Origin of the sequence: Nocardia sp. NPDC051929 (assembly GCF_044548645.1) — a bacterium.
In the GTDB taxonomy this organism is placed as follows: Bacteria; Actinomycetota; Actinomycetes; order Mycobacteriales; family Mycobacteriaceae; genus Nocardia; species Nocardia sichangensis.
This window is the reverse complement of record NZ_JBIUCG010000013.1, coordinates 172,995-229,976: the sequence shown is the minus strand read 5'-3', so window position 1 is coordinate 229,976 and position 56,982 is coordinate 172,995. Positions and strand designations below refer to the sequence as shown.

The following is a 56,982-nucleotide window of genomic DNA, read 5'->3' as shown; positions in this document are numbered from 1 at the left end:
CCACCGGGCGGTCGATCGCCCGCCGTGCCACGGCTCAGCACGGTGGCCGGAGCCGCGATCGTGCCCCCGCGATTCGCCGCGCCCACCGCGCCGGCCGCGGGCGTCGAGTAGCGCACCGTCGCCCCGTCGAAGTCGGGTGGCGTGGAGGGGATCACGGCGGTCGGGCCCGGCGGGAGCACCCGCGTGGCGCCGGTCAAGGGCGCGGCGGAATGGGTACCACTCGGCGGCGGCGGACGCCGGCCCGCGCGCACCGCGGCGACCGCGTCGGCGAACTCGCCGCCACTGGCGTAGCGGCGCGCCGGGTCCTTCTCCATCGTGATCTCGACCAGTTCGCGCACGTTGCCGGGCAGATCGGCCGGCATCGGGGGCGGCGTCTCACGCACGTGCTTCATGGCGACGGTGAGCGCGCCGTCGCCGGTGAACGGCCGCTGGCCTGCCAGCACTTCGTAGCCGACCACGGCGAGGGAGTAGACGTCGCTGGCCGCGGTGGCGTCCTCGCCGACCGCCTGTTCCGGTGCGATGTACTGCGCGGTGCCCATCACCATGCCGGTCTTGGTCACCGGGGAGGCGTCCACCGCCTTGGCGATACCGAAGTCGGTGATCTTCGCCTGACCGGTCGGGGTGACCAGGATGTTGCCCGGCTTCACGTCGCGGTGCACCACGCCCGCGCGGTGCGCCACCTCCAGGGCACGGCCGGTCTGCTCGAGCAGGTCGAGGCCCTGGGCGACCGATAGCCTGCCCAGGCGGTTGAGCACCGTGTTCAGCGGCTCACCCTGGACGAATTCCATGACCAGGTAGGCGATCTCGCTGCCCTGCGGGTCGATCGTCTCGCCGTAGTCGTAGATGCCCGCGATGCCGGGGTGATTCAGCTGGGCGGTGGTCTTCGCCTCGGTGCGGAATCGATGCCGGAACGTCGGGTCGGCCGAGAACTCCGACTTCAGCACCTTGACCGCGACCCTGCGGTCCAACCTGGTGTCCAGCGCTTCCCAGACCTGGCCCATGCCGCCGGTCGCGATCAGTCGCTGCAGCCGGTACCGGTCGGCGATCATCGCACCGTTGTTCAGCATCGAGGTCCCCGTACCTTCACTCGCACATCCATATCGTTCAGCCCCCTCGAAGACCGGCGTCGAGAACCGCGCGAGCCACCGGCGCGGCGACCGAGCCACCGGTCGCGGCAAGCGCCCGGTCCCCACCGTTCTCCACGATCACCGCGATGGCGATCTTCGGGTTCTGCGCGGGGGCGAACGCGATGTACCAAGCATGCGGCGGCGTGTTGCGCGGGTTGCTCCCGTGCTCCGCGGTGCCGGTCTTGGACGCGATCTGATAACGGGTCTGGTTACCTCCAGAGGTGTTGCCCTCCGACGCGATCATCAGGTTGGTCACGGTCGACGCTACATCGGCGCTGACGGCTTGGCCGACCGAGACCGGCTTGGTCTTCGACAGCTCGCTCAGATCCGGGCCCTGCAACTGATCGACCAGGTAGGGCTCCATCCGGACGCCGCCGTTGGCGATGGTCGCCGCGACGACCGCGTTCTGCAGCGGGGTCAACGCCACGTCGCGCTGCCCGATGCTGCTCTGGGCCAGGGCGGCGTCGTCGGAGATGGTGCCGACGGTGCTCTCCGCCACCGGCATCGGGATCCCTCGGTGCGGGCCGATGCCGAACGCGGCCGCCTCGTCCTTGAGATTCGCGGCACCCACCTTGACGCCGAGTTCGGCGAATGCGGTGTTGCACGAGCGACGGAACGCTTCGAACAGCGAAGCTGTCGGGTTGGGACCGCACGTGGAGCCGTTGTAGTTCTCCAGCGTGGTGCTGGTGCCGGGCAGCGTGATGTTCGGCGCGGCGGTGAACTGGTCGTCGGGAGTCGCGGCGCCGTTGGACAGCGCGGCGGCGGTGACCACGACTTTGAACGTGGATCCGGGCGGATAGGTCTGCGAGATGGCGCGATTCAGCATGGGGTGGCGCGGATCCGCGCTCAGCGTTTCCCACGCCTGGGTGCCGCGCGCACCGTCGTGCCCGGACAGCAGGTTCGGGTCGTAGCTGGGCGTGGAGACCATGGTCAGGATCTTGCCGGTGCTCGGCTCGATCGCCACCACCGAACCGGTGTAGCCCTTGCTGGTCATCTGGTCGTAGGCCACCTGCTGCATCAGCGGGTTGAGCGTGGTGACCACGTTGCCGCCGCGCGGGTCGCGGCCGGAGATGAGGTCGACGAGGCGGCTGCCGAACAGTTGACTGTCGGACCCGTTGAGCACCGAGTCCTCAGCACGTTCCAGTCCGGTGCTGCCGTACTGCATCGAGTAGAAACCGGTGGCGGGTGCGTACGCCTCCGGCTCGCTCGGGTACGTGCGCAAGTACTTGTAGCGGTCATCGGTCGCGACCGAGCCGGCCAGCACGGTGCCGCCTGCCGAGATCTGCCCGCGCTGGCGGGCGTACTCGTCCAGCAGAACCCGGGAGTTGCGCGGATCGGAGCGCAGGTCGTCGGCCTTGATCACTTGGACGTAGGTGGCGTTCGCCAGCAGTGCGACGACCATCACCATCACCGCGATCGCGACTCGGCGTAGTGGAGTGTTCATGTCAGCGGCCCCGCCTCCGGTCGCCCGCCATCGCGCCGCAGCAGTTCGGTCTGCGCGTCGGCGATCGGCGCCGGTTCCTTCTTGCGCACCGGGGCGGGTGCGCGGGCGGCGTCGGAGATCTTGATCAGCAACGCCAGCAACGCGTAGTTGGCCAGCAGCGAAGACCCGCCGTAGGACATGAACGGGGTGGTGAGACCGGTCAGCGGAATCAGCTTGGTCACACCCCCGACCACGACGAACAGCTGGATCGCGATGGTGAACGACAGGCCGGCCGCGAGCAATTTGCCGAAGCTGTCGCGCACCGCGAGTGCGGTGCGCAGCCCGCGCACGACGAATACCAGGAACAGCGCCAGCACCGCGGCGAGCCCGATCAGGCCGAGTTCCTCGCCGATGGTAGTGACGATGAAGTCGGTCTTGGCGAACGGCACCTGGTTCGGCCTGCCGCTGCCGAGGCCGGTCCCGGCGAGACCGCCGGTGGCCAGGCCGAACAGCGACTGCGAGATCTGATAGCCGGTGTTGTTGTAGTCGTCGAACGGGTGCAGCCAGGTCTCCACCCGGACCCGCACGTGGCCGAACAATTGATAGGCGAAGACGAATCCGAGCGCGAGCAGTCCGCCGCCGATGACCAGCCAGCCGACCCGTTCGGTGGCGATGTAGAGCATCACGAGCACCGTGCTGAAGATCAGCAGCGAGGTGCCGAGATCCTTCTCGAACACGAGCACGCCGATGCAGACGACCCAGACGGCCAGGATCGGTCCGAGGTCGCGGCCGCGCGGGAACTCCATGCCGAGCACATGGCGACCGGCGGCGGTGAAGATCTCGCGCTTGGCCACCAGGACCGAGGCGAAGAAGATGATCAGCAGGATCTTCGCGAACTCACCCGGCTGGACACTGAACCCGGGCAGCCGGATCCAGATCTTCGCGCCGTTGGTCTCGGAGAACGCGCTCGGCAGCAGAGCCGGAATGGCCAGCGCGACAAGGCCGATGAGGCCGAGGGTGTAGCTGTAGCGGGCCAGGGTGCGGTAGTCGCGCAGCGCGATCAGCAGCGTGATGAACACGAGCGTGCCCAGCGCGGTCCACAGGATCTGCTGATTGGCGTCGGGGGAGGGGGTCGCCCACGAGTTGTAGGCGGCGGTCTGCTGGTCGGCCAAGTCGAGCCGGTGGATCAGCACGAGACCGAGTCCGTTGAGCAACGCCACGATCGGCAACAGCAGGGGGTCGGCGAACGGGGCGAACCGCCGCACGGCCAGGTGCGCCACCGCGAACAACGCCAGGTAGGCCAAGCCGTATTTGGCGATATCCAAGGTGATCGACTGTTCCTGACTGGCCTCGACCAGGAACAGGGACACCGTGGTGATCACCGCCGCCGCCCCGAGCAGCAGAAGTTCGACGTTGCGTCTGGTGCTCGGCGGTGGCGCGGGAGCGAAGCCGCCCGGGGGACTGGGAAAAGCCCCAGCCGACGGCGGTGCCGGCGCGGACATCAGTCCGTCACCCGGCAGTTCTCCCCCGCGGTCTGGGGGGCGGGCGACGCGCTCGACGGCGGGACAGGAGCCTCCGACTTCGTCGGTGTCTTGATTTCGGTGCCCCTGGCGTCGCCCTGTTCCGGCGCCGGAGCCGGCGCGGGCGCGGGCGCGGCGGTGGCCGGAGCGGGCTGAGCGCCGTTGGGCGCGGGGGCCGGGGTTTCGGCAGGCGACGGGACGACACCCGGCTGCGGCGCCGATTCCTTGACCGGGCACGGCGGCAGCAGTTCTCGCTGGGCGAGGTAGGTCATCGAGTCCCTGGCCTTGTCCAGCGAGCCCGGCGGCAAGCCCTTGTCCACCTGCTCGCGGCCGGTCTGCTTCAGATCGGTGACCTTTAGCGGCTTGCACGCCGACGGCAGACTTTCGCCGGGGTCGGTCAGGGTGAGTTCCCCGTTGCGGGTCACACATCCGACGAGATTCACGTCGTGGATCGAGTAACCGAGGATCGAACCGGGCAGCCCGCGCAGGATCACCACCGAACCGTTGTCGGCGCCGACGTAGTAGTTGCTGCGGATCATCTTGTAGCCGACCACGAGCCCGACGCAGACCGCGACGATGAGCGCCAGCGCGAGCACGATCCAGCGCAACCGGTGCGACTTCTTCGCGGGCGGCTCGGGCGCGGCGGCGGCCCGGCGCGGCGCGGCGCGCGGCGGGCGCAATGCGGAGGCCCGGCCTGCGGCGGTGTTCGGCGGCGGCGTGTCCTCGTCGACGCCGGAGGCGGCGCCCGCGACGATCGGGTGGCTCTGGCCGTAGTCCAGGTCGATGACATCGGCGACGACGACGGTCACGTTGTCCGGACCGCCGCTGCGCAACGCCAGCTCGATGAGCCGGTCGGCGCACTCGTCGGTGCTGCCCTCGCGCATCGTGTTCGCGATGGTCTCGTCGCTGACCACGTCGGAGAGACCGTCGGAACACAGCAGGTAGCGGTCACCGGCGCGCGCTTCGCGCATGATCAGCGTCGGCTCGATCTCGTTGCCGGTGAGCGCGCGCATGATCAGCGAGCGCTGCGGGTGCGTGTGCGCCTGCTCCGGTGTGATCCTGCCCTCGTCGACCAGCGATTGGACGAAGGTGTCGTCCCGGGTGATCTGGCCGAGCTCGCCGCCGCGCAGCAGGTAGGCGCGCGAGTCGCCGATGTGCACGAGGCCGAGTTTCTTGCCCGCGAACAGGATCGCGGTGAGCGTGGTGCCCATGCCGTCGAGCTCGGGCTCCTCCTCGACCTGATCGGCGATGGCGGCGTTGCCTTCTCGGGTGGCCGCGTCGAGCTTGCCGAGCAGATCGTCGCCGGGCTCGTCGTCGTCGAGGTGGGCGAGCGCGGCGATCATCAACTGGGACGCGACTTCTCCCGCGGCATGGCCGCCCATGCCGTCGGCGAGTGCGAGCAGCCGGGCGCCCGCGTACACGGAATCTTCGTTGTTGCCTCGGACGAGACCGCGGTCGCTGCGCGCTGCGTAGCGGAGAACAAGTGTCACGATCGCAGCTCGATCACTGTTTTGCCGACACGGACAGGCGTGCCGAGTGGAACACGGACGGCGGTGGTGACTTTCGCGCGATCGAGGTAGGTGCCGTTCGTCGAGCCGAGGTCCTCGACGTACCAGTCGTCACCACGCGGAGACAGTCGCGCATGCCTGGTCGAGGCGTAGTCATCGGTGAGTACCAGCGTGGAGTCGTCCGCACGCCCGATCAGCACCGGTTGGGTGCCGAGCGAGATGCGAGTGCCGGCGAGTGAACCCTGAGTCACCACAAGAAATTTGGCGCCCTTCTGGCCCCGGCTGAAGGAAGGCAGCACCGCGGAACCGCGTGCGGCCCTGGGCTGGATCCGAATGCCGGATGCCGCGTAGATGTCGCTGCGCAACGTGCGCAGCACAGCCCACACGAACAACCACAACAGCAGAAGGAACCCCGCACGGGTCAGTTGCAGGATCAGTCCCTGCACGGCGCTCCACCTCCTGTTCGACCGTGTACGTCGGTGCCGTAGGTGCGGTTCGACCACCCCCACCAGCCTGCTGGTCTTGCCGGCCCCGGTGTCGGCGCCGCGCGTGTGTTGGCAGCATCATAGGGCCGTCGGTCGATTTCGATCACGATACGACCGACGATTCCCTCGAGAGCCATGTCGTGACCTGCACCGCGAGCTTACGGGATCAGACGATACGGATCAGGATCTCGGAGTGCCCGGCACGGATGACGTCACCGTCGGCGAGCTGCCAATCCTGCACGGGGGAGCCGTTCACCAGGGTGCCGTTGGTGGAGCCGAGGTCGGACAACATCGCGGTCTGCCCGTCCCAGCGCACCTCGATGTGCCTGCGAGAGACGCCTGTGTCGGGCAGCCGGAAGTGCGCGTCCTGGCCGCGGCCGATGATGTTGCTGCCTTCCCGCAGCTGGTAAGTGCGGCCGCTGCCGTCGTCCAGCTGAAGCGTCGCCGAATAGCCCGAACCGGCCTGCGGGGCGGCGCCGTAGCCTTGCCCGCCCGCGTAGCCCTGCTGCGCGCCGTACCCCGGTTGCTGCGAGTATGCCTGACCGTAGCCGCCCTGGTCGTCCTGAGCGTAGCCGCCTTGGTCGGCGTAGTTCTGATCGCCGTAGCTCGGATCGGTGTACCCCGACTGCCCGTAGCCGGGCTGACCGTACCCTTGCTGGCCGTAGCCTTGGTCGGCGTAGCCCTGCTGGCCGTAGCCCTGGTCGCTGTAGCCCGGCTGGCCGTAGGCCTGGTCGCTGTAGCCCGGCTGGCCGTAGGCCTGGTCGCCGTAGCCTTGCTGGCCGTACCCGCGCTCGCCGTAGCCGCTCTGCTGGCCGTAGCCGGACTCGCCGTAGCCGCCCTGCTGGCCGCCGTAGCCGGACTCGCCGTAACCACCCTGCTGCCCGTAGCCCTGGCCACCCTGCGGGTAGTCGTAGCCGTTCTGATAGTCGCCGTAACCCTGCTGCGCGTCCGGAGCCTGGTAATCCGCCCCGTATGCGCCGCCACGGCCGTAGTCGTCGCGGTACGCGCCGTTCTGCGGGCCGCCGCGTCCGGCAGGCGGTGGAGCGTACCCGCGGTTGCGTGGATCGGACTCCGCGGGCTCACGGCTCGGGTCGTAGCCTGAGTTCTGCGTCATGGGGCCAGCTCCTGGTTGCGGGTGTGCAGGTCGTTGTGGCGGTGATTCGGGGCCGCGAGCCGCGCTGGCTCTGTGTCCGGCGTCGGGATCGACGCGGCCACTCGCCCTGAACTGTCCGGTGTGCAGCGTAGGTGATGCCTCGAACGCCACGTGTACTTCGCCGTAGGTCTGCCAGCCTTGCTCGCGGATGTAGTCCTGTAGATGTTTGGCGAATGCGCGGGTGGTGAGGTCGTGGTCGGCATCCAACTGCTGGTGATCGGAGGTGTTGATCGTGATCACATAGCTGTTGGGTGCCAGCAGGTGCCCGCCGCCCAGGTCCTGGACATGATCGGCGGCCTCGCGTTGCAGCGCCGCCTCCACCTCCTGGGGTACGACACTGCCGCCGAAGACTCTGGCGAACACGTCACCGACGGCGCCTTGCAGGCGACGCTCGAATCGCGAAACGATGCCCATCTCGGCCTCCCTTCGGTGCGCGTCTCTTCCTGATTCGTAACAACGACACGCGTGTATGGCGTGTCGTTAATCGACCACGTTCATTGCATGATATCCACGATCGTCCACACCTGTAACTCTTGGCGACGGCCCCAGGTTCCCGGACCCGTTCAGCCCCCCGGTCAGGCCTCTGAAATGGCGATTTCGTATCCAGCGCGCGGCCGTGATACTGTCTCCCAGTCGCTCGGGCGAGTGGCGGAATGGCAGACGCGCTGGCTTCAGGTGCCAGTGTCCTTCGGGACGTGGGGGTTCAAGTCCCCCTTCGCCCACAATTTCGACGCAGGTCGGGGGCATAACCAACAGGTTATGCCCCTTCTGCGTCCACACAGCGGTCCACAGGGAATCTGAGGGGATTCGGCCTGAGTGCAAGGACCCTGCTTCATGGCGACTACACCCAGCATTCGCGTCCGCAAGGATGGCTCTACCTACTCGCAGGTGCGCTACCGCATCACCCGTGACGGCAAAGCGGTACAGACGTCCCAGAGTTTCGACGATCATGCTGCCGCTATTCGATGGGCGCGGCTGCTCGACCGCGTCGGCCCGGCCGAGGCCGAGCGCGTCCTCGCCGCCCAACTCGGCGCCGTGGTCGACACCATCACATTGAAGGTATGGCTTCACCGATACGTCGACAGCCTCGGTAAGAGTGTGGACGAGGAGACCAAGCGCAAATACCGGCGCATGATCGACCGCGACATCGTTTCCTTCTTCAACGGGGAGCACCTGCCCGTTGATGGTGTGACCCCCGAGCTCGATGCCGCGTGGGTCGAGTGGCTCGAAACCGAGTTCGACAATGCGCCGAAGGCCATCCGTAATAAGCACGGCCTGCTGTGCGCGGCGATGGGTGCGGCGGCCCGGCAGCGGCCGACTCCTTTTATCCCGTGGAATCCGTGTGCCGAGACCAAGTTGCCGAAGTGCTTCGGCGCGCGAGGTCGACCACCTGAGCGAGGACGAATACGAGCTCATCGAGCAGCTGCTCGCGCCGTTCTGGCGTCGGTGGTGGGAGTTCGGCGTGCTGAGCATTGCCCGGCCCGGCGAGCAGGGCGCGCTCACCGTCGGCGACATCGACCGCAACACCGGCGGCGTCTCGATCACGAAAGCGTGGAAGTGGGCCAACGGCCGGATGCGCCTAGGCGACCCGAAGACCGAGCGCGGCGTCCGCACGACGTTCGTTCCGCTCGAAACGGTCGCGCAGCTCGACCTCGACCGCCCGGCCGACGCCTTTCCTGTTCCTGACGCCGAGCGGATTACCGGTGACCTCGGCGCGGTTCTGGCAGCAAGCCGGAGTTCCGGCGGTCGCCCGCCTCGAGGCGCTCGCCGCGGGCGACCGCGCACCGTTCACCGGCGCGGCCGGTTGGGAAGGGCTGTCGTTCGACGAGCTGCGCCGCCGCTACGGGCACCTCGTCGGCCGCCTCATGTCCAAGCGCCTCACCCCGTATTGCACCAGGCATAAGGGGATTTCGTGGCGTCTGCAGGACGGCGAGCCGATCTGGGTCGTATCGCGCGACGCGGGCACTCGTCGATCGCGATCACCGATAAGCGGTACGGGCGCATCTCGGCGGTGGCATCCGCGGCGAGCGCGCAGGCCGTCGCAGACAGGCTGCCCCGGCTGCGCGGCCGGGTCCTCGATATGGAGCAGGCGCGCCACCGCCGTCTCGTCCGGCTCGGCCAGATCGGCGAGATCGAGCGCGTCGCGACGGGTTTCGAGGCGGTGTGGATGGACGCACGCGGGCTCGTGCAGTCGCAGGTGTTCGACGCCTCCGTGGGCGGAGGGGAGCCATCTGGTCGAGGTTGCGCGCCTCGAGTGGTAGTTGTAACCAAACAGAGGGGCTACCAAAAGCACGGTTTACGCGCGCATTGCCGGGGTAACAGTGACCGTGAGCGAGTACCACCTGATCGTTAGAAGCAGCGGCGACACCCGACGACGAGGAAGAACCGAAGCGAGGCGGGAGAGGGAAAGCTTCGCCGAAGATGTCCGGCACAGCAACCAGTGGTCTCCACCGAAAGAGGCGGCATGGGAAACGTGACTCCGGCGCCAAGGGAACCGAAACACAGCTTTTGGACGTCAGTCCCCGGTATCCTCACCGGAATCGCAGCGGTCATTACGGCCGTCGGGGCGATTATCGGCATCTATGTCGGTACGAAGTCCACACCGCCGGCTCAGCCGCCCACGACGGCCGCACCGACGTCCGCCCCATACGGCGGCGCGTACGCCGATCCAGCGGCGACGATCTATTTGCAGTACCGAGGCGACTCAAACCAGTGCGCCTTGCAGTTGACGACGAAGATCGCAGGAAAGACCGTCTCGATACCGAATGCCGCATCCACCATATCCGTGAGCGGGGTGCCTCCAGGCGCACAGAAGTACGAGGTCGCGGGCCAGATCGCCTGCCCGACCCTTGGAACGTTCGATGCTTACGGCTCCGGGACGATCAATGTCGCCAGCGGTAATACATATTACTACTGGTGGTCGCAATCCCCAGGTACCAAGAATGCCACCGTCACAATCGGAACTCAGTGAAATCCCATGTGGACCACGTCCACAAATCGGGCTATTCTTTGCCCCGACCAATCCCCGTGAATCCCGACTAATCCCGATGAAACCCAAGGTCACACGCTGCTAGCTGGGCGATACGGCGGTTCAAGTCCCCTTTCTCTTTGTAGTCGGGAGGCCGCGTCGATCGTGTGACGGATGTCCCGACCCGGCCGGTCAGTGTCTTCCCACCGCGGGTAGCACTCCCAACTGTTGCAAGAACCCGAGCACGTCCTTGTCGGACCACTTCTCGGCGAGCTTGCCGTCGGCGATCCGGTGGATCGCGGTACCCGTCACCGTCAGTTCGCGCCCGGTCGCCGGTATGCCGGGCAGGTCCCTGGTGTGACGCCCGTACGCGGTCAGCCGCGTGACGACCCGGTCGCCTTCCGCGACTTGGTCCTCGATCTCGTGCCGCCCTGGAGTGGCGGCCCAGAACATGCGAAAGGCCTGCTTCAGGCCTTCTCGGCCGGGGCCGAGGCCGGGAAACGGCGGCGGCGAGTGATCGATGTAGTCCTCCGCGACGAGGTCGTCCATGGCGTCGATGTTTCCCGCGTCGATCTCCCGATAGAACCTGCGGACCAGTGCCTTGTTGGTTTCCAGCGACATGATCGGGCCTCCTCCTCGCGGGTCGAGCGAACCGTCGAGGCGGTTCGCCGAGTCTCGCGTCGCGTGGCAGCAACCTATCTCATTCGAGATGGGCATACCAAACAAGATTTATGGCGAACTATCAGCAAATGCAGTGCGCTGCGTCAGACCACCAGCCCGTGGCGGTCGAGGAAGTCGCTGTTCGAACGCGGCGACGAATTGCCCATGATCGATGGCCGACGACGACTGCACGAATTCGCCGTCGTCGGCGAGATAGAACACCGCTCGGTGGGCTGGTGTGTTCTCGGGAGCGGGCACGTGCACCATCCAGCCGAAGCGCAAGCGGTCGGCGGTCAGCTGCGCCAGCGGGTATCCGGTGGTGTCCAGCTGCCGACCGGTGATGTAGTCCCGTACCCGGCTGATCGCCTGTTCGGCGGGCATCGGCTCGGGCGCCGTGGACAGCAGTCCTGCGGCCGAGAATTGATAGAGCGCGCTGCGCGATCTGTACACGTTGCGCGACATAAGGAACTCCGCCGCCGACCGCGGTCCCGAAGAACACACCCTTGGTGGCCAGCATCAGTCGTGGATGCTCCGCGACGAACCGCGCGGCCCTGCCCAGCATGGTCAGCACCAGGTCGCGTTGGGCGAGTTCCATCCCCACCGTCGCCTCGGGCGCGGTCGAGGATCGCCTTCACGATCCTGCCGGGCGGCGGCATCGCCATATCGATGATCACCTGGGCGAGTAGCGCACCCGCGATGCCGATGATGACGTACTGCTGGTACTCGATGGCCGTCGCGTTGTCGTACAACTGCCGGGCGGTGGCGTTGTTGAACTCGATCTGGGCCCGGATCTGGTCGATGATCTTCCGGTACTGCTGCTCATCGACCGTACGTCTCGACACAACGGAGGTGTCGAACCCCTTGATTCGGAGGCCATGGCGGGCGGCGAGCGCCTGCGCGGCGGCCACCGCACCGGGATCGATCCGTACGCGCGATCGCTTCGCTTCCTTCGCTTCCTGCTTCGGCTTGCGCGGTTTCGCTTCCTTGCCAGGTTTCCCCGGCTCGACTCCGCCGGGCCGGGGACCTTTGCGGCGCGGCGGAAAGACCTGGCCCTGTGACGAACCGGGACCGCGTGACCACGGCGTACCGGGTGAGTTTCGCATCCAAGGCGAATCGGCCGGTGGTCTCGTTCACCGGTTTTCCGGTGGCCGCTGGACGGCCGGTTCGGATCCGCCGGATTTGGGTGTCGCCCCAGCAGGGGCCGCGCCGGGCGTCGGCGACGCTGGTGCTCATCCCGTGCAGATTGTGGACCAGGTTCCCGTAGCCGGTGATCCCCTTGTCGGCCGCGGGTTCGTAGCTGTCGCCGAAGATCCGGTCCGGCTCGTCGTCGCCCCAGCATTTACCCTCGGCGGCGAGCCTCTCCTTCAGACGTGTGAGTTCTTCCTGTGCCGCGTCGGCGATGGCGGCGAGTTCCGGGGTGATGGCTCGCAGCAGGTCCGTGTCCACCCGCAACGATCGACCCATGTCCCGGCAAACCCTTCACCTGTGTCTACGACACCGAGAGAGAACGTTGTCCTCTGGGATCCTCCTCGTCACCGTCTCTTCTGTTCTCTAAGTTGGGAATTGACCGGAGGATGGATTCAGTTGTCGCCGGAAGCGGTCAGGCGGGCAGGGGCGTGTGCGCGCGGCAGGAAGCTTCGGCGTCGCGTTCGGTGATGCGGATGTACAAGCGGATCAGCACGTCACGCAGAGTGACGCCCAGTTCGGCCGCGTGGATGGCGGCCAGTTCGAGTGCGAGGTCGTTGGTGAGCGTGCCGGGATCGCTGAGCATCTCGTCGAGCACCATCCCGCTCATGGCCTGCTCGCGGGTGAGGCTGACGGAGGGCAGCCAACTGAGTTCCCAGGCGGCGCCGGAGGGCAAGGGAAGCAGCCACGCTTTTTCCGGAGTGATATCGCTGGTGATGATCGAATCGGTGATGTCGAGTGCCATGATTCGCTCTCATTCACTCTGTTTCGGGAGGACGCGGAGGCGCCGCTCGCTTGAAGGGCGGTGACCGTGCTCGGCCACGGCCCCAACGCGGTGGTTTCGTCCGTGCCTGAATTACTGGGTGCCCGATTGCTTTCGGAGAACAGGCGCGAGCGCTGCGGGCGGGGTGGTCATGTCCGGCCACGGGTGCGGCCTGCTCGAATCGGCTCGCGCGGTAACGAGGTATCCGTATCCGGCACCTCCTAGAGTTGTCGAGCCGCCGAGCCGGGCCAGTGGGAAAACCCTTGCGCCGATGTCGAATTGCGGTGGCTTCGAGAACCAGGCTAGGTAGTGACACGTCGTGCTGTCAACGAAGCTTTAGCGCTTCGTGACGATATTTGATACGCGTTGATGCCTTGAAGTAGACGTATAGCCCAATATGTGTCGAAGATCGACGGAAATGTTCCTTATCTCTGCTGGCTGGAGCCCGAAAAGCCTGTTTGTGAGCGCATGTGGCAACCTTCGATCGTGCGGCGGCGGGCGAACGAGCGCGCGGCTGGATTGCTGGTTGACAACGAAATTCACCGAACGCGATACATCCGACACCGCTTGACACTTGGTGACTAAAATGTCGCATCGTGATACTCCGTGAGCATGCGTATGCAAGGCGCAGAATGGGAGGCGCGGAATGGCTGACTCGGGCTCGGACGAGCAGGTCGGCAACCTGGTCCGCAGGCTACGACTGGAGCGCGGTTACACCCAAGCGTCGCTCGCCACCAGAGCGGGCTGCTCCCGCAGCCTGATTCAGCAGATCGAGAACGGCAGCAGGATTCCGCCGCTGGCGCTGCGCGAACGTCTGAGTCTGGCGCTCGGCGCGGAGTTGCCGACCGATGGCAGCGCCGATCCCGCGACCGATCCGACCAGCAGCGCCTACTACGACCTGCGGATGCGATTCAACGTCCTGCTCGGCAAGGACCCTCAATTGGTCTCGCGCGCACTGAGTATCGCGCAGAGCCTGATCGATGCCTCCGGAGCGCGGGCGGAGATCGAGCCGCTGCGCCTGGTCGCCGATCGGCAATTGGAGCGCGCCGAGGAGATCCTCGCGCAGATTCCCTCGCGCAGCGCGACGGTATGGGAATGGAATACCGTCACCGACTGGCTGACGATCCTGGAGCAGGCCACCACGTCGGTGCGCGCGATTCACACCGCGGACCTGGGCACGATCGGCGGCGACGTCGGCGACGACTATCACGCGGCGATTCTGCGCCTGGCCGACACGACCCATCCACCGAAGATCGATGTACGGCGGATGTATGTGCTCGACGACATCTCGGACGTCTGGCCCTACGACGACAAACTGTGGAAGCAAGCCCGATCGGGCGTGGAAAGCGTGCTGGTCAAGCGCGAATATGCGCGCAACGCGCAGAGCATGCTCGTAGTCGATGATCGCTACGTCGCGGTGGGCGAGTACGACTACTCGCGTCAGGCTCGGGTCGCGACGCGCTTCTCCGCGCTGAAGCACGATGTCGCGTTCGCGGTCCGGCGGTTCGAGAAGCTCTACGACCTCCGGCGCGCCGGTTCGGCCATCGTGGTGGACCAGATCGTCGCGCAGCCGCCGCTGGCGGAGTTCGAACGACTCACCGAGGGCAACTGCCGCAGCCTGTTCCGCGCCGCACTCCAGGAGAAATGGAACACCATGCCCGCACCGGGAGACTCTTCAGAAGGCGAGGTTCCGTGACTCAGAGCCAGGTGCTCACCGATCCGCTCGCCGACCTGGCGAGGCTGACCAATCGCTCCGAGGCCAGGAAACGTGAAGTGCGCGGCCACCTTTCGAGAGACACCTGGTTCGCCGGGACCGGTGGCCGCCGCTACTCGGGCGTCATCGACGCCTACCACGGCGAAACCGGCCGGGCTCCGGACGCGCATGCGGTCGCGGCGCTGGACCGGGCATGGCGCGAAAGCCTGCACATCGCACCCCCGGCGGACTACCTCGACGGCAGGCTCTACGACAAGCGGCAGCCGCTGATTCTGCGGGAACTCGCGGCCCGCAAGCTGTTCGAGCGCCTGTCGCATCCGGTGGAAGGGGTGCCCGGCGTCCGGGTGCGCCCGGAGGAGGTGATCGTCTGCCCGTACTCGAGCACGATGTTGCTCGAGGAGGCGGTGGCCACCCTCGCCAGGCCGGGCGGGGTGATCGTGTGCCCGGAGGGCTTCTACAAGAGTTCCAGCATCCACGTGGAGAAATTCGGCTTGCGAATCGTCTCGTGCCCGGTGGCTCCGGACGACGCGTTCAAGATCGATCCGGCACGGCTGGCCCGCTGCCTCGCGGAACTGCGGGCGACGGGCGAACTGTGCGGCGTGCTGCTCACGCTGCCGGGCAACCCCGTCGTCGCGGATTACACGGCCACGGAGCTGGCGGAACTCGGGCGGGTGCTGCTCGACTGCGGTGTTCCGGTGATCTGCGACATGGCCTTCGACCGGCTGGTGGCCTCGCACATCCCGATCGCGGCACTGCACGTGGAGACCGAGCAGGGCATCCGGCGGCTGTACGACGTGGTGCTGACCATCACGGGGAACTCGAAGGGCTACAACGCCTTCGGCCCGTGCAAAATGGGTGCCGCCTGCACCGGCGACGGCGCGTGGCTGGCGCGGATCAGGGAACGGCTCACGATTTCGTTCCAGCGCGAGACCACCCATCTGGCCCGCGCCATCCTGGAGCACACCTCTGAGGACTATTTCGACCGCAATCACGTGCTGATGCGCGCGCAGATCGATCGGACATGCGGCCGGATCGCCGCGATCAACACCCGGCTGGGAACCGACGTGCTGCGACCGTTGGGCAACCCGGAAGGCATGTTCGTCTCGGTGGTTTTCGACCCCGCGCTGCTCGACAAGGCGGGTGTGCACACGAGTGCGCAGGTGGAGGACCTGTTGCTCGCCGTGGCCGGCGTCGACAGCGTCGCGCTGGACCGGACCGGCTCGCTGCGTCCCGGTGTCCGGTTGAACGTCCTCGCTCCACGTAAGGCGCCGCGACACGAGTCGCCCGCTTTGATCGAGGAACTGTTCGACCGGCTGGAGCAATTGATTCGCGACATCGTCGGCGGGCTCACCTATCGCGACGCGCTCGCCGATCGCGGCCTGACCGCTCTGGTGGCGGAGCCCGGGGCCGCGCGATGATCGTCGGAGTGCTGCGCGAGACCGCGTCGCGGGAGACTCGCGTGGCGCTCACCCCGGACGAGGTGCGCACGCTGTCGGCAGCGGGACTCCGCGTTCTCGTGCAGGAAGGCGCGGGACAAGGCGCGGGTTTCGCGGACGAGGACTACAGCGCGTCCGGGGCGGTCGTCCTCGAGGATCGCGCGGCGGTGTTCGAGCGCGCGGGCATCGTCGTCTGGGTGAAACCGCCCGCGTTCGAACTCGACTCGATGCCGCTGCGCGCGGGGACGACGCTGCTCGGCTTCCAGGATCCGCACCACCGGCGCGACGAGATCGACCGGTTGCGCCGCCGCGGCATCGAATCGGTCGCCTTCGACGCGGTGCCACGCGACGACACGACCACCGAGTTCGACGCGCTGTCCACCATGAGCCGGATCGCGGGCGCGGTGGGTTACGCCGAAGGCAGGCGGCTGCTCGCTCCCGGGCGGCTGGCCGGCCCGGTCCGTGCCTTCGTGCTGGGGTGCGGGGCCGCCGGTCTCGCCGCCATCGCGGCCGCGCGCACGTTCGGCGACGAGCGGCCGACGGCGGTCGGCAACCGCATCGAACAACGAGTGGCCGCGATCGGGGCGGGCGCGGGGAAATTCGTGCCGAACCGGGACGACAACGCGGCACTGCTGGACACGCTCGCCGCGACGCCGCCCGATCTGGTCGTCTGCACGGCCGTGCACCGCGGATCCCCGGCGCCTCGCCTGCTCGGACCGGCGGCGCTGGACCTGCTCGGCTCGGGAACCGTGATCGTCGACCTGGTGGCCAAGGCGGGCGGCAACTGCGTCGCGACCGTGCCGGACAAGACGGTCACCCTGCCCAACGGCGTCGTCGTCACGCATCGCTCCAACTATCCGGCGGATCGGCCGGGCTCGGCCAGCCGTGCGTACGGCGCCGCGACGGCGGCGATGGTGCTGCGAATAGCCGGGGAGCGCGGCGAAGTCCCTTGACGCTCGATGAGAACGTGTTCTAATTTTTGGCATGCGCAGATTTGACGGCCGCCGCGTGGTGGTGACGGGAGCGGGATCCGGCATCGGTCAGGGCATCGCCCTGCGGCTGCTGGACGAGGGGGCGCAGTTGGTCGCCGCCGACATCGACGCGGCGGGCCTGGCGGCCACCGCGGAGAAGGCGGGCGACGGCGCGGAACGACTGCGAACGGTAGCGGTCGACACCGCCGACCCGGAGTCGGTGCGCACCGCGACCGCAGCGGCGCTGGAGTTCCTCGGTGGACTGGACGTGCTGGTGAACGCGGCGGGCATCCTGCGGCCCGCGCGCACCCACGAGATGCCGCTCGAGGTGTGGGACCAGGTGATCCGGGTGAATCTCACCGGCACCTTCCTCATGACCCAGGCCGCGCTGCCCGCTCTGCTGGACACCGGACGCGGCGTGGTGGTCAACATCTCCTCTACCGCGGCCTTCAGCGCGGCGCCCTACCTCGCCTCCTACGCGGCGTCGAAGGGCGGCGTGAACGCCTTCACACACGCGATCGCCCTGGAGTACGCCAAGCAGGGCTTGCGCGCGGTGAACATCGTTCCGGCAGGCATCACCAGCGGTATCACGACGAAGTCCATCTTGGATCAGCCCGAGGGTTTCGATCCGCAGCTGTTCTCCCGGATGACCGGATGGCTCAACGGGGGAGCGCTGGGCAGCCCGGAGGACATCGCCGGGGTGGTCGCGATGGTCGCCTCCGACGACGGCAAATACATGACCGGCACCGAGATCCGGGTCGATGGCGGCGCACTGATGTAGTCAGCGGGGCGTCGCGACCAGCAAATGGTGCGGAATCGGCGTGCTCGCGAGCCTCCGTTGCTCGACGGTGCAGCCCGCCTGTTCCAGCGCCGCGACCACCTCCGGGACCGGGCGCAGGGTGAACCCGTACGACGTGAACGGAAGCTTTGCCATCGCGTCCGGATCGCCGATGCCGATCACCAGACGGCCGCCCTGCCGGACCACCCTGGCGAGTTCGGCGCAGGCCGCAGCCAGGTCCGGCACGAAGTACACGGTGTTGACGGTGATCGCGGCATCGAGGCTGTCGTCCGGCAGCGGCAGCGCGGTGAGCGAGCCCTCCACCAGCCGCAGGCGACCGGCATCGATGTCGCTGCCATGACTCGAGCGCGCGCGTGCCAGCATGTCGGCGGAGATCTCCACGCCGTGCACGACGCCTCCCGCGCCGACCCGCTCGAGCAACCGGGAAAGCCCCGCTCCACCACCGAACCCGACGTCGGCCACGGTGCCGCCCGGCGCGACGGCGGCGGCCTCCACCGCCCCCGTAATGGCGGGCTTGTTGCTGCGATTGAGCACGAAGGCGACACCTTTGCCGAGCACGCCGTGGGGATTCCCGAGTTGACCGGCGAGTGTGGACAACAGACGGCCCCGAACCGAGTTCATGCGCGTCATCGTATCGGCCCCCGCTGTGCCGGGGGCGCGGCGAATACCCGAATACTGTTCTCTCCGGTATCCGTTCGGATACCGCGTTGCCCAGCGAAAGAGGACCGCGATGCGTCGGCCGATGACCCTCCTCGCCGCGTGCGTGCTGGCATTGCTGTCCGCTCAGCCCGCGTCGGCGGCCGGGCCATGGGGTCCGCTCGCGCCGCCGAATCCTTTCATCGGGCCGACCGGCACCGCCACCATGCACGGTGACGCGGGGTCCTCGGACGCGACACCGCTCGCCGGTCCGGACGCCCGCGCCGCGGCGATCGGCGCGTACCCGCTGGCCTCGGCGTGCCCCACCCTGCTGGAGGGATCGGACCGACTCGTGGTCGCCCTGTGCACCGCGATCGCGGGACAGACCCCGACGGTGCATTTGCTCGATCCGGCGGCGCCGGGCCTGTTGGCGCCATCGCTCGCCGCGCTGCCGTTGACCAAGGGCAGTCTGCTCGGCGGTGTGTACGCCTACCTCGATCGGGACGACCGTCTGGTGGTCGTGGACGGCACCGACCGGTTGCTCCGGGTGCGGCACGAGCGTGACGCGGCGGGAGCGTGGCGGCTGATCAGCGAAGAGTCCGCCGACCTCGGGTCGGTGATCCCGTCGGGGGACAACGTGACGGGACTCGTTCCGGACTGGTCGGGCAACGTGTGGTTCGCGACCGGCCGGGGAGTGGTCGGATTCGTCACCCCGGCCGGGCTGGTCACCGCGTTGACGCTGCCCGCGGGGGAGCAGGTGGCGAACAGCATCTCGGCGGCTCCGCGTGGACAGGTCGCGGTGGCGACGACGCACGCGCTGTACGAACTGCGCGTCGGCCCGTCCGGCGCTCCGGAGATCGCGTGGCGCGCGGCCTACGACCGGGGATCGGCGCGCAAGCCGGGACAGCTCAGCTGGGGCACCGGGTCGACGCCCACCTACTTCGGTCCCGAGACCGGTGCGGACTATCTGACCATCGTCGACAACGCCGACGGGCAGGTGCATGCCTTGGTATTCCGTTCCGGAACAGGCGAATTGATGTGCACAGTTCCGGTGCTCGGCGAAGGTGGGGCCGGCAGCGAGAATTCACCCGTCGGCATCGGCCGCTCGATCTTCGTGGCGAGCACATACGGCTACCCGTATCCGGCGCTGCCCGAAAGGGCAGGGCCCGCGTCGCCGCCGAACGCTCCTTTTACCGGGGGGATGACGCGAGTCGACGTCTCCGCTGACGGATGCCACGTGATGTGGGAGAACAAGGTTCGGAGTGCCGCCGTTCCGCGGCTGTCCACCGCCGACGGCGCGCTCTACACGGTCGCTCGCGTCGGTTCCGATCACGCCACGCCCGTGGACGGGTACGCGTTCACCGTTCTCGACCCCGAAACCGGTGCGGTCACCGCATCGCATCCGCTGCCCGGCACCATCGTCGACGATCCGCTGGAGACCGCACCGTTGATCACACACGACGGCCGTCTGTTGCAAGGCACGGTCACCGGGATACTGCGCGTCGGTTGAGCCCCCTATCACCTTCAAGGTGATTCAGGTCACTTTCGCGGAGTGATTCGAGTCGCGGACTGCCGTCGCGGCGGTCCGGTTCGGGCGTTGGAGTGCGGCATGGCCGTGCGTCGACGGTGACGCGGGTCACTCCAAGTCGGGTGTCACGGCGTCGATTTCGCGCGACTCGACGCTCGGTAACGGCAGGTGAGGCGAAGATCACATGCCTCGTTATGGTTGCGGCTCCGGTGCTGAATCGGGCGTGCCGAGTGGGTGAACTGAACCCTTTTCACTCCCTGGTTAATGCGGAGCCTGTCGGGGAACTGTCCGGTCTTCCCGGCGTGCCGCTATGTCTTTACCCGGTTTATTACCGCGTAAACAAACTTCTGGTCTCTTTCCATTGGGCGGTGACCAGCAACTGTCCTTTCGTGCAAATGAACGTGCAGGTGGGAAGGGGTGTCAGCAACCATGGAGGGGTCTATTGAAACGCTCCGCTAACGCCCGAGGCGAGTTCCGATTCATTGCCGTGACGTATTCCCCGTGACTATTCCGGCGGAGTCGCCGGAGCGGTGCCCGGTCGCCGAAATCATGGTCGCCCTAGTCGCATGCGGTTAGCTGGCACGGGGCGAAAAGGTGCTGCCGCAAGGGTTTGCTGGGGTGCTGCTTTATACGCTTGACCTCGACAGGCAGGGTTGCGTAGGGATAACGGTTGTGTAGAGTTGACGGTAACGCTGGCCGCAGCTAGAGCAGCGACTCGCTGCGGCCAGCGGAACTCAAATGGGGGACTTCCGAACCGATCTGGCGCCGCTTAGCTGCCGATTGTCCCAGTCACTTCACCCAGCGTGTGCTGAATGTTGGCTGCGTCACAGTGGTCAGATGATCGCCCGATGACTCGGCACCCGGCTTCGCCTGCTCCGTGACCGCGCGGCGTCCCACCCCGAACACGTACACCAGGAACAACGCCTCGGCAGTGAATCCGATCGCGATGCGAATCGGTGTGGGCAACGGGCTCGGCGTCACGAAACCTTCGATGAAGCCACAGATCAGCAACACTCCCACCAGGCCGAGCGCTACGGTCGCGGTCGCCCGGCCCTGCCTGGCCACCGCCTCCACCCGGCTGAGCCGACCCGGATCGATCAGCGTCCAACCGAGTTTCAGGCCGACGCCGCCCGCGACGAATACCGCGGTCAGCTCCAGCGTGCCGTGCGGAAGGATGAAGCCGAAGAACGAATCCAGCCGCCCCGCATCAGCCATCAGGCCCGCGCTGACACCCAGGTTGAGCGCGTTCATGAACAGCAGGTAGACCGCGGGCAGGATCAAGACGCCGGTGAACAAGGCGATCGCCGTCACCCATGCGTTGTTCGTCCATACCTGCGCGGCGAAGGCCTCCTGCGGATGCTCCGAGTAGTACGTCTCGAACGCGCCGCCCGGCGCGGTGAGGCTCCTTGTGTCCTCGGGAATTCCGAGCACCTCGCGGGCCGAATCGAACCGGTCCACCCAGACTGCCAACCCGGCCGACACCGACAGGAACACCGCGGCGACGCCGACCCACCACGGCCATGCCCGATAGAGCGCCGCCGGGAAACGGTGACTGAAGAACCGTCCGATCTCCTGCCAAGTGTCGGCTCGCGTGCCCAGCACCCGGCCGCGCGCACGTGCCAGCAGCGCGCTCAGCCCGGCGATCAGCTCCGGGTCCGGGCTGTGTGACTGCAGCCGCGCCAGCTGCTGGGAGGTGCGGCGGTAGAGCATGACGAGTTCGTCCGCCTCCGCGCCGGTGAGCTTGCTCCGGGTGGACAGGTAGTCGAGCCGGTCCCACGCCCTGCGGTGCGCCAGGCTGTATGCGTCCACGTCCATTCGGTTGCCTCCCACTCCCGCCGGTCGCAAGAATGCTATCGACATGGCTGAGTTCACCACCGGCGAAGCAGTGGCCCTGGAACTGCCGATCGCCCGCATCCCCACCAGGGCCACCGCGTTCCTGATCGACGTGCTGGCCCAGTGCACGCTCGGGTTCGTGCTGTTGTTCGCGATCGTCACGTTGCTGCTGCCCGCGGGCGTCGACTCGGCCTGGTTGGACGTGGTCGCACTGGTGACCATCGTGACCGTGCTGGTCGGGTACCCCGTGACCTGTGAGACCGCTTGGCGGGGACGAACACTGGGCAAGCTGATGCTCGGGCTGCGGGTGGTGCGCGAGGACGGCGGGCCGATCGATTTCCGGCACGCGCTCACCCGCGGCCTGGCGGGCGCGATCGTCGATTTCTGGATGCTGGGCGGGTTCGGCGCCATCGCGGTGCTCACCTCGATGTGCTCGCCGCATGCGCGGCGGGTCGGTGACGTGCTCGCCGGCACCGTGGTCGTGCACGCGCAGCGCCCGCTGCCGCCGCCCGCGCTCGCGATCGCGCCGCCGTGGCTGACCGGCTGGAGCGCGCAGCTCGAGCTGGCCGGACTACCGGAAGATCTGGCGCTGGCGGTGCGGCAGTACCTGACCCGCTTGCGCACCCTGACGCCCGCGGCGCAACACCGGCTGGGGACGGCGCTCGTTGCCGAGGTGTGCGGCCGGCTGCGCGTCGCGCCACCGGCCGGTTGTCCGCCGTCGCAGATTCTCGGCGCGGTCATCGCCGAACGGCAGCGCCGAGTGCTGCCGTGGCCGCTGTACCCGGTCTTCCCGCCGCGCGCCGGTCAGCCGTTCGCCGCCACGTAGTCGTCGATCTCGCGCAGATAGGCGTCCTGCCGTGCGGGCGTGATCCACGAGGCACGGAAGGAGTTCCGGGCCAACTCGACCACCTGCTCGGTCCCGAGACCACCTTGCTCGGCGAGCGCGAGGTAGTTGTCGGCAACGTAGGCGGCGAAGTACGCGGGGTCGTCGCTGTTGACCGTCACCGTCAGCCCACGGCTCAGTAGACCGACGATCTCCTCGGCTTTCATCTGCGCCGTGACGAAGGAGTTCGACACCGGACAGCAGGTGAGCGCGATCCCCTTGGACCCGGCCAGTTCGACCAGACGGTCGTCCTCCACGATGTTGGTGCCGTGGTCGATGCGGTCGACGGCGATGTCCTCCAGCGCCTGGCGGATGTGCTCGATCGAATCCGGCTGGTCGATGTCGCAGTGCATCGTCAGCAGGAACCCTTCCGCGCGGGCGCGCTCGAAGACGGCGGCGAACTTGCTCGGCGGGTTGCCCCGCTCGTCGGAATCCAGCCCCACACCGAGGATCCAGCTCTTGTACGGCAGCGCTTCCAGCAGCGTCGCCATGGCGTACTCCGCGGAATGGTCGCGCAGGAAGCACAAAATCAGTTCGGCGGATATCCCCAGCTCCCGCCGCGCCCGTGCGATCGCCGACCGGTATCCGCTGATCACCGTGGGGAACGGGACTCCGCGCCCGGTGTGCGCCTGCGGATCGAAGAACAACTCGGCGTGACGCACGCCTTGGCCGTGCGCTCGGCGCAGATAGTCGAAGGCGAGGTCGTGGAAGTCCTCCGGGCGCTGTAGCACGCGCATCGCGGGGTAGTAGACCTGGAGGAATGACGTCAGGTCATGGAATCGGTAGGTCTGCTTGACCGCTTCCACGCTCTTCTCCGGCAGCTCGATGCCGTTGCGCCGGGCGAGGCGGAACTTCAGCTCCGGCTCCAGCGTCCCTTCCAGATGCAGGTGCAGTTCCGCTTTGGGCAATCCGCGGACGAAGGCGGCGAGATCTGAGGCCATGGGGTCATGATCCTCCTCGGCGGGCGCGCGAGGACGCGCTTCGACGAGACCGCGGCGCCCGGCGGAAAAGACTCAAAGGGCTCCGGATTGTTTCAGCTCCAGATATTCGTCCGCCAGGGCCTCCGGCAGTCGTTCCGGAGACGCCGCGACGACCGCGATCCCGGTGCGCCGCAGCGATTCCTGGACCAGCGCGCGTTCGGCGAGCACGGATTCGGCCGCGGCCGCGGCGTACAGGTCGGACAGGTTGTCGCGCCGGGTGGCCGCCGCGGCGACATCGGGGTCGGTCACCGAGACGATGAGCACGCGGTGCCGTTGCGCCAGGACCGGCAGCACGGGCAACAGGTTCTCCTCCACCGCGGCGCCGTCCAAGCTGGTGAACCAGACGACCAGGCTGCGCCTGCGAGTGCGCTGAATGGCCGCTCGCACCAGTCCGGCGCTGTCGGTGTCGACGAGGGCGGGAGTGATTCCGGCCATCGCGTGCATCAACTTCAGCTGGAGACCCTTTCCGCCGACACCTCGGACCTCGGCGCGCGCTCGGCGGTCGAAGGCGAGCAGGTCGACCGAATCCCCCGCGGCGGCGGCGAGACCGCCGAGCAGCAGGGCCGCCTCGATGCTCGCGTCCAAGCGCGTACCGTCACCGACCCGGCCCGCGCTGACCCGGCCGGTGTCCAGCAGCATCAGCACGTGCCGGTTGCGCTCCGGCCGCCAGGTGCGGACCAGGACGTCGGTGGCGCGGGCGGTGGCGCGCCAGTCGATCGCGCGCACGTCGTCACCGGCGACGTACTCGCGGAACGAGTCGAATTCGGTGCCCTGCCCGCGCAGGTTGGCCAGATTGCGGCCGTCGAGGTGCTGCAACCTTTTGACTTTCGACCGCAGCAGCCGTTCGGCGCGGAACGCGGGCAGCGCCCGCACCCGGGCGGGCACGTCCCGCCTCGTCTGCCTGCCCGCCAGTCCGAGCGGGCCGATCAGTCGCACCGTGATCCGGCCCGCGACCCGATCGCCGCGGTAGGTGGGCGTGAGCACGGTGCGGAAACGGACCTTGGTACCAGGGGCGAGATCCAATACGTGCGCGCCGTTCTCGGCGCGTGCGCTGTCGGGCCAGTCGTCCCACACCGTCCCGCGCAGCCTGCGGGCTCCGGTGTTGACCGCGACGAGTTCCACCTCGGCGGAGCGGCCGAGCCGCACCGTGGTCAATGCCTCGCGGGACAGCGACAGGTCGCGCGCCCGCCCCACAGCGCCGAGATCGACGAGCAGCCCGGCGGCCAGGACGCAGGTCACCACGACCACGCCGACCACCGAGGGCAGGACCAGGGTGACGAACAGGGCCGCCACGCCTGCCGCGGCGGCCAGCCGACCGGTGACGACCATCGGCTACACCGGGACCGGGACCGAGAGCAGCAGCGACGACAGCACGCCTTCGGCGGTCACACCGTCCAGTTCGGCCTCCGGGCGCAGGTGCAGGCGGTGCCGCAGCACGGCGACGGCGACGGTCTTCACATCGTCCGGCGTGACGAACCCGCGCCCGTTGAGCCAGGCGAACGCGCGGGCGGCCGCCATCAGGGCGGTCGCGCCACGGGTCGACGCGCCGTGCTGTACAGCGGGCGAGATGCGGGTGGCCCGGCACACGTCGACGGTGTAGGCGAGCACCTCGGGGCTGATCGTGGTCTGCGCGATCGCGGTGCGGGCGGCGGCGATGTGCGCCGGGCCCGCGACCGGACGCAGTCCCGCGGCGGTGAGGTCGCGCGGATCGAAACCCGAGGCGTGGCGTTGCAGGATGCGGAACTCGTCGTCGCGACCGGGCAGGTGGATGTCCACCTTGAACAGGAACCGGTCCAGCTGCGCCTCCGGCAGCGGATAGGTGCCCTCCTGTTCGATCGGATTCTGGGTGGCGACGACGACGAACGGATCGGGCAGCGGCCGTGGTTTCCCGTCCACCGAGACCTGGCGCTCCTCCATCGACTCGAGCAGGGCCGACTGGGTCTTCGGCGGCGTGCGGTTGATCTCGTCGGCGAGCAGCAGGTTGGTGAACACCGGGCCGTGCCGGAAGGTGAACTCGGCGGAGTGCGGATCGTAGATCTGCGACCCGGTGACGTCGCCGGGCATCAGGTCGGGGGTGAACTGCACCCGCGCGTGCTCCAGGTCCAGCGCCGTGGCCAGCGCCCGCACCAGCAGCGTCTTGGCCACCCCCGGCACGCCTTCGAGCAGGACGTGGCCGCGGCACAGCAGCGCGAGCACCAGGTACATGACCGCGTTGTCGTTGCCGACCACCGCCTTGCCGATCTCGGCGCGCAGAGCATGGAACGCGGCGCTCGCCTGCTCGGCCGTCGGGGTGGTCTCGGTGCTGGTCATTCCATCTCCTGTGGTTCGCGGGCGTTCCCGCGGGCGGTGAGCCGGGCGAGGACCGGGCGAGAGCTTCTCATCCGACCTCCGATTCGATCCATTCGAGCTGAGCGGCGACCACCCGGAGGGTCTCGGGATCGGGAACCGGGCCGAACAGGGCGGCGCCGATCTGGGCCGGGTCGGCGCCGACGCGCGCGGCGATCACGGCGACGATCCGGTCCGGCGGGGTGTCGGCCGTGATGCCGAGAGGGGTGCGGATGCGGCGCAGCGCGGCCGCCCGCAGCTTTCCGGCGACGTGATCGTGATCCTTCGAGCGGCGATACAGCGCGGCCTGGCCGCCGAGCAGTTCGTTCGCGGCCACTTCGACGGGGCGGGGTTCGCGCACCAGAGCGCCCCGTCTGCGGGCACGCCACCACACCACCAGCGCGGCGGCGATCAGGAACTGCACGCCGCCGTAGAAGGCCGGTGCTGGCAGCCGGTCCCAGATCGCGTCGTCACCCGCCCCGAAGCCGGGGCGGTCCGGCGGAGGGACGTCGGGCAGATCCGGCGGCGGTTGCGGCGGCGGGGCGGTAGGCGCGATCGGCGCGCCGCAGGACTGCGCGACGCCGTAGACCAGCAGCAACAACGCGGCCGTCGCGGCGAGCACCGCCCAGAACCTGGGATCGCGCACCAGGTTCGGCAGCGGCGGCAGTTTTCGCCTGGTGCGCGGCTGCTGCTCGACCGCCTCGATCTCGACCGGTTCCGGTGCGGGGGGCGGCGCGGACCCGGAGAACCGGTCGGCGTATTCCAGCCTGCGATATTCGTCCTCGGTGGCGCGGCGTCCGCCGTAGACCACCTCGTCGAAGCTTCGTGCGGCGGGCTGGAACTCGGTGGCGGTCTCGAGCGGCAACGCGGTCGTCACGTCGTCGGCGGTCTCCCGCGCGGTCCGCGACCGCCGCACCTCCAGCACACCGCCTTGTTCCAGGCCGCGCAGCACGGCGCGGAAACGTTCCCGCAGGGCGCGGTCGAAATCCCGCTGCGCGGCGGCTGTTTCGGCGGCGGCGCGATGATCGGCGGCGGCGCCGAGCCGCGGGGTGCCGGGCGCGGGGTCGGCCGTTCGCGGCTCCATCGGCACGGGATCGCTCATCGCGCCTCCCGCCTCGGAATGCGAATGTCCAAACCCTCTCTGCGGCAGCGGCGATCGACGTAGCACACCACCCGCGACGAAGCCTCGACCACTTCGCCGAATGCCGTCAGCAGCAGCACCGCCGACGTGGTCAGCACGATCACCGGCCACCGGTGCGTGCCGGAGAAGTCCGAGACGAACAGCGGGATGCCGAGCAGTGGGATGGCGAGCAGCGTGAACAGGGCCCGCTGGGCGATCCAGAGCCCGGTGGTCGGCCACTCCGCGCCTTCGGCGAGCAGTTCGGCGCGCGCGACGCCGTCACGGTGCGACGTGCGTTCGACCAACAGCACCGGCACCGCGACCCAGCGGCGGGCGCGCAGCCGGCCCAGCCAGATCGCCGCGAGCGGCAGCGTCACGATCAGCAGGCCGCCCACCGCGAGCACGCCGACGCCCACCATGGTGAACAGCAGTTGGAAGACCAGCAACGGACCGAGCGTCCCACCGAATCGGCGCAGCGCGGTCCGTCGGCCGATCGGGGCTCCGTCGACGGTCGCGAGCCCGAGGGCCACGGTCGTGCCGCGTAACGCGAACCGCAGCAGCCACGCGCAGGCCGCGGTGGACAGGATCGCCGCCCACGCGGTGCCGGGGTCGGAGCCGTCGGTGAGCGCGGAGGCGCCCGCGGTCACCGCGACGACCACGGCTTCGGCGAGCAGCAAGCCCGTCGCGCTCAACCCGGCCAGGGCGCGGATGTTCGCCTGGATCAGCGCGAACGGCACATCGAGCAGTTCGCGGAAACTCAGCGGTCGGATCGGCACCGTCGCTCCAGGAGACCCCGGTACCGGATCTGTTCCCGCCCCGACGGCGCCGGCCGGTTCGGCGGCTGGCAGCACGGGCCGAGTCTAACCGTCAGCGCCGCAGTAAGCGGTCCACCACGTGCCGGTAGCGAACGGGATCGATGGGCGGAAGACCGAGCAGCGCGCGCAGGTACACGCCGTCGCCGACCAGTCGGATGAGGTCGGCCTGAACCGGGTCGGCGACCTCCTCGTCCAGACCGTCCGACCAGGAATTCATCAGGTCCACCAACGCCTGCTGCACCTCGTCCGGCTCGGGCGTGGCGTCGATGGTGCGCATGGTCGCGAGCATGGACCGGTAGAGCTCCAGCTCCACCGCCTCCGCCTCGACGGCCGGGTTCGGCGTCTGCAGGTACCACTCGGCTACCGAGCCGCCTTTGGCGACCGAGTTGTCCAACTGCTGGCCCGCACGGTCGGCCAGTCTGCGGACCAAGCCCGCGAGCAGCGCGTCCTTGCTCTTGAAGTGATAGAGCAAGCCGCCTTTGGAGACGCCCGCGGTGGCCGCGACATTCTCCAGAGTCACGTGCGACATGCCTTTTTCCAGGAGCAAGGTCTCGAGCGCATCCAGGATTCGGTCGCGGGTGTCAGCCGTCACCCGGTTGACTATACCGTCCGGACGGTTATGTGAGTACTATACCGTCTGGACGGTAAGAAACAGACGACGGAAGTCGAGAAAGTCATGACCACCCAGACCGCGCAACCCGCCGAACGATCGACCAACGCCCCACCTCGAGCGGGGACACGCGAGTGGGTGGGGTTGTCCGTGCTGGCGCTCGCGCTACTGCTGCTGGCCGTCGACGCGACGGTGCTCGATCTGGCTGTGCCCGCGATCAGCGCCGATCTCGCGCCGACCACGCCGCAACTGCTGTGGATCATCGACGTCTACTCGTTCGTGCTCGCCGGATTGCTCGTCGTCATGGGCAACCTCGGCGACCGGATCGGGCGGCGCAAATTGCTGCTGCTCGGCGCGGCGGGATTCGGTGTCGCATCGATACTCGCGGCGTGGTCCCTGACGCCGGAAATGCTCATCGCGGCGCGCGTACTGCAGGGTGTCGCCGGTGCGACGCTGATGCCCGCGACGCTGGCACTGATCAGGTCGATGTTCCTCGATCCGCGGCAGCGAACCGTCGCGATCGCGGTGTGGAGCGCGATGGCGGGCGGTGGCGCCGCGGCGGGACCGCTGCTGGGCGGCTGGCTGCTCGAGCACTACTGGTGGGGTTCGGTCTTCCTGGTGAACCTGCCGGTCATGCTGGTGCTGATCGGGCTCGGTCCGCTGCTGATCCCGGAGTCGCGTGATCCGCGGCCCGGTCGTTTCGACCTGCTCAGCGCCGTGCTGTCGATGCTCGCGCTGGTGCCGGTGGTGTACGCGGTGAAGGAATTCGCGGCGCACGGGCCGAGTGTCCGGGTCGCGGTGATCAGTCTGATCGGCCTGCTTGCCGGGGCGTGGTTCGTGCGCAGGCAGCGACGATTGGAGCAACCGATGCTGGACCTGGCGCTGTTCGCGCTGCCGAAGTTCCGTACGGCGGTGCTGACCAATCTGCTCGCGGTGTTCGCGCTGGCCGGTGTGCTCTTCTTCGGCTCGCAGTACCTCCAGTTGGTGCTGGGACGCTCCCCACTGCAAGCGGGATTGCTGTTGCTGCCCGGTTTGTCGGCCGGGATGATCGCCTCGCTCGCCGCGGCCTGGCTGGTGCGGCGGCTGCGGCCGGGCACGGTGCTGGGCGGCGCGCTGATCACGGCGGCGGTGGGCGCGGCGCTGTTCGGCCTGCTCGGCCCCGACGCGGCCACCAGTACCACACCGTTCGTACTCGGTTTCCTGTTCATCGGGGCAGGCGTGGGCGTCGCGCTCACCGTGTCCTCCGACCTGGTGGTCGGCTCGGCGCCGCCGGAGCGCGCGGGCGCGGCCGCCGCCGTGTCGGAGACCGCGTACGAGACCGGCGTCGCGCTGGGCGTCGCGATCCTCGGCAGCGTGGTCATGGCGATCTTCCGCGACGGTCTCGATCCGACGCACGTGCCGGGCGACCGGATGGCTGCCGCCTCGGAATCCCTGGGCGCCGCCACGGCTTTCGCACGTGAATTGCCGGAGGCCGCCGGGCGCGCGTTCCTCGCCTCGGTGCACGAGTCCTTCGTCTCGGGCATCCACTTCGCGGCCCTCGGTACCACCGCGATCTTGTTGATCGCGGCCGCGGTGGCGTTCCGTTTGCGCCATGCGCGCGGGTGATTTCGCGGGCCGGATTGCGCGGCGCTGCCCACGCCGGTGTTCGAGGCCGCGGCCGACCCGCCGGCTGCGGAACCACCACTGCCCGCTCGGCGGCGGTGAGCCCGCTGAAGACGATCATGAGGGTTCACCGCGCGACATCGGACCGACTGCGGTGCCGATCAAGCCGGCCGTCGCCGTGATGCGCGGGATGCGCTGCGCCCATGCAATACCCGGACCTGGGTGTCGGGCGCGTCCGCTGGTGTGAAGTCGAGGTAGTCGCTGCGTTCGAATCGCACAACATTTGGTTGTGGATCATCGCTGATTCGGTTGTTTGATCACACCTCCGCGCCTTGCTTTGATCCATGGCGGTCAACAGTGAGTTGTGCGATCGAGAGGTGCGAAGCTTGGGGACCGGACGATCTCTCGGTCGGCAGTTCGGATGGTTGTGGGCGGCCTACGCGGTCAGCGCCTACGGGTCGGGTCTTGGGTTCGGTGCGTTGCCGCTGATCGCCGTGCTGGTGCTGCACGCAGGCCCCGGACAAGTGTCCGCGCTGTCGGCGGTGGGGCCGGCGGTGGGCGCGCTGATCGCGTTGCCGCTCGGGCCGTGGGTGGAATATCGCCGCAAGCGACCGGTGATGATCGCGATGGACCTCACCCGGTTCGCGGTCATGATGACGATCCCGCTCGCCTATGCCTTCGGCCGACTCGGTTTCGTCCAGCTGCTGGTCGTCTCGGCCGTGGTCGCCGCGGCCAAGATCGCCTTCAACGCGGCGAGCGGCGCCTATCTCAAAGCGCTTGTGCGGCCCGAGGACCTGCTCGTGGCCAACGCGCGATTCGAGTCGACGACGTGGAGTTCCACCGCCGTAGGGCCGCCGCTGGGCGGAGCGGCGATCGGTTTGTTCGGGCCGGTCACCACCGTGGTGGCCGACGCGCTGAGTTACCTGCTCTCCGCGCTGGCGGTCATGGCGATTCGCGGCAGGGAAGAACCTCCGCGGCGGACCGGCAAGCCCCGGCTGCGGGCCGGTGAGTTGCTCGAAGGCTGGCGGTACCTGCTGGCTCATCCGGGATTACGGGCGCTTTACCTCAACCAGCTGCTCGTGGGCGGACTGATCATGGCCACCGAGCCGCTCCTGGCCGTACTGCTGCTCCGCGAGCTCGGATTCCCACCCTGGCAGTACGGCCTCGCCTTCGCCGCCCCCTGCGTCGGCGGACTCATCGGCTCACGCCTTGCCGGCCGTGTCGTGGAGCGATACGGCAGGCACCGGGTCCTGCGCACCGTCGGCACGCTGCGCGCGATCTGGCTGATCGGCCTCGCGTTCGTCCAGCCCGGTGTCGCAGGCCTCGCGACGGTGATCGCTGTCGAGCTCGCGATCATCATCAGCATGAGCCTGTACAACCCGGTACTGGCCACCTATCGACTCGAGCACACACCCGAAGACCGCGTCGCCCGCACCCTGTCGGCCTGGTCGATCAGCAGCAGCGCTTCCATCGCAGTGCTCAGCGCGCTCGGCGGACTGCTCGCCGACGTGACCAGCCCGCGCACGGCTATCACGGTCGCGGGACTGCTGATCCTCGTCAGCCCGCTGCTGCTACCCCGTCGCCAGGAATCCGCACCTGCACCCGACCTTGCGGTGGCGACAACCCTTCAACCACAAACGGCAAGCGTTTCGCAGGAAGCCAGGCAAAATTCATGACTGTCACCGCACTCGACCCGTCCAGCGCGCTGGTCCTCGTCGACTTGCAGAACGCCCTCATCGACGCGCCGACCGTCCCCTATACCGGTCGAGAAGTGGTCGCCCGGGCGGTCGAGCTGGCCCGTGCTTTCCACGAGCACAGCGCCCCGGTCGTCCTGGTGCGGGTGACGGCCCGTGCGGACGGAGCGGATGCCGCTCCAGGTCGCAGCGACATCTCGAGCCCACCAGGTTCATTGCCCGACGGCTGGGATGTCATCGTCGACGACCTCGCCGGTCACCCTGACGACATCACGGTGACCAAGCGCACTTGGGGTGCCTTCCACGGAACCGACCTCGATCTGCAACTGCGCCGCCGCCGCGTCACACAGATCGTGCTGGCCGGGCTCACCACCAGCATCGGCGTGGAGTCGACCGCTCGCGCCGCCTTCGAACACGGCTACCACGTCACGCTCGCGACGGACGCCATGGCCGATCTGAACGTGGAGGCGCACCGCAACAGCATCGAACGGATCTTCCCCCTCCTCGGCGAAACCGGTTGCACCGCCGAGATCGTCGAAAATCTTGCCAAGACCCGCGCCTGACCCCGGCAGAAGGTGGATCCGGCCTCGGTGGTGGCGCCGGCCGCAGCTCAGCTCGTCCCGATGCAAGGTCGGGCCGTGTCCGGCGATCGAGTGTGGAGTCGGGGCGCGCGAACAGCGGGCGGTAGCGAGGAGCGTCAGGCCGGGCGGGCGAGCCGGGTCGGCGCGAGGCGGCCGCGAAGGGTGACGGATTCACCGAGCCGCCAGTGTCCGGCTTCGGACTCGGCGGACGCCGCGACGGTTGCGCCGGAGGCGAGCAGTAGGCCCTGCTGCTTGGCGAGTTCGCACAGGCGAGCCGCTTCGTTGACGGCGTCGCCGATGACGGTGAACTCGTAGCGCTGATGCGCGCCGACATTGCCCGCGACCACCCGGCCCGCGGCCACGCCGATGGCCGCGACGAAATCGGTCGCGGTGCTGTCGAGCCGAGCCAGGATCGCGCGGGCGGTGGCCAGCGCCGCGCCCGGGGCGTCGGCCAGCGGAGCGGGCGTGCCGAAGACGGCCAGGGCCGCGTCACCCTCGAACTTGTTGACCAGCCCGCCGTGGTGTTCCACCTCGTCGACCACGATGCCGAAGAACCGATTGAGAATGGCGACCATCTCCGGCGCGGGAATGGTCGCGGCCATGGTCGTCGAGCCGACGATGTCGATGAACAGGGCCGCGGCGTCGGTCTCCACACCGCCGAGCGCCGGGTCGCCCGCCAACGCGGCCGCGGCGACCTCACGGCCGACATGCCTGCCGAACAGGTCCCTGATCTGCTCGCGCTCGCGCAGTCCCTCCACCATGTGGTTGAAACCGCTCTGCAGCTCACCCAGCTCGGTGCCGTCGTAAACGGCCAGCGCGACATCGAGATCGCCGTCCTCCACCTGACGCATCGCGCGGCGCACGCCGAGGATGGGCGCGACGGTCGCGGCCAAGGTCTGCGTCATCAGCAGGAGACCGAAGACCAGTGTCGCGCCGCCGAGCGACAGCACGCAGACCGCCAGTCGCGCCTTGGTGACGTCATCCATCGTGAGCGCCAGCACCGCGAGCACCATCATTCCGGCCACCGGCACGCCGGAGCCGACCACCCAGACGACGAGCGAGCGTCCGAAGACGCCGATGCCGCGGCGCCGACCGGAATCCGCGGCTTCCAGCACCCGGGCGGTGACGGGCCGCAGCGCGAACTCGATGATCAGGTAGCTGTTCGCGCACACCACGATGGCGCTGATCGCGATGCCGAAGGCCACCTTCGGGATCAGTTGCGGTTCGGCCAGCCCGTACAGCGTGGTCAGCAACACGAGCCCGCCGAACCACAGCAGCGCTTGGTCGCGCACCAGCCTGCGCGGCACCGCCGTGGCCGCGGCCATCTCCTCCTCGGTCGGCACGCGGTCCGGATCGGTGGCCCACCGCAGCGCGCGCAATTCGCGGGTGGTGCCCCACCACAGGCCGAGCAACAGCGCGCAGGTCGCGTACAGCGGTGCGGCGAGCACGTCGAGCAGCAGGAGATCCCGGGTGAACACCGACGGGCCCGGCAAGACGAAGCCGACCAGGACGATCGACACGACCATGCCCGTCAGATTGCCCAACAGCGTGGGCACGGTGAGCAACAGTTGGACGCGAATGCGTCGTAGCCCCGACGACTCCTCGGCGGACCCGAGCAATCGCGACCCCCACGGCGCCGCGGCGAGCGTCACCTCCCTGTGTTGCATGGGTGCAGCGTAAGCCGCGGAGCGCCCCAGCGCCGTAGGCCGCACTCGGCCGGATCCGGCGCCGGGTGGGCCGTGGGTGGCAGTGGTGCGGTCAGCGACCCGGCGGCAGTTCGCGGCGGCCGGGCTCGGGGAGTTCGGGGCGGTGGTGGCCCGGCAGTTCGTCGCGGTGGGCGCCGGTGGGCAGACCGTAGCCGGCTGCGCCGGTGGGCGGAAGCGAGGAATAGCGCGGGGCGTGCGGCGCGGAGTACGCGGCGTCCACGACGGTGGCGGCGATGTGCTGGGCATGCGCGATCTCGGGCGCGCCGGGCGGCAACTGGTAGCCGACCGCCTGCGGATGCGAGGTCTGGCCGTCGACGGTGACCTTGCGGGTGCGCCGCAGCGTGAAGGTGATCTCCTCGACCTCCTCGAACGCCTGCCGCGCCGTGCGCAACGGATGCGTGGCCGTATCGATCGCGTTGGCGACGAAGGATGGAACGAGCGGCCGGATGAAACGCGCCGCGGTGTCGGTGAACGGGACCGTGCCGATCAGCGGCAGCTCGAGACCGCCGCCACTCGGCGCTGCCGGTGCGGATGCGACGGCGGGCACCTGCGGGTGCACGCCGGTGGGCGCGGGTAGGTTCGGCGTCGCCTCGTCGGGCATGGCGCTGTCCTTTCGGTCGTCCGCCGTGGCGGCGGGAAGTTCGGGGCGGCGCGGCGGCTCGGTGATGCCGATCTCGATGCCGCCGATGGCCGCGATGATGCGGGTGCGCTGCCGTTCCCGATCGATGGCGGTGTCCGCCTCGACGGCGAGACGAGCGGCGGTGAGCTGCTGCTCGGCGCGCAGGGTCTCGGCCTCGGCGCGTACCTCGGCCTGTTTGACCGCGATCACCGCGTCGGCTTCCCGCTCGGCGCGGTCGTGCACGGTGCGCGCCGCGTTGTGCCGGTCGAACGAGGTCTCGCCACGCCACCAGCGCAGCACCAGCGGCAGCAGCGCGAAGGCGACGAACGCCAGGATGGTGAGAATGCGCAGCGGCAGCGCGTCGTGCACGGTGTAGTCGTTCATCGCCTGCCAGCGCGCGCCGAGCCCACGGTCGGCGTCGTCGAAGGCGGCGGTGCGCGCGGCCGACAGGGCGGCCTGGTCGGCGTCGATCCGGCGATCGGCCGCGTCCACTCGGTCCTGCGCGGTGGCGAGATGCTTGCGGGCGTCGTCGAGCATGGCGTTGGCCGTCTGCGCTTCCGGCCCACGGCCCGGCACGCCGGTGATCCTGGTCCGCGGGCACTCCGGGGTCGGATTGAATTCGCAGCGTGCGATCACCAGGGCGTGGTCGATATCGTTCTGGGCCATCGCGATCGCCTGTTCGAGCGCGGCCCGGTCGGCTTTCGCCCGGTCCAGTTCCGCCTGCGCCGCGACGACCCGCGGCGCGGAATCGAGCGAGCGCTGCGCCTTCTCCGCCAGCACCCGGTCGACGGACCCGCTGAACAGCACGATCGCGGCCAGTTCCGCGAGTAGCCCACCGGCCAGCACGGCGACCGCGATGCGCGCGACCAGCCCGAGCCGATCCGGTCCGCCGCTCGGCCGCGCGGTCGCCAGTGCCCTGGCGAGCGCGCCGGTGAGCGCGGCGACCACGATGCCCGAGGCCAGCGCGGCCGACCACGGCCACGCCGAGGCCGCGGCCAGGGCGGCGACCACACCGGAGATCGTGGCGAACAACAGCACCACAGCACCGGTGACGGCGTATCCGGCACGCTCGTGACGATCGCTGATCGCGCTGGTCCGGCCGCCGCCGAGCCAGGTGAACAAGCCGGTGACGGTCATCGGAATGCACATCCTCTACGTCCCAGGCGCTTTCACGGGCGCGACGAAACTGTCACGGATTCGTTGTGACAGCGTGACAGGCTCGCCCGGTTCGCAGCGAGCAGGGACGGTCGGATGTGGTAAGGCTCACAGATCATCCGGTGCTTCGTATCCGGGGTGGGCGATTCCAGGAGGTCACAACGTGCGCGGAGTCTGGTTGACGCTCTTGGCGGCGGCGCTGCTGACGTGGCCGGTCAGCGCGGGGGCCGCTCCGGCCGACCGGTCGCTCGACCGGCTGGTCGCCCTCGTGGTCGAGCGCTTGGACACCGCCGACGCGGTGGCCGCCGCGAAGTGGTCGACCGCGGGTGAGCCCGGCATCGAGCCGACCATCGACGATCCGGTCCGTGAGGCGGAGGTCTACGAGGTCATGATCCGGCTCGGCCACGACCGTGAGCTGTCGGAGAACTGGGTGCGGCAGGTTTTCCTCGGGCAGATCGAGGCCAGTAAGACGGTGCAGCGGGGGCTGATGACGAGGTGGCGCTTCGACCCGGCCGCGGCGCCCACCGCGCCGGTGGGACTCGACTCGGTGCGCCCGGTCATCGACCGGGTGAACGTCGAGATCCTCGATCAGCTCGCCGGGCACCGAGCGGAGCTGACCGCGCCGGATTGCGCGGAACAGTTGGCGCGCAGCGTCTTCGGCGTGGTCGTCGCGGACCGCGCCGATGTCCTGCACCGAGCGGCGCTGGTGCGGGCCGCCGTGTCGCTCTGCGCGGCGTAGGCCGCGGCCGGGCCCGCCGGGCGACCTCGCGCGGAAAGATGTGTCCAACACCACTTCTTGATATTTGCTGGATATGTGCTGAACCCCACAGTGGGCAAAAGAGTCCGGACGGTCGGATCATATTCATTGCTTGTCACGCAGCTGTCGGAAATCTCTCATCGGTCACAGCGCCGAGTTAGCCGCCGCCACTTGGTTTGCCGGGCGTCCAGCGGGGGAAATCCATTTCGACGCAGGTGAGGGCGGTTTCCGGGTCTTGTGAGGAAGGTCTCGGGTAGGTGTCGCGCGTCGGTTTTCCCAGCTGGCACCGGGTGCCATGGGGATCGATCGCATGGCGCTCGCTGCTTTACACTGGACGGCGCGCACACGTGGAGGACCTAATGCAGAAGCCCAGCTAAACCTGGTTATTAGCGCAACCTAAGTTGGTTGGGCCCTGGACCTGACTTATCGTTTGCTCTTACGCCGAACACAGAACGTTCGGCTACCTCGCCCGCTCGGGCAGCCCTAGCCAGGTGCTCAGCGTAGCGGTCGAGCACCCGCTCGGAGGTAAGGATCTTGTTAGGGATCCGTTACCGAAGGGCACCCACTACGTCACAGAAGCGGGTGGAAAAAACTGCAGACCTGACTGCACGCCGAAGACCATCAGCGCGGCTGGCTTCGGAACGTACGGGCGCAGTCTTGTACGGAGGCGTTCGACGAAAGGCCGTTTTCTTCGAAGGCCGACTTTCCTGAAGGCAGAGGCATGACGCAACTTCCTGGCCACCGGTCACCTGGACCCATCGGGCTCTACGACCCGGCGAACGAGCACGACGCCTGCGGCGTCGCATTCGTCGTCGACATGCACGGCCGCCGCAGCCGCGACATCGTCGACAAGGCTATTACGGCTCTGTTGAACCTGGAGCACCGTGGCGCCGCGGGCGCCGAGCCCAACAGCGGCGACGGTGCGGGCATCCTGATCCAGGTCCCGGACCGCTTCTTCCGCGCCATCGTGGACTTCGAGTTGCCGCCGGAGGGTTCCTACGCCACCGGTATCGCCTTCCTGCCGCAGGCCCGCCGCGAAGCCGCGCGCGCTGCCTACGGCGTGGAGAAGATCGTCAAGGAAGAGGGCCTCGACGTCCTCGGCTGGCGCGAGGTGCCGATCGACGAGTCGTCGCTGGGCGCGCTGGCGCGCGACGCCATGCCGAGCTTCCGGCAGATCTTCATCGCATCGCCGAAGAACGCCTCCGATCCGCTGTCGGATATGGATCTGGAGCGTCGCGCCTACGTGGTGCGCAAGCGCGTCGAGCGTGAGCTGGGGTCGGCCGGAGCCGGTGAGGGTGCGGTCGGCAGGGAGTCGGTCTACTTCCCGAGCCTGTCGGGGCAGACCTTCGTCTACAAGGGCATGTTCACCACGCCGCAGCTGCGCGCGTTCTACCTGGATCTGCAGGACTCCCGGGTGGAGAGCGCCCTCGGAATCGTGCACTCCCGGTTCTCCACCAACACCTTCCCGTCCTGGCCGCTGGCGCACCCGTTCCGCCGGGTGGCGCACAACGGTGAGATCAACACCGTCACCGGCAACGAGAACTGGATGCGCGCCCGCGAGGCGCTGCTGCGCAGCGACGTCTTCGGCGTCGACTCGGCGGGCAAGAACCGGCTGGAGAAGATCTTCCCCGTCTGTACCCCGGGGGCGAGCGACACCGCCCGGTTCGACGAGGTGCTGGAACTGCTGCACCTCGGCGGCCGCAGCTTGCCCCACGCCGTGCTGATGATGATTCCCGAGGCCTGGGAACGCAACGAGAACATGAATCCGCAGCAGCGGGCCTTCTATGAGTACCACTCGATGCTGATGGAGCCGTGGGACGGCCCCGCGTCGGTGTGCTTCACCGACGGCACCGTCGTCGGCGCCGTGCTCGACCGCAACGGCCTGCGGCCGAGCCGCATCTGGGTGACCGACGACGGCCTGGTCGTGATGGCCTCCGAGGTCGGCGTCCTGGACATCGACCCGTCCAAGGTGGTCAAGAAGGCGCGCTTGCAGCCGGGCCGCATGTTCCTGGTCGACACCGCCCAGGGCCGCATCGTCGGTGACGAAGAGGTCAAGTCCCTGCTCGCCGCCGAGCAGCCCTACCAGGAGTGGCTGGACGCGGGCGTCTCCCGCCTGGCCGACCTGCCCGACCGCCCGCACGTGCACATGTCGCACGACCGCGTGCTGATCCGCCAGCAGATCTTCGGATACACCACCGAGGAGCTCAACCTGCTGATCTCGCCGATGGCCAAGACCGGAGGCGAAGCGCTCGGCTCGATGGGCACCGACACCCCGATCGCGGTGCTCTCGGCCCGTCCGCGCCTGCTGTTCGACTACTTCTCCCAGCTGTTCGCGCAGGTCACCAACCCGCCGCTGGACGCGATCCGGGAAGAGGTGGTCACCAGCCTCAAGCGCAACATCGGCCCGGAGGCCGACCTGCTGCACCCGGGACCGGAGTCCTGCAACATGATCGCGCTCGAGCAGCCGATCCTGGACAACGACGAGCTGGCCAAGCTCGTGCACATCAACGACGACGGATCGCACCCCGAGCTGCGCTCGGTGGTCGTGCGCGGCCTGTACCCCGTGAAGAAGGGCGGCAAGGGCCTGCGCAGGGCGCTGGAGGCGATCAACACCCAGGTGTCGGCCGCCATCGACGGCGGCGCGCGGATCATCGTGCTGTCCGACCGCGAGTCCAACGAGAAGCTGGCGCCGATCCCTTCGCTGCTGCTGACCTCGTCGGTGCACCACCACCTGGTGCGCGAGCGCACCCGTACCAAGGTCGGCCTGGTCGTGGAGGCCGGTGACGCCCGCGAGGTGCACCACATGGCCACCCTGGTCGGCTTCGGCGCCGCCGCGATCAACCCCTACATGGCCTTCGAGAGCATCGAGGACATGCTCGAGCGCGGCGCGCTCGAGGTACCGGGCAGCACCGGCGACCTGGCCGCCGACTACCGCAAGGCGGTCGCGAACTACAACAAGGCCGCGGGCAAGGGTGTGCTGAAGGTGATGTCCAAGATGGGCATCTCCACGCTGGCCTCCTACAACGGCGCCCAGCTGTTCCAGGTGATCGGCCTGTCGCAGGACCTGGTGGACGAGTACTTCACCGGCCTGCGCTCGCACTTGGACGGCATCGGCCTGGACGAGATCGCCGACGACGTCGCGCAGCGGCACCGCATCGCGTTCCTGGAGAACCGCAACGAGCGCGCGCACCGCGAGCTCGAGGTCGGCGGCGAGTACCAGTGGCGGCGCGAGGGCGAATACCACCTGTTCAACCCGGACACGGTGTTCAAACTGCAGCACGCCACCCGGTCCGGCCAGTACTCGATCTTCAAGGAGTACACCAAGCTGGTCGACGACCAGTCCGAGCGGCTGGCATCGCTGCGCGGTCTGTTCAAGTTCAAGCACAACGCGCGTTCCCCGATCTCCATCGACGAGGTCGAGCCGGTATCGGCGATCGTGAAGCGGTTCTCCACCGGCGCGATGAGCTACGGCTCCATCTCGGCGGAGGCGCACGAAACCCTGGCGATCGCGATGAACCGTCTCGGCGGCCGGTCGAACTCGGGCGAGGGCGGCGAGTCCCCCGCGCGCTTCGAGCCGGAGGAGAACGGCGACTGGCGGCGCAGCGCGATCAAGCAGGTGGCCTCCGGCCGCTTCGGCGTGACCGCGCACTACCTGACCAACTGCACCGACATCCAGATCAAGATGGCGCAGGGCGCGAAGCCCGGTGAGGGCGGCCAGCTTCCGGCGCACAAGGTGTACCCGTGGGTCGCCGAGGTGCGGCACTCGACGCCGGGCGTCGGCCTGATCTCGCCGCCGCCGCACCACGACATCTACTCGATCGAGGATCTGGCGCAGCTGATCCACGACCTGAAGAACGCGAACCCGCAGGCGCGCATCCACGTGAAGCTGGTCGCCGAGCCGGGCGTCGGCACCGTCGCGGCGGGCGTCTCCAAGGCGCACGCCGATGTCGTGCTGATCTCGGGCCACGACGGCGGCACCGGTGCTTCGCCGCTGACCTCGCTGAAGCACGCGGGCGGCCCCTGGGAACTCGGCTTGACCGAGACCCAGCAGACGCTGCTGCTCAACGGGCTGCGTGACCGCATCGTCGTGCAGGTCGACGGCCAGATGAAGACCGGCCGCGATGTGATGATCGCCGCGCTGCTCGGCGCCGAGGAGTACGGCTTCGCCACCGCACCGCTGGTGGTGTCGGGCTGCATCATGATGCGCGTCTGCCACCTGGACACCTGCCCGGTCGGCGTCGCGACGCAGAACCCGGTGCTGCGCGAGCGGTTCACCGGCAAGCCGGAATTCGTCGAGAACTTCTTCCGGTTCATCGCGGAAGAGGTCAGGGAACTGCTGGCGCAGTTGGGCTTCCGCTCGCTGGACGAGGCGATCGGCCGGGTGGACCTGCTCGACACCTCGCGCGCCAAGCAGCACTGGAAGGCCAGCAAGCTGGACCTCTCGCCGATCCTGGACGACGTCGAGACGGCGTTCATGTACCAGGACCGCCGCTGCACCAAGGCGCAGGACCACGGCCTGGACAAGGCGCTGGACCAGCAGCTGATCGTGCAGAGCCGCGACGCGCTCGAGCGCGGTCAGGCGGTGAAGTTCGAGACCAAGATCACGAACGTGAACCGCACCGTCGGCACCATGCTCGGCCACGAGGTGACCAAGCTCTACGGTGGCGCGGGCCTGCCCGACGACACCATCGACATCACCTTCACCGGGTCGGCGGGCAACAGCTTCGGCGCCTTCGTGCCCGCCGGCATCACGCTGCGCGTGCAGGGTGACGCGAACGACTATGTCGGCAAGGGTCTTTCCGGCGGCCGCCTGGTGGTGCGCCCGTCGCTGAACGCGCCCGGCGAGTTCGTCGCCGAGCAGAACATCATCGCGGGCAACGTGATCCTGTTCGGCGCCACCAGCGGCCAGGTCTTCCTCAGCGGTGTGGTCGGCGAGCGGTTCGCCGTGCGCAACTCCGGCGCCACCGCGGTGGTCGAGGGCGTGGGCGACCACGGCTGCGAGTACATGACCGGCGGCCGGGTGGTCATCCTGGGTGAGACCGGACGCAACTTCGGCGCCGGTATGTCCGGCGGTGTGGCGTTCGTCTTCGACCCGAACGGCACCTTCGCGTCCAAGCTCAACCCCGAGCAGGCCGACGCCGTCGAGCAGCTGGCCGGTGACGATTTCACCTGGCTGCACGACATCATCACCCAGCACCGTGACCAGACCGGTTCCCCGGTGGCCGAGCGCATTCTGAGCGACTGGTCGCAGCAGGTGAACCATTTCGTGAAGGTCATGCCGCGCGAATACAAGAAGGTTTTGCTCGCCATCTCCGAAGCTGAGAAGAGCGGCAAGGACGTGGACGAAGCGATTATGGAGGCCGCTCGTGGCTGACCCCCAGGGTTTTCTGAAGCACACCGCACGGGAACTGCCCAAGCGGCGCCCGGTGCCGCTGCGCCTGATGGACTGGAAAGAGGTCTACGAGGAGAACTTCTCCCACCAGACCTTGCAGACCCAGGCCAGCCGGTGCATGGACTGCGGTATCCCGTTCTGCCACAACGGCTGTCCGCTGGGGAACCTGATCCCCGAGTGGAACGACCTGGTCTACAAGGACCGCTGGCGCGAAGGCATCGACCGGCTGCACGCGACCAACAACTTCCCGGAGTTCACCGGGCGGTTGTGTCCCGCGCCGTGTGAGGCGTCCTGCGTGCTCGGCATCAACCAGGATCCGGTCACGATCAAGCAGGTCGAGGTCGAGATCATCGAGAACGCCTTCGACGAGGGCTGGGTGACCCCGGTCTACCCGACCCGCCTCACCGGCAAGAAGGTCGCCGTCGTCGGTTCCGGTCCGGCCGGTCTGGCCGCGGCGCAGCAGCTGACCCGCGCCGGGCACACCGTGACCGTGTTCGAGCGGGCCGACCGCATCGGCGGTCTGCTGCGCTACGGCATCCCGGAATTCAAGATGGAGAAGCGCTTCATCGATCGCCGTCTCGCGCAGATGGAGGCCGAGGGCACCATCTTCAAGACCGGTGTGAACGTGGGCGTCGACATCACCGCCGAGCAGTTGCGCGAGCAGTACGACGCGATCGTGCTGGCCGGCGGCGCCACGCTGGCGCGTGACCTGCCGATCCCGGGCCGCGATCTGGACGGCATCCACCAGGCCATGGAGTTCCTGCCCTGGGCCAACCGGGTGCAGCTCGGCGACGACGTCACCGACGAAGCGGGCCTGCCGCCCATCCACGCGAAGGACAAGAAGGTCGTCATCATCGGCGGTGGCGACACCGGCGCCGACTGCCTCGGCACCTCGCACCGGCAGGGCGCGGCGAGCATCCACCAGTTCGAGATCATGCCGCGTCCCCCGGAGGAGCGGGCCGCGTCCACCCCGTGGCCGACCTACCCGCTGATGTACCGGGTCTCCTCGGCGCACGAGGAGGGCGGCGAGCGCGTGTTCTCGGTGAACACCGAGCGCTTCGTCGGCGCGGACGGCAAGGTGACCGGCCTGGAGGCGCACGAGGTCAAGATGGTCAACGGCCGGTTCGAGAAGGTGGAGGGCACCGACTTCACGCTCGAGGCCGACCTGGTGCTGCTGGCCATGGGCTTCGTCGGTCCCGAGAAGCCGGGCCTGCTCAGCGATCTCGGCGTCGGCTACGACCAGCGCGGCAACGTGCAGCGCGACAAGAACTGGGCGACCAACGTTCCCGGCGTCTTCGTCGCGGGTGACATGGGCCGCGGCCAGTCGCTCATCGTCTGGGCCATCGCCGAAGGCCGCGCCGCGGCCGCGGGCGTGGACCGGTACCTGGAAGGCGAGACCGCCCTCCCGGCGCCGATCACCCCCACCATGGTGGCTCAGCGCTAGGTCCCCTCTCTTACCGGAGCGGAAACGAAAGGCGCCTGTGGACAACTCGTCCACAGGCGCCTTTTCGCGTGCGATTTCCCGGCTTCGAGTCGCCCCGGCCATGGAAATCCGACACACTGCGGGGTTCGAATGGCATTGCGGCGGGCGTGGCCTTATTGTGATCTCCGGCGTACTGCTGATCTTGGGATGTGGTTATGAGCGCACCTCATCCGGTCGGGTGACTTCTGTTCACCCGGCGTGCACTGGAACGACATCCAGTGCGTTCAGCATTGACGCGGCAACTCGGCGGGAAGTCGACGAGGGCGAGGTTTGGAGCGGTATGCAGTGGAAGAAGGTCGTCGCGGCTCTGGGTGCGTCCGCGACCGTGATGTCCGGATTGGTTCTCGGTAGCGGTTCGGTGAACGCCGCCCCCGGCTGCCCGAGCCTGTACGTGGTGGCGATCCCGGGTACCTGGGAGACCGGGCACGAAAAGAACCCGCAGCCGGGCATGCTGTCCGGCGTCACCCGTGGCCTGCCGTCCTCCGCGGAGGTCGATTACGTGACCTACGCCGCGACCGCCTTCCCCTGGGAGGGCGAGGTTTACGGCAACTCCAAGAAAGAAGCGGTCGACAACGCGCGTGGCCTGATCGCGAACATGGCGCAGCAGTGCGGTGCGACCAAGATCGCGCTGGTCGGCTACAGCCAGGGCGCGGACGCCGCCGGTGACCTCGCCGCCGAGATCGGCACCGGCCTCGGTGTCGTGCCGCCCGACCGCATCGCCGGCGTGGGCCTGATCTCCGATCCGCGTCGTTCGCCCACCGACATCCAGGTCGGCCCGGTCGCGCCGGGAGCGGGCGCCGGTGGTCCCCGTGTCGGCGGCTTCGGCTGGATCAGTGACCGCACCCGCACCATCTGCGCGCTCGACGACCTCTACTGCGCCACCGCGACCGAGGACTTCGTCACACGGTTCGCCGGTTTCCTCGCCCAGGCGTCGGACGCCAATCCGGCCAACATGTGGCGCTACCAGATCGAGGCGGGCAACATCTTCGGCGATCTGATGAGTTCGGGCGGTGTCCCGGTCCTGCAGGCGCAGCTGACCGACTCGGCCAACGAGCAGCGAGTCAAGGACCTGGAGCGTTTCTACAAGTCGCAGGCGCACACCCTGTACGGCAGCTACCCGGTGGGTGGCGGCCAGACGGCCATCTCCTGGATGCACAACTGGATCGCGGGCATGGCCTGACCTGGCACCGAAACCACAGGGCCCACCTCCGAACTCGGAAGTGGGCCCTTTTCGATGCGGCCGGAGGGTCTAGCTGGACCCGGTGGGCGGAAGCACATGGAAGAAGTGCTTCTGCCGCGGGCCATCCCGCCACGGGCCGTTGTCCGGCCCACAGTCCGGGCCGTCGTGCCGTTCGAAATGTTCGAAAAGACGAGGCCCGTTGTCCGGCCCGTCGTGCCGTTCGAAACGTTCGAAATGACGAGGGCCGCCGTCGATGTCGGTGCCCTGCTGCGGCGCGTCCACTAGCTGGATCTGCGCCTGGTCGGCGGTGGTTTCGGCGGACGCGGTCGCCGCGAGGGCCGCGAGGGGGACGGTGATCAGCGCACCGGCCGCGGCGACCCCGGCCAGACGCCGCAGCGGCGTAGCGGTTTTGGAGAGCGACACGGAATTCCTTTCTCTCGAACCGTGAGTCGCCGTTCGGCAGCGGCTCACCGGTCCTATCGAAGGTTCGGTCACTGGGACATCGGTGCGACGGGCCTGGCAATCGGCTGTGAATAACTCAGGGCGTGGCGATCAGCGGATCGCCGGCATGGTCTGAGCAGGCACCGAAAACGTAGGGCCCTCCCGTGACTGGGACACCGGTGCGGTCGGCCTGGCAATCCTCGTGAGTGCTCAGCTCGAGGCGATATTGCGGGGCAACAGGTCCCAGACGTGCCCGTTCTCGTTGACGGTGGCGGCCGTGCGGCGCCCCGTGCGGGAGAACAGGATGCGGGTGATCGAGCAGTAGTCGATGGGGAAGGTCAGCGGCCTCTCCAGCTCGAGGACCTCTTGCAGCAGCACGTTGATCACACCGCCGTGCGCGAACGCGACGACAGTGTCGGCCGGATCGGTGGCCGCGACGATATCGGCGACCGCGGCGTACACCCTGGCCTTGAATGCCGCACCGTCCACCTGCACCGGAAGATGCCCGGCCTTGATCCGGTCATAGGCGTCGCGGAATTCGACCTTCGCGTCCTCGATGGGAATGTAGGCCGGTAGATCGCGATCGTATTCGGCGAGGTCGTCGACGACATCGACACCGAGCCCCAGTTTCGTGGCGGTCGGCGCCGCCGTCTCCCGAGCCCGGCGCTGCGGGCTGCTCACCACCCGGGAGATCCGGTGATGGCCGAGAGCCGCGGGCACCCGCTCGGCCTGCTCCAGCCCTACCGGGGCCAACTCCGGATCGGCGGGCCCACCCGAAGTCAGCATCCGGACCGGCTGGGCATGGCGAACGAGAATCAACTGCACCCACCCCACTCTGCCGCATACCCTTGGCCCACTCCATCCGGCCCCATCGACCCTTCGTCCGGCCCACCAGGGGTGACATACTCGAACCATGACCGTCGAGCCGTTTCCGCAGTGGCTGCGCCCGCCGCCGGGCGGGTTCGTCGCCGAGGATCTCGATCGCCTGCCAGACCTTCCCCCGCACACCGAGCTGATCGACGGGAGTCTCGTCTTCGTAAGTCCGCAGGCGAAGTTCCATATGTTGGTGATCACGCTGCTCGACTCCGTGCTCCGCCATTTCGCCCCGGCGCACCTTCGGGTGCGGCGGGAAATGACAGTGACGCTCGGGCGGGACCAACGTCCGGAACCCGACCTGGTCGTCATCCACGCCGACCGTGACGGCGGTCCCGAACTCACCTCCTATCTCGCCGATGACGTCGTCTTGGCAGTCGAGGTGGTGTCGGCGGAATCCCGCACCCGGGATCGCGAGCGGAAGCCGCAACTCTATGCCCGCGCGGGCATCGCTCACTTCTGGCGAGTGGAGAACGTGGATGGCCGCCCCGTCGTCTACGTGTACGAACTGGATCCGGCCACGAAGACGTACGCGCTTACCGGAATTCACCACGATCGCCTGAAGCTGACCGTGCCGTTCGATCTGGATATCGATCTCACCGAGATCGATCGGTTGTAGAAAGGTCGGTTCGGCTCGGTTGGCCGACCACGGCCAAGAGCCGCCAGTGGCGACGGAATCGGCATCCGACCGCGCCTGAGACCACAGCGACGACGGCCCGGTTCGTATCGAGAAGCCGGGCCGTCGGTGTCTGCCGTTAGTTGTTCTTCCTGCGCTTGGTCAGCAGGTAGATGCCGCCGATGATCAGGGCGACCACCAGCAGGCAGCAGAGTGCGCCGATGATCAGCCCGCCGCCGCCCCTGCTCTTCTTCTTTTTGGCGGCCAACTCGAGCGCGGAGTTCCAGGTGTCGGGGCTGGCCCATACGGTGTGGTCCAGCAGACTCGCGTTCGTCAGCAGATCAAGGTACATATCCGAACCCCTTCGGTGTCGCGGCCTCCTCCCGGGGCCGAATCTCCAAGGGTAGCGGTCCGATTCGTTCGATGAGGATCCTTCCAGGACGAAGGCTCGGTCAGCGTGGTTTCACCAAGGGGAACGGCAGTGTCTCGCGGATGCTGCGTCCGGTGATCAGCATGACGATCCGGTCCACGCCCATGCCGAGCCCGCCGGTCGGCGGCATGGCGTGCTCGAGCGCCTGTAAGAAGTCCTCGTCGAGCTCCATCGCCTCGGGGTCACCGTTGGCCGCGAGCAGTGACTGCTCGGTGAGCCTGCGGCGCTGCTCCACGGGATCGGTGAGTTCGCTATAGGCGGTGCCGAGTTCGACACCCCAGGCGACCAGGTCCCAGCGCTCGGTCACGCCCGGGATGCTGCGGTGCTGTCTGGTCAACGGGGACACCGAAGTCGGGAAGTTTATGTAGAAAGTCGGCTCCTGGGTGTGGGATTCGACCAAGTGCTCGTACATCTCCAGCACCACCTGTCCGGCGTCCCAGCCGTGCTGACAGGGCACCTCGGCCTTTTCGCACAGTTGGCGCAACTCCTCGACCTGGGTCTCGGGTGTGATCTCCGTACCGATCGCCTCCGACACCGCGCCGTGCACCGTCCGCACCCGCCACTCGCCGGAGATGTCCACCTCCTCGAAGGTCCCGTCGCCACGGGGCCGCAGGGCCACCATGGCGCCGTTGGCCGCGATCGCGGCGTTCTGGATCAGCCGTCGGCAGGTGTGCATCATGCGCTCGTAGTCGCTGTGCGCCTCATAGGCCTCGAGAATGGTGAACTCGGGATTGTGGCTGAAGTCGACGCCCTCGTTGCGGAAGGTGCGCCCGATCTCGAACACCTTCTCCATTCCGCCGACGCACAGCCGCTTCAGATACAGCTCGGGGGCGATGCGCAGGTACAGGTCGAGGTCGTAGGCGTTGATGTGGGTGAGGAACGGCGTGGCGTTGGCGCCGCCGTGCACCTGTTGCAGGATCGGCGTCTCCACTTCCAGGTAACCCAGGGAGTTCAGCGAGTCCCGCAGCGAGCGCATCACCGCGCTCCGTTTGGCCAGCACCTCGCGGATCTCGGTGTTGATCGCCATGTCGACGTAGCGCTGCCGCACCCTGGCCTCGGGATCGGCCAGTCCCTTCCACTTGTCCGGTAGCGGGTGCAGGCATTTGCCCAGCATCCGCCAGTCCGCCGCGAGCAGCGACAGCTCACCGCGCCTGCTGGCCCCGATCTGACCGCTCACCTCGATCAGGTCGCCCAGATCGAAGAACTCGCCGAACTCGGCGCTTCGGGCGGCGCCGACCCGGTCGCGATCGATGACGAGTTGGATGTCGTCGGTCCAGTCGCGGACCACCGCGAAGATCACGCCGCCGTAGTCGCGGATGCGCAGCAACCTGCCGCAGACCCGGACCGTGGTGCCGCGCGGGGAACGCCGCGCATCGGCGACGGTGTGCGTCGGCGGGTAGGCGACGGGATAGGGATCTATGCCGGAATCCGTCAGCCGCGCCAGTTTGTCCATGCGCACGCGAACCTGTTCAGGTCTGCGTGGCAACTGCTCCGCACTCTCGTGCTCGGGGATATCCGGCGCGCTGCCGTCGGTGTGCAGGCCCGTCACGGTGGCGGGCACCGCGACATGTTCGCCGGTGTGGATCGCGGTGTCCGGCTCCTTGCCGAACCGGGGCAGGAAGCCCTCCGCCAGCGCGCTGGCCATCGCGACGCGGGGGAGGTGCCTGCGATCTTCGAACAGGAAGAACCGGGGCACCCAGTGCGGCTGATACTTCACATTCGAGCGATACAGCGCCTCCAACTGCCACCAGCGGGAGAAGAACAGCAGCACGCCGCGCCACAAGCGCAGCACGGGACCGGCTCCGATCCGGCCGCCCTCCTCGAACACCGAGCGGAACACCGCGAAGTTCAGCGATACCTTGGTGATGCCGTACAGCTCGGAATGCAGCGCGAGCTGCGAGATCATCAGCTCCATCACGCCGTTGGGACCCCCGGGGTCGCGGCGCATCAGCTCCAGCGAGACGCCGGTGCGGCCCCACGGCACCAGCGACAGCATGCCGAGCACCCGGTCCTGCGGATTGACGGCCTCGACCAGCAAGCAGTCGCCGTCCAGCGCATCGCCCAGCCTGCCCAGCGCCATGGAGAACCCACGCTCGGTCTCGGTGTCGCGCCAGGCATCGGCGCGGGCGATGATCCTGCGGAACTCTTCGGCGGGGATATCGCGATGCCTGCGGATGCGGACCACGACACCGTGCTTGCGCAGCCGGTTGGCGGCCTGACGCACCGGCTTCATCTCGGGTCCGGCCAGCGAGAAGTTCCTGGTATCCAGAATGGCTTCGTCACCGAGGCGCAGCGCGGAAAGACCCGCCCGCCGGTACGCCGTCGCCCCGACCTCGCTCGCGCCCATCACCGCGGGCGCCCAACCGAACTGATCGGCCTCCCGCAGCCAGGCATCGATGGCCTGCGGCCATGCCTCGCGGATGCCGATCGGGTCACCACTGGCCAGAGAGACGCCCAGTTCCACCCGATAGGTCACCGCCGCCTTGCCGCTCGGCGCGAACACCACCCCCTTGTCCCGGCGGGTGGCGAAGTAGCCGAGCGAATCCTCCACGTCCGAGCGCTCCAGCAGTCCGCGCAGCGCCGACTCGTCGGTGCCGGTCATCGCGTTCGCCGCCCGCTGCGAGCGCAGCAGGATGACCACCGCGGCCAGCAGCGCGACAGCGCCGAACAGGCCGAGCAGGAAGTTGACGAACGGTCGTGGATGTCCGTCGAAATGCTCGTTGTCCGCCAGCACCGCCGCGGTCACCCGGTAGATCGCCCACCCAGGCCGCTGCAGGCCCGGCGGAAGACTGCCGGGGAACATTTCCACGAGTCCCCACCCCAGCAGCGCGCCGATCGCCAGTCCACCGACCAGCACGCCGAGCGCTTTCCACCCGGCGCCGCGGCGCACCTTGGTGTAGAACTCCGGCCATGCCGCGATGAGCACGCCGATCACGGCTAGGTGCACCACCATCGCCACCAGCGCGTGAATACTGCCGCGCTCGGCGAAGGCCATGGCGTTGACCACCGTGTAGATCGCGAGATAGCCGATCAGCAACCACCAGGCGATCCGTTTGCGGCTGGTGATCGCGCCGGCCGTCAGCCCGACCACCAGCGCCCACATCAGGTTCGTGTCCGGCGCGTCGAAGTAATAGGTATCGATATAGCGGCGCGGCACCTGGGTCAGGAAACGCAGCGCGGGCGAGAGGCTCCACAGGAAGCACAGCACCGCGAATACACCGAGCGTCAAACCCGCGATATGCGGCACTTCCGAAAGTCGGCCATGACCACGGTGTGGAACCGGCGGAGTCGGTTTATCCGCCGGTGGTGCGGTGTCGAGGTGTTGCTGGGCTTGCGTGGAGGTCACGGAACCAGTGTGTACGTGAGTGTGTCGGATTTGCCAAGCCTGCGGCGCGCGTGTTTGTGCGGTGTTTGTACGGTCCGGACTCGAGCGCGGCGTGTTCGCCGCCGAGAAGGCTCGACGACGAACTTTTGTGATTCCGCGCTGACCTGGGCGGAGCGGCCGACCAAATCGGTGTGAATTCGTTGCATACGGTCGAGACGTTCCGATTTCTGCGCGGAGCGGGAGTGCGGCATAGTTGCCCGGAGATCGCTGGGGACCTGGGGCGGTGTTCGGCGAGTTCGGATGGGGTAGTAAGTATTTACCCCATGTCGGAACCAGTCGAAGTACCGATCGATGACGACGTTATTCGGCTCGGCCAGTTTCTGAAGCTGGCCAACCTGATCGATTCGGGTTCGGAGGCGAAGACGGTGATCGCCGCCGGATTGGTGCGGGTGAACGACGAGGTGGAACTGCGGCGCGGGCGGCAACTGCACATCGGTGATGTGGTCGCGCTCGCCGGTCACAAGGCGATCGTGTCCGCCTGATCGCCGCCGGGTCGCGGCGAACGGGCGGATTCGGGCGCGCCGCCGCACCGGCTCAATCCTCGGCGCGTACCACGATGCCGTCGTGGTCGCTGTAGAGCATGTCGCCGGGGACGAAGGTGACCCCGCCGAACTCGACCGGTACATCGCGGTCGCCGCTGCCGGTCTGGGTGCTCTTGCGTGGGTTGGTGCCCAGCGCCTTGATGCCGATGTTCAGGGTGCGCAGGATGGCGGAGTCGCGAACGGCGCCGTTGACGATGACGCCCGCCCAGCCGTTCTCCACGCCGCGCCCGGCGATGATGTCGCCGACCAGCGCCGTGTGCACGCTCGCACCGCCGTCCACCACCAGTACCTTGCCGTCGCCCGGCTCGCCGAGCGTCTGCTTGACCAGCAGATTGTCCTGGAAGCAACGGATCGTGGTGATGCGTCCGGAGAATGCCGCCCGCCCGCCGAACTGGATGAACTGCGTGTCGCAGCTGCGGATCTCCGGGCCGATCTCGTCGGCCAGATCTGCGGTGGCGATTACATTCTGCGATTCCGTCATGGCGTTCATTTTCCAGCGCCTGCGGCGCTGGGTGTTTGCGGCCCCCCTATGGCTCGCGTCCGAGCGTCAGGCTTCGGTCGATGGGCGTCGGCTGCCCTCGCGCGTGGTCGATCGGCGCGTTACTTCTGGGGGCGGCGGCGTTATCTGTGGCCGTAGCGCAGTTCGTACAGGTCGCGGTCGTGTTCGGTGCACTTTCCGTGGTCGACCAGGTCGGGGTTCAGGCCGTGCTGGACCAAGCGGAAGCGGCGCCAGACGTAACTCAGCGCGACCGTGAAGACGATCAGCGGAACGATCATCATCACGATCAAGCCGATCTTCAGCGGCATCGGCCCGGGGAACAGCAGTACCAGGGCGAAGAACGGGATGATCGGCCCGATGAAGCGGACGAGATAGCGTTCCATGGCCCCGTGTCCGACGAGGTCGTGGGTAACCCACTCGTGCAGCTCCTCGGGGAGCTCGCGGCCGAGATCGTAGGCGATCCGCTGCGTCAACGTGGGGGTCTTCATTCCTCCAGGCTATGCCTGTGGTATAAGGCACCGCCAGGTCTCGATGCGGGTCATCCACGTCCGTGTCGGCGCTCGTACTCCAGCCGCTCATGCTCGCCCCGACGGCGGGCGTCGGCATCCGCGAGCGCGGGGTCGAGACCGTGCTTGATCAGCCGATGGCGCCGGTAGACGTACAGCAGCGCCACGGTGAAGTAGATCAGCGGGATGTACAACAGCGCCATCATCGCCAGACCCATCCACAGGGGGCCGGGCAGCAACAGGAACAGCATGAGCACCGGAAGCACCGGCACCAGAAACCGCAGCAGGTAACGCCGCGTAGCGCCCGGCCCGACCAGATCCTCCCGCACCCAATCGGACATCGATTCCGGCAGGGTCCTGCCGAAGATATAACCGATCCGCTGTCCGACCGAGGGTGTAGCACTCACCCCTCCAGCATGACAGCCCGAGCCTCACCTACGGTCTGACGGCCGGTGGCAGCCCGAGCCGCACCCCGAACGCACGTGGTGCAGTTACCGCCTCCCGCGCTCAGCGCACCGCAACCTCCGGTTTCGAGCGAAGCGAGACCGAGCATGCGCCGTGGGGGGGCCCGGGGGGGGGGGGGGGGGGGGGCGCCCGGGGGGCCCCCGGGCCCCCCCCGGGGGGGGGGGGGCGCGGGCCCCCCGGGGTGCCGGCCCGGGCCGGGGGCGTGGGGGCCCCCGGGTTCGCGCCGCTGGCCCCCGGGGGGGCCCCCCCCCCCCCCGCCACAAGGGGGCCGCGAACACGCCGCGACGAAGTCGCGGCAAATCAAACAGAGCGCGCGTGGAACGCCGCTATCTGGGTGACGAGGTTGTGGGTGGTGTGCTGCACGGCGATCTTGACGAACGGCTCGATGGTCTTGCCGAGGGCCCGTCCCGCCAAGCCGCCTGGCACCCGGAAGTCCACGATCGCGTCGACCGTGCACAACCTGTCGCCCTTGGCGTGGAACAAGAAGGTGGATTCGACGTCGAAACCCTTGATGGACTCGACGCCGATGGCGAAGTCCCTCTCCCAGCGGATCACTCGGATCCGCGACTTCAGCGAGGCGGGCCCCAGTTTCATGTGCCCGTCGAAGGTGGCGCCGACGCCTTCGGTCTGCTCCCCGACCGGGGTGAAGGACTGGATACCGTGCAGGAACCGCGACAGGTTCCGGTAGTCGTTCACGTAGGCGAACGCGGACTCCGCCGAGGCCACGCAATCCTCGACGATCTTCACTTCGGTCATGCGCAGACCTTAACGGGTGCGGTCGGACGCAGTCCGTCCTCGGCCCGCGCAGGGCCGGAGCGACGGCGGAGGTACGCGTAACCGGGACGCGGAGCCGCGGCTCAGGCCGTTACCGCGAGAGTCGCGGCGAGGCCGAAGGCGAGCGCCATCACGACCACCTCGGCTACCGCGCGGCGCAGCGAGTCCTTCGCGTCCATCCGGTGGTCGGCCGCCTTCGGCACCCAACTGCGCCGCCACCACCAGCCGAGCGCCAGCAAGCCGAGCAGCACCACGGTCTTGGCGAGCAGAATCCGGCCGTAACCGGTGCTGACGAACGGAGCCACCCCACCGACCCGGATCAGCCCGTTGAGCAGCCCCGTCACCGCCACGACCGCCACCAGGGGCAGCGCCACCGCCGAATACCTGGGCAGCACGGCCGCCCACTCGCCGCGGGTCCGCACGACCAGCGCCAGCGCGACCAGCAACCCGAACCAGGCGCCCGCCGCCAACGCGTGCACCGCGGCGAGAACCGACCCGAACGCCTGTTGCGACATGTGCCCGGTGATCGGCCGCAACGCCAGCGCGACCGCCGCGAACACCAGCACCAGATCGGCGGAGGCGGACTCGGGCCGCCGGAAGGCCAGCGCCGATCCACCGGCCACCGTCGCGACGCCGACCAGGATCGCGATCCCGACCTGCCCGCCGCTGACGTCGACCAGATAGGTGCCGAACTCTCCGGCGCCGAGTCGGCTCACCGGAACGCCGACCACCTCCGCGGCCTCGAAGACCAGCACGGCGAATTCGGCCACCGCCCAAACCCCGGCGAGTACCGCGAGCAACCGCCATGGTGTCCGCGAGCGCGGCGCCACTCTGGGCAGCGCGGCCAACCCGAGCGCGGTGGCCCCGATGCCGTCGGCGACCACCCGGACCACGGCCTCCCCCGGCAGCGGTCCAGGAAGGATCAGGACCCAGGCGAGTACGACGCCAAGCAGCCCGGCCGGGAAGGTCAGCAACACCGCGGGCCATGGCATCCGGCCGGGGGCGCGCCGAGCGCCGTCCCGGCCGCCGGTCTTCACGTCGCTCACCGCTTCTGGTCGCGGCTCCTGCCGCCGAACAAGGCGAACGCGAGCCCGCCGCCGAACAACACGACCGCGCCGACGACGAACACCCACAGCGGGATCCCGTCCGAGCCGTCCGAGCTGTCGTTCGCCTTCGCGTTCGGCTTCGGCCCCGGCGTGCCGTTGCCCGGCTTGCCCAGCGTGAAGTGCCGTTTGCCGCTGACCGGGTGGCCGTCGGCCGAGGTCACCCGATAGGCGATGGTGTATTCGCCGACCGGGCCCAGCTCGCCTACGGCGACGCTTACCGTCTTGCCCTCGACCACCGGATCGCCCTTGGACCACAGATTGCCGTCCGGTCCGACGACGGTGAGCGACGGGAAGCTGGGCTGGAGTTCCTCGTTGAACGTGACGCTGGCGCGGTCCGGGCCCGCGTCTACGGTCGCGTTGTCCTCCGGGACGCTGCCGGTCGCGGCGGAGTGCGCGGCGGCGACTCCCGTTGCGGCGATGCCGAACCCGAGCAGAAACAGTCCCGCCACGAGGGCGGCGAGGAGGCGGCGGCTCATGCGCGCCGCCCGCGGATCACGTTGCCGACGCCGAGCGCGACACCGAGCAAGCCGAGGGCCAGACCGATCCCGCCGAGCCAGCGGGCCGTCTGGTCCTCGTGGTCGGCGTCTTCGTCTTCGGCTTCGCTGCTCACCGCGTGCCCGTCCGCGTGGTCTTTCGCGGCGGCCAGGGTGATCGACGGGGCCGGATGTTCCGGTTCGTCGCCGTTCTGCTGGACCGGTTGATCCCAGTTGACCACCTTGCCGTCGGAATAGGTCTGCTTGGCGGGGAAGCTCACCGAGTCCAGGGCGGGCAGTGGGCCGACGGACAGCGCGAAACGCTGGAACTGTCCGGGCGGAATGCCCGGTGCGCCGGGATCGGCGGTCCAGGTGATCGCGGTGATCTCCTTCTTGTCGTTGCGTTCGACCTTGGCCGACCATCCCGGAATCGGTTCGTTCCGAGCGGATTTCAGGTTGGGCAGGGTGACGGTGAGCGCGGTGGTGCTGGCGGTGTCCGATTCGGTGGGCACCCGGAAGGTGGCGACGGCGTATCCGCCTTGCGCCGCGCCGGGCGCGTCCACCGTGACGTGTGCCGCGGCGGCGCCGCCCGCGAGCAGAACGAGTGCCGTTGTGGCGACCGTCGTCGTGACGGCGCGCGAAATCGAGCTGGGCATGCTGAGGTCTCCTGTGCGAGAGGAATGGGTGTCGGAGGATCAGACCGACACCGGCGGCGCGCGAGGACCGAGCGCACCCAGCGGAGCACAGCGATAGGGCGGTAGGCCGGGATCAGCCCAGAGCGGCGCGCCGGCGATTCGCATCCGCCGCGGCGGAGCGAGAATCACGCGCAGTGCACCGGAGGCGGCGGCGGAAAGCCGCTCGGCGAGGACGATCAGTGCCGCGCAAGCGACCGTCGCGACGGTGTGCGCGAGCAGCATCCATCCGGTCGGCAGCGGGGAAATCGTTGTGGCGTCCGTGGTTCCGGAATGGTCGTGGTCGACCAGCACCGACAGCGCGGCGTGGCTCAGCAGCTGGCCCGCGCCGAGCAGCCCGACCACGACGGACGGGCGCGGGCACGCTCGCGCGGTTCCCGCGGCCGAGCCGACTCCGGCGGCGATCAGCAACAGCAGCGTCAGCTCGGTGGAGCCCGGCGCACCGCCACCCGCCGCACCGTGTGCGGCGACGGCGAGCACGCCGACCAGCACGCCGACCAGGCCGCCACGCAGGTGACCGGTGATCGGGTGCGGAGACATCGGGACGAGGAAACTCAGCGCACGCCGAGCCGGGCCAGAATGTCCGACTCGATCCCGGACAGCTCGTGGGAGATCGACGCGTGCACGGAACGGCGGCGATTGGCGGGCATCTGGTCGGAGGTGTGCACGGCGGCCGTCAGGCTGCCGAGGCGGTCCTTGGTGGCGGCGACGAACTTCTGCGCCTCGCCCTTGTCCTTGCCGTCCTGCGAGCCGATCTTCGTCAGCGCCGCTTCGGCATTCGTGATCCGCGCCTGCAGCTTCGCGCCGTGTCCGGTGAAGTCGCCGAGCTGGTCGATGCCGACGCCGAGCTGTTGGGCGCGGCGGGTGTCGAGCTGTCCGCGCAGGAAGGTCGCGCCGCGGTAGGCGAGCGGAGCGAGTACCGGGATGAGCACACGGGCCACCCCGAGGTATTTCTTCACCTGACCGGCGCTGAACGGATCGCGTTCGGCCTTGGCCGCCACCTTGAGCGCGGCCTTCTCCTCCGCCTGGAACGTCGCGATCTGCGCCTTGGCGACCTTGCGCTGGGTGCGGGCCTCGGCCCGGCGCGCTTTGCGGTCGTTCTTCGCGACGAGCTTGGCCTCCATCACGGCCTTGTGCTTGAGGGCTTTCGCCTCGGCCCTGCGGCTCGGCCGCCGCTTGCGCTTCGTGAACAACCCCATCGAAGGCCCTCCGTCATGCTGGTTCGCCATGGCAGTACGACGCCGGGGAAGCCCGTCCGCCCATGTCACACGCTTTGCCGTTACCCTATCGGGTCCACGCCGTCAGCTGCGAGAGTAGTGCGGCCCGCGCGCACGGCGCCCGGCAATTCCCATCCCAGCCGAGCGACTCGGCAGTGGGGTCGACGCGATCGCCAATGTGAGTACCGCGTATGTGCGGGTCACCGCCCTACGCGCCCAGCGCACCGTACCCCCGGTTTCGAGCGAAGCGAGACCGAGCATGCGCCGTTCGCGGCCCGGCTCACGTCCGAGTGGCCGCCGCGTTCGCGACGCAGTCGCCAGCGGCGGTCGCTCGGACGTGAGCCACAAGGGG

Annotated in this window: 50 protein-coding genes and 1 tRNA gene (1 of these 51 cut by a window edge); 19 read left to right on the top strand and 32 right to left on the bottom strand. The window is 68.4% G+C overall.

Annotated elements, in window-relative coordinates:
* From ACIHAX_RS19335 to ACIHAX_RS19310, 6 genes are all read right to left on the bottom strand, one after another.
* Positions 1-1,067: the 5' portion of a protein kinase gene (locus ACIHAX_RS19335; RefSeq protein ID WP_364434152.1), read on the bottom strand. It extends 454 nt beyond the left edge of the window; 1,067 of the gene's 1,521 nt are visible here — the first part of the coding sequence; the start codon lies at positions 1,065-1,067; its stop codon lies beyond the left edge, outside the window.
* Between the two features lie 37 nt (positions 1,068-1,104).
* Positions 1,105-2,571, bottom strand: coding sequence for a penicillin-binding protein 2 (locus tag ACIHAX_RS19330; RefSeq protein ID WP_355073384.1), 1,467 nt, complete (start codon positions 2,569-2,571; stop codon positions 1,105-1,107).
* A complete protein-coding gene (locus ACIHAX_RS19325) occupies positions 2,568-4,052 on the bottom strand; it encodes an FtsW/RodA/SpoVE family cell cycle protein (RefSeq protein WP_355073382.1) in 1,485 nt (494 codons plus the stop codon). Before ACIHAX_RS19325 ends, ACIHAX_RS19330 begins: the two co-directional genes overlap by 4 nt.
* Positions 4,052-5,560 (bottom strand): PP2C family protein-serine/threonine phosphatase, encoded by a 1,509-nt coding sequence (locus ACIHAX_RS19320; protein ID WP_397278817.1) that lies wholly within the window; start codon positions 5,558-5,560, stop codon positions 4,052-4,054. Before ACIHAX_RS19320 ends, ACIHAX_RS19325 begins: the two co-directional genes overlap by 1 nt.
* Positions 5,557-6,024 carry an FHA domain-containing protein gene (locus ACIHAX_RS19315; protein ID WP_014980860.1) on the bottom strand — a complete coding sequence of 156 codons (468 nt, stop codon included), beginning with the start codon at positions 6,022-6,024 and terminating at the stop codon, positions 5,557-5,559. Before ACIHAX_RS19315 ends, ACIHAX_RS19320 begins: the two co-directional genes overlap by 4 nt.
* A gap of 205 nt (positions 6,025-6,229) precedes the next feature.
* Positions 6,230-7,630 carry an FhaA domain-containing protein gene (locus tag ACIHAX_RS19310; RefSeq protein WP_397278815.1) on the bottom strand — a complete coding sequence of 467 codons (1,401 nt, stop codon included), beginning with the start codon at positions 7,628-7,630 and terminating at the stop codon, positions 6,230-6,232.
* A gap of 225 nt (positions 7,631-7,855) precedes the next feature.
* Here ACIHAX_RS19310 and ACIHAX_RS19305 point away from each other — a divergent pair.
* From ACIHAX_RS19305 to ACIHAX_RS19295, 3 genes are all read left to right on the top strand, one after another.
* A tRNA-Leu gene (locus tag ACIHAX_RS19305) sits at positions 7,856-7,938 on the top strand.
* 112 nt (positions 7,939-8,050) lie between these two features.
* On the top strand, positions 8,051-8,902 hold the full coding sequence (locus ACIHAX_RS19300; RefSeq protein ID WP_397278813.1) for a hypothetical protein: 852 nt from the start codon (positions 8,051-8,053) through the stop codon (positions 8,900-8,902).
* Between the two features lie 778 nt (positions 8,903-9,680).
* Positions 9,681-10,187: a hypothetical protein gene (locus ACIHAX_RS19295; protein ID WP_397278811.1), complete on the top strand. Its 507-nt coding sequence runs from the start codon at positions 9,681-9,683 to the stop codon at positions 10,185-10,187.
* Between the two features lie 189 nt (positions 10,188-10,376).
* Here ACIHAX_RS19295 and ACIHAX_RS19290 read toward each other — a convergent pair whose 3' ends face one another.
* Both ACIHAX_RS19290 and ACIHAX_RS19285 read right to left on the bottom strand, forming a co-directional pair.
* Positions 10,377-10,805 (bottom strand): ester cyclase, encoded by a 429-nt coding sequence (locus tag ACIHAX_RS19290; protein WP_355073374.1) that lies wholly within the window; start codon positions 10,803-10,805, stop codon positions 10,377-10,379.
* A gap of 108 nt (positions 10,806-10,913) precedes the next feature.
* A complete protein-coding gene (locus ACIHAX_RS19285) occupies positions 10,914-11,306 on the bottom strand; it encodes a hypothetical protein (RefSeq protein WP_397278809.1) in 393 nt (130 codons plus the stop codon).
* A 413-nt stretch (positions 11,307-11,719) separates the two neighbouring features.
* Here ACIHAX_RS19285 and ACIHAX_RS19280 point away from each other — a divergent pair, with 413 nt between their 5' ends.
* Positions 11,720-11,902 (top strand): hypothetical protein, encoded by a 183-nt coding sequence (locus tag ACIHAX_RS19280; protein ID WP_397278807.1) that lies wholly within the window; start codon positions 11,720-11,722, stop codon positions 11,900-11,902.
* 542 nt (positions 11,903-12,444) lie between these two features.
* Here the strand turns inward: ACIHAX_RS19280 and ACIHAX_RS19275 are convergent.
* The gene (locus ACIHAX_RS19275) at positions 12,445-12,774 is read right to left on the bottom strand and encodes a hypothetical protein (protein ID WP_397076931.1); all 330 of its coding nucleotides are present in this window, start codon (positions 12,772-12,774) and stop codon (positions 12,445-12,447) included.
* Between the two features lie 664 nt (positions 12,775-13,438).
* Here ACIHAX_RS19275 and ACIHAX_RS19270 point away from each other — a divergent pair.
* From ACIHAX_RS19270 to ACIHAX_RS19255, 4 genes are read left to right on the top strand one after another with little or no spacing between them, the layout of a single operon-like run.
* Positions 13,439-14,488 (top strand): helix-turn-helix transcriptional regulator, encoded by a 1,050-nt coding sequence (locus ACIHAX_RS19270; protein ID WP_355073368.1) that lies wholly within the window; start codon positions 13,439-13,441, stop codon positions 14,486-14,488.
* Positions 14,485-15,924, top strand: coding sequence for a pyridoxal phosphate-dependent aminotransferase (locus ACIHAX_RS19265; RefSeq protein WP_397278805.1), 1,440 nt, complete (start codon positions 14,485-14,487; stop codon positions 15,922-15,924). The genes ACIHAX_RS19270 and ACIHAX_RS19265 overlap by 4 nt, the downstream gene beginning before the upstream one ends.
* The gene (locus ACIHAX_RS19260) at positions 15,921-16,895 is read left to right on the top strand and encodes a hypothetical protein (protein WP_364434118.1); all 975 of its coding nucleotides are present in this window, start codon (positions 15,921-15,923) and stop codon (positions 16,893-16,895) included. Before ACIHAX_RS19265 ends, ACIHAX_RS19260 begins: the two co-directional genes overlap by 4 nt.
* 31 nt (positions 16,896-16,926) lie before the next feature.
* Positions 16,927-17,694 (top strand): SDR family NAD(P)-dependent oxidoreductase, encoded by a 768-nt coding sequence (locus ACIHAX_RS19255; RefSeq protein ID WP_356963256.1) that lies wholly within the window; start codon positions 16,927-16,929, stop codon positions 17,692-17,694.
* Here ACIHAX_RS19255 and ACIHAX_RS19250 read toward each other — a convergent pair whose 3' ends face one another.
* A complete protein-coding gene (locus ACIHAX_RS19250; RefSeq protein ID WP_397278802.1) occupies positions 17,695-18,333 on the bottom strand; it encodes a class I SAM-dependent methyltransferase in 639 nt (212 codons plus the stop codon).
* A gap of 109 nt (positions 18,334-18,442) precedes the next feature.
* Here ACIHAX_RS19250 and ACIHAX_RS19245 point away from each other — a divergent pair, with 109 nt between their 5' ends.
* Entirely contained in the window at positions 18,443-19,858 is a 1,416-nt protein-coding gene (locus ACIHAX_RS19245) for a hypothetical protein (RefSeq protein WP_397278800.1), read from the top strand.
* An 807-nt stretch (positions 19,859-20,665) separates the two neighbouring features.
* On the opposite strand, the gene ACIHAX_RS19240 is transcribed toward ACIHAX_RS19245, so the two are convergent.
* Positions 20,666-21,691 (bottom strand): stage II sporulation protein M, encoded by a 1,026-nt coding sequence (locus ACIHAX_RS19240; protein ID WP_364434108.1) that lies wholly within the window; start codon positions 21,689-21,691, stop codon positions 20,666-20,668.
* Between the two features lie 43 nt (positions 21,692-21,734).
* On the opposite strand from ACIHAX_RS19240, the gene ACIHAX_RS19235 reads away from it, so the two are divergent.
* Positions 21,735-22,535 carry an RDD family protein gene (locus ACIHAX_RS19235; RefSeq protein ID WP_397278797.1) on the top strand — a complete coding sequence of 267 codons (801 nt, stop codon included), beginning with the start codon at positions 21,735-21,737 and terminating at the stop codon, positions 22,533-22,535.
* Here the strand turns inward: ACIHAX_RS19235 and add are convergent.
* From add to ACIHAX_RS19205, 6 genes are all read right to left on the bottom strand, one after another.
* Positions 22,514-23,533, bottom strand: coding sequence for an adenosine deaminase (gene add / locus ACIHAX_RS19230; protein ID WP_397278795.1), 1,020 nt, complete (start codon positions 23,531-23,533; stop codon positions 22,514-22,516). The genes ACIHAX_RS19235 and add overlap by 22 nt on opposite strands.
* A gap of 72 nt (positions 23,534-23,605) precedes the next feature.
* Positions 23,606-24,901 carry a DUF58 domain-containing protein gene (locus ACIHAX_RS19225; protein ID WP_356963262.1) on the bottom strand — a complete coding sequence of 432 codons (1,296 nt, stop codon included), beginning with the start codon at positions 24,899-24,901 and terminating at the stop codon, positions 23,606-23,608.
* A gap of 3 nt (positions 24,902-24,904) precedes the next feature.
* Positions 24,905-25,882: an AAA family ATPase gene (locus ACIHAX_RS19220; protein ID WP_397278793.1), complete on the bottom strand. Its 978-nt coding sequence runs from the start codon at positions 25,880-25,882 to the stop codon at positions 24,905-24,907.
* A 67-nt stretch (positions 25,883-25,949) separates the two neighbouring features.
* Positions 25,950-26,999: a DUF4129 domain-containing protein gene (locus tag ACIHAX_RS19215; RefSeq protein ID WP_397278791.1), complete on the bottom strand. Its 1,050-nt coding sequence runs from the start codon at positions 26,997-26,999 to the stop codon at positions 25,950-25,952.
* Complete coding sequence (locus ACIHAX_RS19210) at positions 26,996-27,793, bottom strand: hypothetical protein (RefSeq protein ID WP_397278789.1); 798 nt, start codon at positions 27,791-27,793, stop codon at positions 26,996-26,998. Before ACIHAX_RS19210 ends, ACIHAX_RS19215 begins: the two co-directional genes overlap by 4 nt.
* 91 nt (positions 27,794-27,884) lie before the next feature.
* Positions 27,885-28,424 (bottom strand): TetR/AcrR family transcriptional regulator, encoded by a 540-nt coding sequence (locus tag ACIHAX_RS19205; RefSeq protein ID WP_355073346.1) that lies wholly within the window; start codon positions 28,422-28,424, stop codon positions 27,885-27,887.
* An 84-nt stretch (positions 28,425-28,508) separates the two neighbouring features.
* On the opposite strand from ACIHAX_RS19205, the gene ACIHAX_RS19200 reads away from it, so the two are divergent.
* The 3 genes from ACIHAX_RS19200 (at position 28,509) to ACIHAX_RS19190 (ending at position 32,301) form a co-directional block, all read left to right on the top strand.
* Positions 28,509-30,047, top strand: coding sequence for an MFS transporter (locus tag ACIHAX_RS19200; RefSeq protein WP_364434087.1), 1,539 nt, complete (start codon positions 28,509-28,511; stop codon positions 30,045-30,047).
* Between the two features lie 383 nt (positions 30,048-30,430).
* The gene (locus ACIHAX_RS19195) at positions 30,431-31,720 is read left to right on the top strand and encodes an MFS transporter (protein WP_397278787.1); all 1,290 of its coding nucleotides are present in this window, start codon (positions 30,431-30,433) and stop codon (positions 31,718-31,720) included.
* Complete coding sequence (locus ACIHAX_RS19190; protein WP_364434081.1) at positions 31,717-32,301, top strand: isochorismatase family protein; 585 nt, start codon at positions 31,717-31,719, stop codon at positions 32,299-32,301. The genes ACIHAX_RS19195 and ACIHAX_RS19190 overlap by 4 nt, the downstream gene beginning before the upstream one ends.
* A gap of 134 nt (positions 32,302-32,435) precedes the next feature.
* Here the strand turns inward: ACIHAX_RS19190 and ACIHAX_RS19185 are convergent, their stop codons facing one another.
* Positions 32,436-33,986, bottom strand: coding sequence for an adenylate/guanylate cyclase domain-containing protein (locus ACIHAX_RS19185; RefSeq protein WP_364434078.1), 1,551 nt, complete (start codon positions 33,984-33,986; stop codon positions 32,436-32,438).
* Positions 33,987-34,077: 91 nt separating this feature from the next.
* The gene (locus ACIHAX_RS19180) at positions 34,078-35,781 is read right to left on the bottom strand and encodes a DUF4407 domain-containing protein (protein WP_355073337.1); all 1,704 of its coding nucleotides are present in this window, start codon (positions 35,779-35,781) and stop codon (positions 34,078-34,080) included.
* A 181-nt stretch (positions 35,782-35,962) separates the two neighbouring features.
* Between ACIHAX_RS19180 and aroQ the strand changes: the two genes are divergently transcribed.
* The 4 genes from aroQ to ACIHAX_RS19160 all read left to right on the top strand — a co-directional run bounded on the left by aroQ (position 35,963) and on the right by ACIHAX_RS19160 (position 44,611).
* A complete protein-coding gene (gene aroQ, locus ACIHAX_RS19175) occupies positions 35,963-36,538 on the top strand; it encodes a gamma subclass chorismate mutase AroQ (protein WP_397278784.1) in 576 nt (191 codons plus the stop codon).
* Between the two features lie 739 nt (positions 36,539-37,277).
* A complete protein-coding gene (gene gltB, locus ACIHAX_RS19170) occupies positions 37,278-41,930 on the top strand; it encodes a glutamate synthase large subunit (protein WP_397278782.1) in 4,653 nt (1,550 codons plus the stop codon).
* On the top strand, positions 41,923-43,392 hold the full coding sequence (locus tag ACIHAX_RS19165) for a glutamate synthase subunit beta (protein ID WP_355073333.1): 1,470 nt from the start codon (positions 41,923-41,925) through the stop codon (positions 43,390-43,392). Before gltB ends, ACIHAX_RS19165 begins: the two co-directional genes overlap by 8 nt.
* Positions 43,393-43,711: 319 nt before the next feature.
* The gene (locus ACIHAX_RS19160; RefSeq protein ID WP_356963272.1) at positions 43,712-44,611 is read left to right on the top strand and encodes a cutinase family protein; all 900 of its coding nucleotides are present in this window, start codon (positions 43,712-43,714) and stop codon (positions 44,609-44,611) included.
* Between the two features lie 69 nt (positions 44,612-44,680).
* On the opposite strand, the gene ACIHAX_RS19155 is transcribed toward ACIHAX_RS19160, so the two are convergent.
* Together ACIHAX_RS19155 and ACIHAX_RS19150 are read right to left on the bottom strand one after the other, a co-directional pair.
* The gene (locus tag ACIHAX_RS19155; RefSeq protein WP_397278780.1) at positions 44,681-45,034 is read right to left on the bottom strand and encodes a hypothetical protein; all 354 of its coding nucleotides are present in this window, start codon (positions 45,032-45,034) and stop codon (positions 44,681-44,683) included.
* A 228-nt stretch (positions 45,035-45,262) separates the two neighbouring features.
* A complete protein-coding gene (locus ACIHAX_RS19150; RefSeq protein WP_364434063.1) occupies positions 45,263-45,877 on the bottom strand; it encodes a histidine phosphatase family protein in 615 nt (204 codons plus the stop codon).
* An 88-nt stretch (positions 45,878-45,965) separates the two neighbouring features.
* Between ACIHAX_RS19150 and ACIHAX_RS19145 the strand changes: the two genes are divergently transcribed.
* Positions 45,966-46,544 carry a Uma2 family endonuclease gene (locus ACIHAX_RS19145; RefSeq protein ID WP_356963275.1) on the top strand — a complete coding sequence of 193 codons (579 nt, stop codon included), beginning with the start codon at positions 45,966-45,968 and terminating at the stop codon, positions 46,542-46,544.
* 136 nt (positions 46,545-46,680) lie between these two features.
* On the opposite strand, the gene ACIHAX_RS19140 is transcribed toward ACIHAX_RS19145, so the two are convergent.
* Both ACIHAX_RS19140 and lysX read right to left on the bottom strand, forming a co-directional pair.
* Positions 46,681-46,893, bottom strand: a complete 213-nt coding sequence (locus ACIHAX_RS19140) for a hypothetical protein (protein WP_355073325.1) — start codon at positions 46,891-46,893, stop codon at positions 46,681-46,683.
* Between the two features lie 100 nt (positions 46,894-46,993).
* Positions 46,994-50,317 (bottom strand): bifunctional lysylphosphatidylglycerol synthetase/lysine--tRNA ligase LysX, encoded by a 3,324-nt coding sequence (gene lysX / locus ACIHAX_RS19135; protein ID WP_364434058.1) that lies wholly within the window; start codon positions 50,315-50,317, stop codon positions 46,994-46,996.
* Positions 50,318-50,619: 302 nt separating this feature from the next.
* On the opposite strand from lysX, the gene ACIHAX_RS19130 reads away from it, so the two are divergent.
* Positions 50,620-50,838 (top strand): RNA-binding S4 domain-containing protein, encoded by a 219-nt coding sequence (locus ACIHAX_RS19130; protein ID WP_039794186.1) that lies wholly within the window; start codon positions 50,620-50,622, stop codon positions 50,836-50,838.
* Between the two features lie 52 nt (positions 50,839-50,890).
* Here ACIHAX_RS19130 and rraA read toward each other — a convergent pair whose 3' ends face one another.
* The 9 genes from rraA to ACIHAX_RS19085 form a co-directional block, all read right to left on the bottom strand.
* Positions 50,891-51,379, bottom strand: a complete 489-nt coding sequence (gene rraA / locus ACIHAX_RS19125) for a ribonuclease E activity regulator RraA (protein ID WP_364434054.1) — start codon at positions 51,377-51,379, stop codon at positions 50,891-50,893.
* Between the two features lie 140 nt (positions 51,380-51,519).
* Positions 51,520-51,885: a DUF5313 family protein gene (locus tag ACIHAX_RS19120; protein WP_355073320.1), complete on the bottom strand. Its 366-nt coding sequence runs from the start codon at positions 51,883-51,885 to the stop codon at positions 51,520-51,522.
* A 50-nt stretch (positions 51,886-51,935) separates the two neighbouring features.
* The gene (locus ACIHAX_RS19115) at positions 51,936-52,310 is read right to left on the bottom strand and encodes a DUF5313 family protein (protein ID WP_397278776.1); all 375 of its coding nucleotides are present in this window, start codon (positions 52,308-52,310) and stop codon (positions 51,936-51,938) included.
* A gap of 358 nt (positions 52,311-52,668) precedes the next feature.
* On the bottom strand, positions 52,669-53,124 hold the full coding sequence (locus ACIHAX_RS19110; RefSeq protein WP_355073317.1) for an SRPBCC family protein: 456 nt from the start codon (positions 53,122-53,124) through the stop codon (positions 52,669-52,671).
* A gap of 101 nt (positions 53,125-53,225) precedes the next feature.
* Positions 53,226-54,134 (bottom strand): CopD family protein, encoded by a 909-nt coding sequence (locus tag ACIHAX_RS19105; protein WP_397278865.1) that lies wholly within the window; start codon positions 54,132-54,134, stop codon positions 53,226-53,228.
* Between the two features lie 50 nt (positions 54,135-54,184).
* Positions 54,185-54,724 carry a copper resistance CopC family protein gene (locus ACIHAX_RS19100; protein ID WP_364434043.1) on the bottom strand — a complete coding sequence of 180 codons (540 nt, stop codon included), beginning with the start codon at positions 54,722-54,724 and terminating at the stop codon, positions 54,185-54,187.
* Complete coding sequence (locus ACIHAX_RS19095; RefSeq protein WP_364434040.1) at positions 54,721-55,377, bottom strand: YcnI family protein; 657 nt, start codon at positions 55,375-55,377, stop codon at positions 54,721-54,723. Before ACIHAX_RS19095 ends, ACIHAX_RS19100 begins: the two co-directional genes overlap by 4 nt.
* 39 nt (positions 55,378-55,416) lie before the next feature.
* Entirely contained in the window at positions 55,417-55,953 is a 537-nt protein-coding gene (locus ACIHAX_RS19090) for a hypothetical protein (protein WP_397278774.1), read from the bottom strand.
* Positions 55,954-55,967: 14 nt separating this feature from the next.
* Positions 55,968-56,612 (bottom strand): DUF6474 family protein, encoded by a 645-nt coding sequence (locus tag ACIHAX_RS19085; RefSeq protein WP_355073309.1) that lies wholly within the window; start codon positions 56,610-56,612, stop codon positions 55,968-55,970.
* Between the last annotated feature and the right edge of the window lie 370 nt (positions 56,613-56,982).

Bases quoted from the DNA above. Each gene is read 5' to 3' on its own strand.
- ACIHAX_RS19185 (WP_364434078.1), bottom strand. From the start codon at position 33,986: ATGCAACACAGGGAGGTGACGCTCGCCGCGGCGCCGTGGGGGTCGCGA.
- ACIHAX_RS19100 (WP_364434043.1), bottom strand. From the start codon at position 54,724: ATGAGCCGCCGCCTCCTCGCCGCCCTCGTGGCGGGACTGTTTCTGCTC.
- ACIHAX_RS19180 (WP_355073337.1), bottom strand. From the start codon at position 35,781: ATGACCGTCACCGGCTTGTTCACCTGGCTCGGCGGCGGCCGGACCAGC.
- ACIHAX_RS19295 (WP_397278811.1), top strand. From the start codon at position 9,681: ATGGGAAACGTGACTCCGGCGCCAAGGGAACCGAAACACAGCTTTTGG.
- ACIHAX_RS19190 (WP_364434081.1), top strand. From the start codon at position 31,717: ATGACTGTCACCGCACTCGACCCGTCCAGCGCGCTGGTCCTCGTCGAC.
- ACIHAX_RS19275 (WP_397076931.1), bottom strand. From the start codon at position 12,774: ATGGCACTCGACATCACCGATTCGATCATCACCAGCGATATCACTCCG.
- ACIHAX_RS19200 (WP_364434087.1), top strand. From the start codon at position 28,509: ATGACCACCCAGACCGCGCAACCCGCCGAACGATCGACCAACGCCCCA.
- ACIHAX_RS19160 (WP_356963272.1), top strand. From the start codon at position 43,712: ATGCAGTGGAAGAAGGTCGTCGCGGCTCTGGGTGCGTCCGCGACCGTG.
- ACIHAX_RS19225 (WP_356963262.1), bottom strand. From the start codon at position 24,901: ATGGTCGTCACCGGTCGGCTGGCCGCCGCGGCAGGCGTGGCGGCCCTG.
- ACIHAX_RS19085 (WP_355073309.1), bottom strand. From the start codon at position 56,612: ATGGGGTTGTTCACGAAGCGCAAGCGGCGGCCGAGCCGCAGGGCCGAG.
- rraA (WP_364434054.1), bottom strand. From the start codon at position 51,379: ATGACGGAATCGCAGAATGTAATCGCCACCGCAGATCTGGCCGACGAG.
- ACIHAX_RS19310 (WP_397278815.1), bottom strand. From the start codon at position 7,630: ATGGGCATCGTTTCGCGATTCGAGCGTCGCCTGCAAGGCGCCGTCGGT.
- ACIHAX_RS19280 (WP_397278807.1), top strand. From the start codon at position 11,720: ATGGCGGGCGGCGAGCGCCTGCGCGGCGGCCACCGCACCGGGATCGAT.
- ACIHAX_RS19130 (WP_039794186.1), top strand. From the start codon at position 50,620: ATGTCGGAACCAGTCGAAGTACCGATCGATGACGACGTTATTCGGCTC.
- ACIHAX_RS19120 (WP_355073320.1), bottom strand. From the start codon at position 51,885: ATGAAGACCCCCACGTTGACGCAGCGGATCGCCTACGATCTCGGCCGC.
- ACIHAX_RS19090 (WP_397278774.1), bottom strand. From the start codon at position 55,953: ATGTCTCCGCACCCGATCACCGGTCACCTGCGTGGCGGCCTGGTCGGC.
- ACIHAX_RS19330 (WP_355073384.1), bottom strand. From the start codon at position 2,571: ATGAACACTCCACTACGCCGAGTCGCGATCGCGGTGATGGTGATGGTC.
- ACIHAX_RS19270 (WP_355073368.1), top strand. From the start codon at position 13,439: ATGGCTGACTCGGGCTCGGACGAGCAGGTCGGCAACCTGGTCCGCAGG.
- ACIHAX_RS19285 (WP_397278809.1), bottom strand. From the start codon at position 11,306: ATGTCGCGCAACGTGTACAGATCGCGCAGCGCGCTCTATCAATTCTCG.
- gltB (WP_397278782.1), top strand. From the start codon at position 37,278: ATGACGCAACTTCCTGGCCACCGGTCACCTGGACCCATCGGGCTCTAC.
- ACIHAX_RS19215 (WP_397278791.1), bottom strand. From the start codon at position 26,999: ATGAGCGATCCCGTGCCGATGGAGCCGCGAACGGCCGACCCCGCGCCC.
- ACIHAX_RS19245 (WP_397278800.1), top strand. From the start codon at position 18,443: ATGCGTCGGCCGATGACCCTCCTCGCCGCGTGCGTGCTGGCATTGCTG.
- ACIHAX_RS19255 (WP_356963256.1), top strand. From the start codon at position 16,927: ATGCGCAGATTTGACGGCCGCCGCGTGGTGGTGACGGGAGCGGGATCC.
- ACIHAX_RS19110 (WP_355073317.1), bottom strand. From the start codon at position 53,124: ATGACCGAAGTGAAGATCGTCGAGGATTGCGTGGCCTCGGCGGAGTCC.
- ACIHAX_RS19105 (WP_397278865.1), bottom strand. From the start codon at position 54,134: ATGCCATGGCCCGCGGTGTTGCTGACCTTCCCGGCCGGGCTGCTTGGC.
- ACIHAX_RS19140 (WP_355073325.1), bottom strand. From the start codon at position 46,893: ATGTACCTTGATCTGCTGACGAACGCGAGTCTGCTGGACCACACCGTA.
- add (WP_397278795.1), bottom strand. From the start codon at position 23,533: ATGGCCTCAGATCTCGCCGCCTTCGTCCGCGGATTGCCCAAAGCGGAA.
- ACIHAX_RS19145 (WP_356963275.1), top strand. From the start codon at position 45,966: ATGACCGTCGAGCCGTTTCCGCAGTGGCTGCGCCCGCCGCCGGGCGGG.
- ACIHAX_RS19235 (WP_397278797.1), top strand. From the start codon at position 21,735: ATGGCTGAGTTCACCACCGGCGAAGCAGTGGCCCTGGAACTGCCGATC.
- ACIHAX_RS19325 (WP_355073382.1), bottom strand. From the start codon at position 4,052: ATGTCCGCGCCGGCACCGCCGTCGGCTGGGGCTTTTCCCAGTCCCCCG.
- ACIHAX_RS19290 (WP_355073374.1), bottom strand. From the start codon at position 10,805: ATGTCGCTGGAAACCAACAAGGCACTGGTCCGCAGGTTCTATCGGGAG.
- ACIHAX_RS19220 (WP_397278793.1), bottom strand. From the start codon at position 25,882: ATGACCAGCACCGAGACCACCCCGACGGCCGAGCAGGCGAGCGCCGCG.
- ACIHAX_RS19250 (WP_397278802.1), bottom strand. From the start codon at position 18,333: ATGAACTCGGTTCGGGGCCGTCTGTTGTCCACACTCGCCGGTCAACTC.
- ACIHAX_RS19260 (WP_364434118.1), top strand. From the start codon at position 15,921: ATGATCGTCGGAGTGCTGCGCGAGACCGCGTCGCGGGAGACTCGCGTG.
- ACIHAX_RS19095 (WP_364434040.1), bottom strand. From the start codon at position 55,377: ATGCCCAGCTCGATTTCGCGCGCCGTCACGACGACGGTCGCCACAACG.
- ACIHAX_RS19300 (WP_397278813.1), top strand. From the start codon at position 8,051: ATGGCGACTACACCCAGCATTCGCGTCCGCAAGGATGGCTCTACCTAC.
- ACIHAX_RS19240 (WP_364434108.1), bottom strand. From the start codon at position 21,691: ATGGACGTGGACGCATACAGCCTGGCGCACCGCAGGGCGTGGGACCGG.